Origin of the sequence: Sphingomonas sp. YR710 (genome assembly GCF_900101455.1) — a bacterium.
In the GTDB taxonomy this organism is placed as follows: Bacteria; Pseudomonadota; Alphaproteobacteria; order Sphingomonadales; family Sphingomonadaceae; genus Rhizorhabdus.
The window spans coordinates 1-56,755 of sequence record NZ_FMZJ01000003.1 but is presented as its reverse complement, the minus strand read 5'-3'; the positions used below and the strand labels follow the sequence as shown (position 1 = coordinate 56,755).

The following is a 56,755-nucleotide window of genomic DNA, read 5'->3' as shown; positions in this document are numbered from 1 at the left end:
GATGCCGGCGGGAATATGGCCGTGGACATGGAGGCCCTGCTTGTGCGCCTCGGCGGTGGTGGCCGGCAGCCACGCGGGGTTGAACGTGCCGTAGAATTTCACGCCGGTGAAGCCATTGGCCTTCGCCCGATCGACCAATGCGATCGCCTCGGCCTGGCTGGTCGCGACATTGGCGACCTGTGCGGTATAGGGGCCCTTGCCGTCGATCAGCGACGATGGATAGACATGCGGGAATAGCAATTTGCCGGCCGCGATGCGGGTGCGGCGATCGATCGTCAGCAAATCGTCATTGCCGGGGTCGCGGACCGAGGTGACGCCGAGCGAGAGTTCCTGCGGCCCGGTATAATCGTCGCCGACATGCATGTGGCAATCCCACAGGCCCGGCACCAAAGTTTTGCCCTTGCCGTCGATCAGTTGCGCGCCGGCCGGCACTTTCGCCGAGGCGGCCGGGCCGACCGAGACGATCACGCCCTTGTCGACAACCACGGTTTGATCGGGGATGAACTGCAGACCATCGGCGTCGAACAGTTTGACGTGGGAGAAGGCGACGGCGCTGCCGGGCACCTTGACCAGCGAATTATAGAGGATCGGCGCCTGCGCGGCCATCGCGTCGGCCTGAACCTTCTGGATCTGCTTCATGTCGCCGGCATAGGCGTCGGGCAGCCAGGTGAGGCCGGTCGTCAGGCCGAAGAATTTGTCGTTCGCGTCGGCCCAGAGCGGGATCGGCGAATTGCTGACGCCGGTGATAGCCCAAAGGGTGATCGTCTGCTTCGCGGCGCCCTGGCCCACCTCCATGGTGGTCAGCTTCGCCGCACGCGCCTCGCCGCCGGGCAGCAGCTTCATCGTCTTGCCGGGTGCGGCGAGGAGGCGTTCGAGGAACCAGGCATTGGTGTCCATCGGGCCGCCGTAGGATGCGTAGAAGGCGTTACCCGGATACGCCGCGCCGCCGGCGTCGATCGGGCTCTTCCAGCTTGCCTTGCCGTTCGCGACAGCGAAATTTTCCCCGGCGTCGCCTTGCGGCGTCACGCCGCGTATTGTCATCGTCGCCGGCATGCCGTCGGCACCCGCCTTGCCGCTATAGTCGATCTCCCATACCTGCCCGCGCAGATTGAGGCTTTCACGCGCCATGCGCGTGCCGTCAGCGGCGATCCAGCTCCAGCTGTCGCCATGTTTTCCGCCGGTCGATTCGATAATGAAATGCCGTGCCGTCGCCGGTGGTTTGGCAAGATCAGCGAGGGACACCTGTGCCAGTGCCGCGGACGAGAGCAGGGCTGCCATGCAGCCAATAGCGAATTTTCCATTCATGGATAATGACCCCCGAACAGTGTAGCGACGCTGCGCCGTGAACGGCTGGTTGTGCATCTGGTGTTTGGGTAAAGCAATACAGTTCCACGACGGCCTGACGGCCGGACAGCGTTTGCGTGTCACGCCTCGAAGGCGCGGAAAAATAGAGCCATCGCCGCATCGACATCCCGGTCGAGCAGATCGGGCGTCGCCTTGTCGATCATACCCATCAGCAGCTGCTGATGGCATCCGGCCAGGCACAGGCTGATCAGCAGCCGGGCGGCGCTGAGCGGATCGTCGCGCCGCATCAGACCCCGTTCCATCGCGCCATCAAGATATTCGGCGAGCAGGGCCTGGGTGAGGCGCGGTGCGCGTTCGTGGAAGATCCTGCCCATTTCGGGAAAGCGACCGCTCTCGCCGACCACCAGGCGATGCAGCGCGATCGCTGCCGGTGACGTCACCTTTTCCATCAGGCTGGAGCAGAAGTGCCTCAGCGTGGCACTGAGATCGCCGCAAGGATCGAGGATCTGCGACAATTGCGCGCGAAACGCTTGCGTGGCCTGATCGAGGAAGGCGGCAAAGAGCGCTTCTTTCGAAGGAAAATAGCTCCAGAGGGTTCCTTTCGATCCGCCGAGCGTTGCCGCAATCGCCGACATGGTCGTGCCTGCATAGCCATGTTCAAGGAAAGACGTCGCGGCGACCGCCAGTATCGCATCGCGGCGATCCTGGCGGCGGGCCTCGCGGCGGGGCAAAGGAGGACAGGCAATCGGCTGCATAAAATCGTACCATATAGTATGATAATTTGTTGACAAGGGGCGATGCGAGTGTTCATGGATATTCTTATACTGGTCGGTACGGTTTGAATATGTCTGTGAGTCGAACATCTTCCGGAAGCCGGCCCGCGCTGGCGATTCCGCTGGCTCTGGCGCCTTTGCTCGCATCCTGCGCGGCCATGCCGGATCTCGGATCCGGGCCCGCGCTGCGGACTCCGGCGACGGTGGCGGCGGGGCAGAGCCTGGATGGCGCACCGGCCGGTGCCTGGCCGGGCGATGGCTGGTGGTTGGTCTATGGCGATAGGCAGCTTGCCGCGCTGATCGCGGAAGGGCTCCGTAACTCACCCGATGTGGCCGCAGCCGCCGCGCGTTTCCATCGCGCCGCCGGCTATGCCCAACAGGCCGGAGCGGCGCTGCTGCCCCGCCTCGATGCGCAGGGCAAGGCGGGTTACGACAAACAGAGCTACAATCAGGGCTTCCCGAAGGAGTTCGTGCCGCACGGCTGGATCGACAATGGCCGCGCGGCGCTGGATCTGAGCTTCGATATCGATCTGTGGGGCAAGAACCGCGCCGCGCTGGCTGCCGCGACTTCGGATGCGAAGGCCGCGGAGCTCGATTCCCGGCAAGCCGCGATGATGCTCGCCACCGGCATTGCCGATGCCTATGCCGATCTCGCGCGGCTTTATGCCGAGCGCGATATCCAGCAGGGCGCACTCGATATTCGCGGTGCGACGCAGAAGCTGGTCAGTGATCGCGTCAACAGCGGACTCGATACGCGGGGTGAACTCCGCCAGTCGGAAGCGGGCGTATCTGCGGCGCGGGTCGATCTGGCCGGCGCCGACGAAGCGATCGCGCTGCGGCGGAACCAGATTGCGGCGCTGCTCGGGGCCGGGCCCGATCGCGGGCTGGCGATCACGCGTCCGTCGCTGTCTGCGTTCGCGGCCCGCGGATTGCCGGCTGGCGTCACCACCGACCTGATCGGGCGCCGGCCCGACATCGCCGCCGCCCGTGCGCGTGCCGAGGCGGCGGCCAGCCGCATCAAGGTGGCGCGGGCCGATTTTTTTCCCGCGATCAGCCTGAGTGCGCTCATCGGCGTGCAGTCGCTCGGGCTTTCCAACCTGATCCAGTCGGATTCGCTCTATGGAAGTGCAGGCCCGGCGATCAGCCTTCCGATCTTTCATGGCGGCGCATTGCGCGGCCAATATCGCGGTGCGCGCGCCAGCTATGACGAGGCGGTCGCCGACTATGAAAGGATCGTCGTCGATGCCTATCGCGCGGTCGCCGATGCCGTGACCAGCCAGCGCATGCTCGAGCGGCGGCGTGGCGATGCCGGCGCGGCGCTCTCCGCATCCGAAGAGGCCTATGCGATCGCCCGCAAGCGCTATGAGGGTGGGCTTTCGACCTATCTGGACGTGCTGACCGCGCAGGAACGGCTGCTCGAGGCGCGGCGGACGGCGGCCGAACTGGATGCGCGCGCCTTTTCCCTCGATATCGCACTGGTGCGTGCTCTGGGCGGTGGCTTTACCGCAAAAGACTTCACTTCGCGCAAGGATGATCCGCATGGCTGAAGCCGATCCGAAGACTGGCGCCGGGGCGGCCGAAGACCTGGACGCCGCCGCGCGGAAGGCGGAGCAGCAGGAGACACGCAACCGGTGGCTCGGGCGGCTGGCGATAGCGGTTGCCGCAATCGCGATCCTGTGGGGCCTTTGGTATCTGCTGGTTGGCCGCAACCATGTCAGCACAGACAATGCCTATGTGAACGCCGAAGTGGCGCAGGTTACGCCGCTGCTGTCGTCGCAGGCGATCGCGGTCGAGGTGCGCGACACGCAGCCGGTGAAGCGCGGCGACATATTGGTGCGGCTCGATCCGGCCAATGCGCGCATCGCCATCGCCCAGGCCGAGGCCGATCTGGCCGAGGCGCGCCGGCGATTCCGCCAGACCTTTGCAACCAGCACGAAATTGTCGGCGCAGATCGACGCGCGCGGCGCGGATATTTTGAGCGCGCGGGCACGGCTTGCCACCGCCGATGCCGATTTCGACAAGGCGCGGGTCGACCTTCAGCGCCGCGAGGCACTTGCGCCGAGCGGCGCGGTCTCCGGCGACGAACTGACGAGCGCGCGCAAGTCGTTCGCGGCGGCGAAAGCTGCGCTCGAACTCGCGCGGGCCGGGGTGGCACAGGCGCAGTCGACGCGCGGCGCCGCGGTGGGAGAGCTAGCGGCCAATGATGCGCTGGTTCAAGGTGCAACGATCGAAACCGATCCCGGTGTGCTGGCGGCGAAGGCCAGGCTCGATGCGGCCCGGCTCGATCTCGATCGCACAGTCATCCGGGCGCCGATCGACGGGATCGTGAGCAAGCGGCAGGTGCAGATCGGCCAGCGCGTGACTTTGGGCACGCCGATCATGACGATCGTGCCGCTGTCGCAGCTGTATGTCGACGCGAACTTCAAGGAGCGGCAGCTCCGTCGGGTCAGAGTGGGCATGCCCGCGGTCGTTCATGCCGATCTCTACGGCAGCGGTGTTACCTATCATGGCACAGTGGCCGGCCTTGCCGGCGGCACCGGATCATCGTTCGCGCTGATCCCCGCCCAGAACGCGACCGGCAACTGGATCAAGGTGGTGCAGCGCGTGCCCGTCCGCATCGCGCTCGATCCCAAGGAGCTGGCGGAGCATCCGCTGCGGGTCGGCCTGTCGATGGATGTCGAAATCGATCTGTCGGCCAGTTGAGAGAGGCCGGCGATGTCCGATCAACCGAAACCCGAAATGAAGTTCACATCCCGCCAGCTGGCTCTTGCCGGGCTGGTGATGGCGCTGGGCAATTTCATGGTCGTGCTCGATCTGACCATCGCCAATGTCTCAGTGCCGCATATTGCCGGCAATCTGGGCATCACCGTCGATCAGGGTACGTGGATCATCACCTCTTATGCGGTTGCCGAGGCAATTTGCGTGCCGCTGACAGGCTGGCTGACCCAACGCTTCGGCACGGTGCGCGTCTTCACGCTTTCGATGGCCGGATTCGGCCTGTTCTCATTGCTTTGCGGGCTTTCGCCGACGCTTGGCGCGATCGTCATATTCCGGATCGGACAGGGGTTGTGCGGCGGGCCGATCATGCCGGTGACGCAGACATTGATGATGCGCATCTTTCCGCCCGAACGGCGCGGACAGGCGATGGGGCTGTGGGCGATAACGACATTGCTCGGGCCGGCGATGGGCCCGATCATCGGCGGCTATATCAGCGATAACTGGAGCTGGCACTGGATCTTCTTCATCAATATCCCCTTTGCCATCGGCTGCGTCGTCGCGGCTTATGCGCTGCTGCGGCCGGCCGAAACCCCGACCGCGAAGCTGCCGATCGATCTGGTGGGCCTCGGGTTGCTGGTATTCTGGATCGGCTGCCTGCAGGTGATGCTCGACATCGGTCGCGATCATGACTGGTTCGGCGACCCGAAGATCGTGATGCTTGCTGGCGCCGCGCTGATCGGTTTCCTGTTGTTCGTCATATGGGAGCTGACCGAGGAGCACCCGATCGTTGATCTTCGCGTTTTTCGCCACCGGGGATTCTCTTCGGCGGTAGCGACGCTGGCCTTGTGCTTCGGCGCCTATTTCGCTGGGATCGTGATCATTCCACAATGGCTCCAGACCTCAATGGGATATACGGCGCAGGACGCGGGGCTGGCGACTGCGTTCACGGCGATGACGGCCATCATTACGTCGCTCTTTGCCGCGCGACTGGCCAACCGCGTCGACGCACGCTTCCTGGTGTCGGGCGCGGTCTTCTGGCTGGGCTGCATGGCCGTCCTTCGCAGCCATTGGAGCAGTGGTGCCGATTTCTGGACGCTCGCGCTGCCGCAATTATTGCAGGGCTTTGCCATGCCATTCTTCATGATCCCGCTGACCACGCTGAGCCTATCCTCGGTCGAACCTTCGGAAATGGCTTCGGCTGCCGGATTGCAGAGTTTCTTGCGGACGATGGCGGTGGCGATGGCGACATCGATTGCACTGACGATATGGGGCGATTCCCAGCGCGTGATGCAGAATGACATCGTTGCGAAGCTGCAACCCGCCGACGTGCAGAGCCAGCTCGCCAATGCTGGCTTCACGCTGGAGCAAAGCCGGCAGATGATCGCCAATATCGTCAATCAGGAAGCGGTCGCGATGGCGGTGAATCATACGTTCCTGGTGACAGCGGGCGTATTGTTCTTCGCGGCGATGGTGGTGTGGCTGGGCCCGGCACCCCGGAAAAAGGTCGATGTCTCCGCCGCGCATTGAGCGGCGACGTCACGGTTCCTTGGTCACGCCCTTCACCAGATCGAAGCGGATGCTGACCCATGCCCCGATCATCGGCCGGCCGCCGATCCGCGGCGGCAGCACGCGGAACTGCCACGCGGCCTGACGCAGCCCGCGGGCGAGACCCGAACCCGGCGGCGATTCGTCGATCTCGCGGCAATCGTCGACCTGATAATGATCGATCGTACGGCAGGCGATCAGGCCCCAGCCTTCGCGCAGATTGGCCGGCATATAGGGTGCCATTTCGGCGCGGGTGGGCTCCTTGTACCAATCGGCATTGTACAGCCTTTCGGCCCCCAGGCTGGTGCCATTGCCTTTCGAGGAGGCGCCATTTCGGCCGCTTTCGGCGGCATCGTCGCCGGCGCTCTGATCGGCGTGGTGCGACGGCATCCTCGCAATATCGGCGGCCGCGAACACGTCGCTGCTGACGACCATCATGTTGAGCGGGCGGACCGGCAGCACGGGCGGCGGCACCGGCGGCTTGGGCGTTTCGCGCGCGGCAACCTGCTTGGGCTGGACCTTCCGGTTGTGCTGCGCGAGCTTTGGTGTCGAACCGGTGGCCGCCGGCGGCGGCAGCTGAAAAAGCTTCAGCTCGGCTTGTGGCTTGCGTGGTTCCAGCAGCGGCGGCGACAGGAAGAAGGCGATGATGACGGCGAGCAGATGGATGAGGATGACCAGCATGATGCTGATCGTCCGTCGCCCAAGCAGATCGCGGCGGAAGTTCGACGGGGATGGAAAAGGCGCCGAACGCATGGAAAGCCGCCTAAACCGTGTCGCGCTGCGCTGCAACCTATCGTCCGGAGTGCGCCTCGATCCGCGTTTCGATTTTTCCGAAGACACCGAAATCGCCTTCGATAATGGCGTCGCCGGCAACCGGAGTTGCCCCGTTCAGCGCGCCGGTGGTGATCACCGTGCCCGGCGCGATCGGTCCCTTTGCCAGCAGATGCCCGATGGACCAGTGGACCAGTGCCACCAGCGCATCGATGTCGGGTGGGCCGCCCCAGCTATAGAAGGAGACATGATCGATCGACAGTGCAACCTGCCAGGCCGCCCAGTCGGTTCGCTGCCAGTCGCGCAGGGGCGTGCCGACAACAACGGCGTGATTATAGGCGCCGGCGGCGATGACGTCATAAGCAGTGGGGTGTTCTTCGGCAGGGAGATCGATCGCGACCACCTCGATTAGCGGAACCAGTTCGATATAGTCGGCAAGTCCGACCAAAGCCGGGACCGCACCGGCCATGCCATCGGGCAGGCGAAAGGCAAGTTCGACCTCGACCTTGACCGGCAGGCTCGATGGCACCGGCGTCTTCGATCCGGTGCTGCGGATGCCGGCCGCCAGCAAGGGCGCGATCGTGGGTTCGGCGCCGGGTTTGGCCGGGCTGACCTTCCAACCGCCGATCGGTCCCAATACCGCGAAGACGGCATCCTGCACGGCATAAGCGTCGGCCAGCGTCTGTGGCCGGCATGGGGCGGGGGGCAGTGCGGAACGCGCCTGACGGCGATATTCGAGGATGGCCGCGGCGGCGGGAGCTGGATCGAAAATGGCGAATGCCCTTGCTTCGGTTGATCCCGCCAGCATCGCCAACGTTCCGCTCTGCGTCAAGGAAAGGCCGATCAGGCGGGAATAGCTTCAGCGACCGCGTCGGCGATCAGCGCGAACGATCGTAGGCGGGCGTGATGATCGTAGATGTCGGACACGATCATCAGTTCGTCGGCGCCCGTCTCGGCAACAAGTGCGTCGACGCCGCGGCGAATGGTTTCGGGCGAGCCGACGATCGAGCGGGCGAGCATCTGCATCGCGTGGGCCCGTTCTTGCGGCGTCCCGTAACTGCCGATATCGTCGATTGGTGCCGCACTCAGCCCGCGTTTGCCGCCGATCAGGTTGATCATCGACATTTGCTGCGTTGTCGCGAGGCGTCGGGCTTCGGCGTCGGTTTCGGCAGCGATGATGTTGACGCCGATCATCGCATGGGGGCGATCGAGCTGCGCGGAAGACTTGAACCGCTCGCGGTAGATTCTCAACGCTGCCATCAAGTCGGCGGGCGCGAAATGGGAAGCGAAGGCGTAAGGCAGGCCGAGTTCGGCGGCGAGCTGCGCGCCATAAGTGCTCGAACCCAATATCCACAAGGGCACCTCTGTGCCAGCTGCGGGTACGGCTTGAACACGCTGGTGCGGCTGTACCGGGCGGAAATAGGCCTGAAGCTCGAGGACATCCTGCGGAAAGGTATCGGCGCCGGGCGCGCGGCGCAGCGCCCGGACGGTAACCTGGTCGGTACCGGGCGCGCGGCCAAGGCCAAGGTCGATCCGTCCCGGATGCAATTGCGCGAGCGTGCCGAATTGCTCGGCAATCACGATCGGCGCGTGATTGGGCAGCATGATCCCGCCGGCGCCGACGCGAATGCTGCGCGTGCCCGCTGCAATATGCGCGAGCACGATCGAGGTTGCCGCGCTCGCGATACCCGGCATGTTATGATGTTCGGCCACCCAGAAACGGCGATAGCCATATTGTTCGGCATGCGCGGCCAGATCACGGGCGTTGTCGATCGCGCTGCGCGCATCGGTGTCGTCGGTCACCCGGACCAGATCGAGAATGGAAAGCGCAACCATGGAATCTCCTTCGGATCGCATGGATGTAGGAAGGGGAGAGCGGGTTTGCCATTGCGATGCCCGCAAGGGCCATTGCGGCGGCGGCGATATCAGCCCGTTGTCAGGAGGCCGACGCCGGAAATTCGCCGGGAATCAAAACCGCCGCACCGATCAGCTGGCCAGTCCGCAATTGCGCAAGCGCGGTATTGGCCTCGGTGAGTGGAAAGGGGGTGGTGACGGTTTCGATGCCCGCGCGCTGAACGACGTCAAAGAAGGAAGTGCCGTCGTCCCGCGTAAGATTGGCCACGGACAAAATCTGCCGTTCGCCCCACAGATCGGCGTAGGGAAAGGCCGGAATGTCGCTCATATGAATGCCGGCGCATACCACCCGGCCGCCCTTGCGGATGGCCTTCAGTGCCGCCGGAACGAGTGCGCCGACCGGCGCGAAGATCAATGCGGCGTCGAGCTGTTCCGGGGGCTGATCCTCGGAAGCGCCTGCCCAGCAACAGCCAAGCGAACGCGCGAAATCCTGGGCCTGTGCGTCGCCCGTTTTGGTGAATGCGTAGACGGCCCGCCCCTGCCAGACGGCGATCTGCGCGAGAATATGGGCAGCGGCCCCAAAGCCGTACAGCCCGATCCGCTGTCCTCCACCGGCGAGCCGTAGCGCCCGCCATCCGATCAGGCCGGCGCAGAGCAGCGGCGCGGCCTCGATATCGGTGAAGCGTTCGGGAATCGCGAAGCAGTAGCGCGCGTCCGCGACGACATGCGTCGCATAGCCGCCGTCGCGGGTCGCGCCGGTGAACAAGGGTCGATCGCAGAGATTTTCACGATCCGACAGGCAGTAGGGGCAGACTCCGCAGGTGTGACCGAGCCAGGGAATGCCGACACGTTCGCCGATTTTGAATCCCGGCGTATCTGGGCCGATTTCACGCACATATCCGACGATTTCGTGGCCCGGGATGATCGGGCGAAGTGCTGCGACCTCGCCGTCGATGACATGCAGGTCAGTTCGACAGACACCGCAGGCGGAGACTTCGACGAGCAGTTCGTAGGGCGCCGGGCGCGGCATGGGGCGCTCGACACGGCGAAGTGCTTTTCCCGGTCCATCGAGCTGCATCGCGATCATCGTCGGCATCCGCACCTCCTTTGATCAGGTGTCATTTGCCCTAGCAGGCCAGCGGGGTCCGCTATGCGAATAGCGCGATTGGCGTTGTCGGCAGCATCCGTATCATCACGCATATCGAGCCAGGCATCCCGAATCTAGCGTCGCACTACAAATATGGAGGTGACGATGAAGAACATTCTATTGTTGGTCCACGACGACGAGGGGCAAGAGGCCCGCGTCCAGACAGCACTGGATCTGACCCGCATATTGGGCGGTCATCTGACGTGCGTCGATGTTTCGATCATGCCGGCTGCGGTTGGCGATGTTTATAGCGGCGCGGGCGTGGCGATGTTGCTTGCCGACGAGCGCGAACGGGAAAGCCATAACAAGTCGACGCTCGAAAAGCGTCTGGCAGCCGAGGGCGTTTCCTGGGACTGGGTCGATGTTGTCGGCAATCTCGCAAGCTGCGTGATTGACACCGCCGAGATGGCCGATCTTATCGTTCTCAATCGCAAGCTCGACGAATTTTCGTTTCCTGACATGCGCGATGTCTCAAGCCGCATCCTCATGAAAACCCGCAAGCCGATTGTCGCCGTGCCCGAGGCGCAGAAGCGGTTCGAAGCGGGGCGGGCGCTTATCGCCTGGGATGGGAAGTCCTCGGTCTCGGCCACGATGCGCGCATGCACGCCGCTGCTGGCTCTGGCTGATGATGTTCTCATCTTGATGGTACGCGACGGATCGGAGCAGACAGAGCCCACAGAAGCAGCCGAATATCTGTCGCGTCACGGCATTCATGCGTCGATCCGGATTATCGAAAATGGCGTCGAGCCGGCGGACAAGCTCATCATGGAGGAATGCGGTGCATGGCGCGCCGATTATGTCCTGATGGGGGCCTATGGCCATGGGCGGCTGATGGAAGCCTTTGGCGGCGTGACCAAGCGCATGCTGAGCAAGAGCAAAGTGCCCTTGATCCTCGGTCACTGAGCGTGTGCAGGGGAGGGGCAGCTTCCGAGCCGCCCCTCCTGGGCTCCAGCCGTATTTTCGATGCCTTGCGCCGGGCAGGGCAAGTTCTGCCGTCGCGCGCCGGAGATATCCGCCGCTCCATATGATCGGCTGCCCCGCATAAACAACGCGCGCGCCTCCCGTAACGCCCCGCCGTCTGCGAATAATCAGCATTGCGCTGATGCTTGCAACGCGCCTCCCCCCTGTCGAACAGCAGCCTGAAATTCGCTCGGGAGCGGCGTCCGTGGCATCATGACGCATCCCCAGTACGATTCCCGGCGCGCCCTTTCCTGCAAGCAGCTTTTACAAGCTGCGGCAATCACCTATCCCGCGTTCCAAGATAGCAGTTGCATCCGGTGCCGCGTACGGCATGAAGATAGTGGCTGTGACATATTGTGAATGGCATTGGCGTTGTCGGGCGGAAGCTGATTCAATATGATGCTGATGACGTTAGGATCGCAGGGCAGAGCGGCTCGCGATATTTGCCAAGCGAACGGATCGGAGGCAGGTGCGTTGCGGATGCGGTGCAACCGTGAGCTGTCAGGGCATCCGGTGGACAACGGAAAGCGCGCAGGTGACTGATCCGCAGGACGTACTCAGCACTTCCGAAGTGAGTTCGGTTGCTGAGGAATTGAGCCTGCTGATCGACGGCGCGCTGGGCTATGCGATCTACATGCTCGATGCGCAGGGCAATGTGACGATATGGAACAAGGGGGCGGAGCGGCTGAAAGGCTGGTCAGAGGCGGAGGTGGTCGGGCGCAACGCGTCGATGTTTTATCCGGCCGACGCGATCGCTGACGGCAAGCCCGAGCGGGATCTGGCGCGGGCGCTGGCCGAAGGCAAGTTCGAGGAAGAGGCCTGGCGCGTCCGCAAGGACGGTTCGGAATTTCTTGCGAGCGTCGCTATCACCGCCCTGTACCGTAAGGACGGCAGCCTGCGCGGTTTCGCCAAGATCGTCTCGGACAATACCGATCGGCGGGCCGCCGAAGATGCCGTGCGGTCGCGCGAAAGCCTGCTCCAGTCGATCCTGTCGACCGTGCCCGATGCAATGGTGGTGATCGACGATCACGGGACGATCGTTTCGTTCAGCGCGGCGGCCGAGCGGTTGTTCGGCTATTCCGAGGCGGAGTTGCTTGGATGCAATGTCGAGCGACTGATGCCTTCGCCCGATCGCGAGCGGCATGACGGTTATATCCGGCGCTATCTCGAAACCGGCGAAAAGCGGATCATCGGTATTGGCCGTGTCGTCTTTGCCGAACGCAAGGATGGCACGACCTTTCCGATGGAACTTTCGATCGGCGAGACGAGCGGGGAGTCACAACGCCTGTTCACCGGCTTCATCCGCGATCTGACCGAACGCCAGAAAACCGAGCAGCGGCTTGAATCGCTCAAGTCCGAACTGATCCATGTTTCCAGACTGAGTGCCATGGGCACGATGGCATCGACGCTCGCGCACGAACTTAACCAGCCGATCACCGCCGTGACCAACTATGTCGAGGCGGTTCGGGACCTGCTCGAAAAGCCGAACCTCGACGACATGCCGATGATCCGGGAGGCGCTCGACGATACCGCCAAAGAAGCGCTGCGGGCAGGGCATATTGTCCGCCGCCTGCGCGATTTCGTGGCGCGCGGCGATGTCGACAAATCGATTGAGAAGCTTCCGGCGCTGATCAATGAGGCGGCGGTGCTTGGGCTGATGGATGCGCGCGAGAAAGGCGTCGAGACTCGGTTCGATCTCGATCCCTATTCTTCGCCCGTTCTGGTCGATAAGGTGCAGATCCAGCAGGTGCTGATAAACCTTACCCGCAATGCGATCGAGGCGATGAGCGGCTGTCCGGTGCGCAAATTGACGATATCGAGCCGGTCTGACCAGCCGGGGTTCGTCAGGGTTATCGTCACGGATACGGGCCCCGGCATTGCTCCCACCATCGCCGAGCGGTTGTTTACGGCTTTCGTCAGCTCCAAAAGCGAAGGCATGGGGCTTGGTCTTTCGATCTGCCGGACGATTATCGAAGCCAATGGTGGCCGGATCTGGGCGCAGCCGCGCGAGGGCGGCGGCACCGAGTTTCATTTCACGTTGATGCGGGCGGAGACCAGTGATGACGACTAGAAAGTTGGTGCATATCATCGACGATGAGGACGCCATTCGCCGTTCGGCCAGCTTCATGCTCAAGACCTCCGGCTATACGGTGGAAACCTGGTCCAACGGCGTCGCCTTTCTGAAGGAGGTGCGGCACGTCGAGGAAGGCTGCATCCTGCTCGACGTCCGCATGCCCGAAATGGACGGGCTTGAGGTGCAGCAGGCGCTGAACGAGCGCGGTATCACCATGCCGGTGATCGTGCTGACAGGGCATGGCGACGTAACGATCGCGGTGCGGGCGATGAAGGGCGGGGCGGTCGATTTTCTCGAAAAGCCGTTCGAAAAGGCGGTATTGCTGAGTGCGATCGAGGCGGCGTTCGGGCGGCTTGCATCGGCAGGAAGCCAGGCCGCGCGGGCAGCCGAAGCGGAAGTCGTACTGGGGGCATTGACGCCGCGTGAACGGGATGTCCTCGAAGGGCTGGCGAAGGGGCTCCCGAACAAGACCATTGCTTATGATCTGGGCATTTCACCGCGCACCGTGGAGGTCCACCGTGCGAACCTGATGTCCAAGCTCGAAGTGCGCAGCCTCTCCGATGCCCTGCGGATCGCCTTTGCCGCAGGCATGGGCGGCGGCTGAATCGGGATCATTACGTAGCGACCCCGGATCGCTGGCCTGTCAGAGGTTGGCGATCTGATAAGGTTGTTCTAAAATGGATATTGCTGCCCGACACATTACCCCAACGGCCCAGCGCGAGAGGATCCTGCTGGTCGAAGATGACCCTGGGGTGCGGCGCTCAATGCAATTGCTGTTGCAGGCGCAGGGCTTTGATGTCCGGGCCTATGCCAACGGTATAACGCTGCTGGCGGACGAAGCGAATAGCGAAGCGAAATGCTTCATCGCCGACTATCGCATGGATGACCTTAACGGCATCGCGGTGTTGACGCGGTTGCGCGAACGCGGATGGACCGGACCCGCCGTTTTGATAACAGCTTATGCTACTAATGATCTGTCCGGTGCGGCCATTGCGGCGGGCTTCGACGTGGTCCTGGAAAAGCCGTTACGCAAACATGCGCTGATCGAGGCAGTGACGCGTCTGACCCGCGCCAATGGCGCCGCATGATGGCGAGTGCCCGCATGGCCGGATCCGACTCGATCGATCGGTTGACCTCGCGTGAACGCGAAGTCGCGATGGGGCTCGCGCGCGGGCTCACCAACAAGCAGATCGGTCGTGAATTGGGAATAAGCCATCGCACGGTTGAAATTCATCGTGCCCGGCTCAAGCGAAAGCTGGGCTTGCCAACTTTGTTGGCGCTGAAGGAGTTGACACTGCCTCCTCGGGGTGAGCCGGCCTGAAACGGCTTCGGACGCTGGCGGCCCGAATATTCAGGCCGCTTGCGGCCGGAATTGCGGCGGGAAAATAAGGCCGCCTTTTATTGGCGTCGGCGCTGGCGATCAGCCGGCGGCGACACGGCGGAGGGCGGGAAGGTCTGTTGCGATCAAGCGACGTCCACCCGGCAGTTCGACTATGCCCATCTGCTTGAAGCGAGTCATCGCCCGGCTGACGGTTTCGATCGCAAGGCCAAGCAGATCGCCCATCTGCTGCCGGCTCAACGGCAAGGAGACCTCCTTGCCGTTCGCGCCGTCCAGGCGCTCGACCATCTCGACCAGCAAGCTCGCGACCCGCTCGGTTGCCGAGAGTCGGCCAAGCAGCAGCATCCAATGCCGCGCGCGATCGAGTTCGTCGAGCGTGCGGCGTAGCAGCGCCTGTTCGATGCCCGAATTGGTTTCCACGAACTTGTCGAATGCGCCGCGCCGGAAGACGCAGACGGTGGCGTCGGTCAGCGCCGTCACGGTGTGATGGCTGTTGCTGCCGAACGGGCGGCCGATGAAATCGGAGGGAAAGACGATGCCGACAATCTGTTCGCGGCCGTCCCCGGTCATGGTCGAAAGCTTGAGCATGCCTTCAAGGACGTTGCCGACCAGGACCGATTCCTCACTTTCCCAGAACAGCGCCTGCCCGCGACGCACATGCACCCGGCGGCCGAGATGCGAAAGCGTCTCGAGGCCAACCGGCGACAGTGACGCGCAGATCGCGTCTCCGCGCACGCTACATTCCTCGCATGGGTTGTGGGCCCGTCCGGTTCCTGTGGTAAGGCTCGACGATTCCAGCAGCATGTTAATCCCCTGCGTACGAGCCGCACCATTGGCCCGCTCCTCAAGGCGCCTTCTCCGCCATGCCGGTCGGCGGCAAAATACGAATATATACCTATGACCCCGGATGCTCGATCGCCGTTACAATGTGCCCGCCTATGCCGACGGTTTTCGGGCACGTGAGGATCGCGACATTGATCGCGCGCTGACCGACAAACTGCGCGTGGGGATTAATTCCCCCGGAGTAGGCGGGCCCGGCGCGTTTTTGCCACGCCATAGCGCCAGGGGAGGGCGGCGCGCTTGCGCGGGCGGGGATGTTGCGGTGCAATATGTCGATGGACATCGTCTATTATGAAGATCCGGTCGGCAATTTCGGCGATGATCTCAACGCGCTGATCTGGCCGAGAATCCTGCCCCGGGATGTGCTGGACAGCGATGATGTGATGCTGGTGGGGATTGGCAGCCTGCTCGACGCGGCGCGGTTTCGCGGTCGCGACATTGCGGGGCGCCGGGTGTTCGTGCTGGGATCGGGGGCCGCCTATGGGCGTCTGCCTGACGGATGCGAGGCCTGGCGCTATCTGGCGGTGCGCGGGCCGCTGACGGCGGCGCTGATCGGGCAGGCGCAGGCCTCGATCACCGACAGCGCCGCCTTGCTGGCGGGCCTGCCCGAACTGGTGCCCGTCGCCGGGCGGCGCGACTCGATCCTGTTCATGCCGCATCACCGCACGCTGGTGAACAGCCGCTGGGCCGAAGCGGCCGCGCTTGCGGGGATGGAGTTCGTCGACCCGCAATGGCCGCCCGAACGGATATTGGCGGCCTATGGGCGCGCCCGGCTGGTGGTGACCGAGGCGATGCACGGCGCGATCGTGGCTGATACGTTGCGAATCCCCTGGGTGCCGGTGCTGATCTCGCCCGAGGTCAGCATCTTCAAATGGCGCGACTGGCTGGGATCGCTCGACATGCCCTATCGCCCAATCCAGCTGCCGCCGACCGCGCGGCTCGAGGCGTTCCGCTATCGCCGGATCAGCCGGATCACGCGTGGGACCGGGCGGAGCATCGCCGATCCGACGCTGGCGCAGGCGAGCGATGGGCAACTGATCGCCGATTTCCACCAGCGCTATCGCGACGAGCCTGAGGTGATCGACGGGGTCGCCGCACCGGGGGGTGTGAAGACGCTGATCAAAGGCATGGTTTCGGCCTTCGACGGTCCGATGGTGGCGGCCGCGGCCGCGGCGCTCAGGCGGGCGGCGGCGGGCGAGGCCTATCTGAGCCGCGATGCGATCTTCGCCGATCGGCTCGCGGCGTTGCAGGCGGCGGTGGCGACGTTGATCGCCGATGTCCGGGCGCCGGCGCCCGGGGCGGCGGTCAGGGCCGACGCCGCAGGCGCCTGAGCCCGCCGGCGCGTCGCATCAGCTGGCGGCCGGACGGAAAGGCCGCCATTGTCGCGAGGAACAACGCATAAGCCAGGACGATCGCCAGCAGCAGACCGGCCAGACTGTTGCCGAACGGGATGCGTGCGACCAGCCCGAGCAGCATCGCGCTGACGATCGTCGCTGCGGCCAGCGGTCCCAGCAGGCGCAGCGCATCGGCCCGAGATATCGGCCCGCTGCGCGTAACCGCCCACCACATCAGCGGGATCTGAACGAAGCCGCTGGCAAGCGCCGCTCCGATTGCTACACCCTCAGGGCCCCAGAAGATGCCGATTGCATAAGCGATGACGATCGACAACGAGCCGATCCCGCCCCATTTGAGCTGCTCCCGGGCGCGGCCCTGGCTGACGAACAGCCAGGAAGCGGCCTGGCGCAGCTGCAAGGTCAGCGCACATACGCCGAGCCACGCGAAGATCGGCGCGGCGGCGATCCAGCGTTCGCCGAGCAGCAACCGGATGAGCGGATGGGCGAACAGGATCGCGCAGAGGATGCCTGGTGTCGTGACGATCAGGATCAGGCCGAGCATCGTCAGATAGGAATCGCGATATTCGCGATCATCGGCGGCCAGTCGCGAAAGCAAGGGTACGGCGACGCGGGCCGCAGGGGCCGTCATCTGCCACAAAGGCTGGAACATCAGCTTGTAGGCGCGATCGTAAATGCCGAGCGATCCGGCGCCGAACCGCGCGCCGATCAGGATGTTATCGAGATTGGTGATGAGATAGCCGAGCAGATTATAGCCGGTCACGGCACCGCCGAAGCGGATCAGGTGGAAGGCATCGCGATCGATGTGCGGGCGCGATGGGCGCCAGCGCGAAAATGTCCAGGCCAGCACCAGCACCGCACAGCCATTGCCGAGCTGCATCATCACCAGCGACCAGGTGCCGAACCCGGCCAGCGCCGCCGCCAGCCCGATCATCACCGAGAGGACGAGCGATCCGAACTCGATCGCGGCAATCGCCGAAAATTGCATCCGGCGATTGAGAATGGCGAGATGCTGGGCGGCGAGGCTCGACAACAGCAATGACGAGGCCATCGCGATCACGATCCAGAGCAGGGCCGGCGTCGCGTAGAAGCGGGTCACCAGCGGTGCGGCGATCACGGTCAGCAGCGCCAGCGCGGTGCCGATCGCGACATTCAGCCAGAACAGGCTGGACAGTTCGGACTGGTTGATCGTCGCGCGTTGCACCGTCGCCTGCGACAGGCCGAGATCGGTCAGCAACAAGGCGGCGGCGATCAGCGGCGCCACCATCGCGATCAGGCCGAAATCGGTGGGCAACAGCAGCCGGGCCAGCGTAACCTGGCTGCCGAATTGCAGGACGAACCTGGCGGCCTGCGCCGCCATCGTTATGGCGGCGCCGGAGGCCGAACGCGCCTTGAGGGCGCGGGCATCCCCGGCAGGCGAGAAATCCGCCGGGCGCTCTGATGTGTTCATGCCGTCAGCTTCCGCTTCGTCGGCGATAGCCGCCGCGCCAGGCCTTGCGCAGGATCATCGGCAGCTGGCGCGCGCTTTCGAGCCCGATCAGGCCCATGCTGTCCGGCCCGGAAAAGAAATAACCCATCGCCTTGCAGAAATGGCGCGCCTTCAGCTCGTCGGTGAAGCCGCGATAATAATAACAGCGGTCGACGCCCCGCAAATGGCGGGCGATGAGGCTCGCGAAGCGGCCATCGCCCTTGCGGCGGGCCTCGGCCAGCAGCGCGCGCTGGCGCTGGCGCAGCCGATCGAGATCGCCGACCGTCTGGATCTGGGTGAGCGAGTTGCCGCGCACCAGATAGCGGTACATCGGTTCGGGATGGAGCCACCAGATCGCGCCGGCCCGCAGGCAATCGACATAGAGCGCGAAATCCTCGGCGAAGCGCACATGTTCGTCATAGCGTATCGCGTGATCGATCAGGAATTTGCGGCGCATCAGCGGTTTGAGGAAGCCATAATTGGTGCGCGGGGCATCGGGCTTCGAAATGTTGCGCTCGATGAATTCCGCCAGATCGATCCGGTGCGGCTCCGGCAGAAAGCCGGGGGGCATCATCGGCACGGTGGCGCCGTCGGCTTCCTCGATCAGCAGGAGGTTGTCGGCGACGAGATCGGCGTGCCGGCCCTGCGCCAGATCGAGCAAAGTGGCGAGCCGCTGCGGTGCATAGCTGTCGTCGGCATCGAGCAAGGCGATCCAGGTGCCGCGTGCGGCCGCAATGCCGGCATTGCGCGCGGCCGAGGGCCCGCCATTGCGGGGCAGGGCCAGCAGGGATATGCGGGGATCGTTCGCGGCCATCAACGCGGCGCGTTCGCGGGTATCGTCGGTGGACCGGTCATCCACTACGATGATCTCGATATTCTCAAGGCTTTGCGCCGTTGCCGACGCAATCGCACCTTCGATATACTCCGCGGCATTATAGGCCGGAATGACGACACTGACATCGATCATGGGGCTTCCTGACAGCCTGCTTGTTCCATCCGGCCGAATCGAAAGCGATGAAGAATGTCCGGACAGGAAATCATGCCCAAGGTTACGGTAGTCGTGCCGGCATACAACGTCGCGGACTACGTCCTGCCGTGCCTGGCATCCGTTACGTCTCAGACCTGGCAGAATATCGCCTGCATTGTCGTCGATGACGGCTCGACCGACGCCACCGCCGCGCGCGTGGAGGCGTTGGCCGATCCACGGGTGCTGCTGATTCGGCAGGCCAATGCCGGGGTTTCCGCCGCGCGCAACCGCGGCTTTGCGGAAAGCGACGGCGATCTGGTGATGTTCCTCGACGGCGATGATCTGCTGCATCCTTCGGCGATCGAGCGGCTCGTGGATGCGCTGGAGGCGCGGCCGGATGCGGTGGCCGCCTTTGGTACCTTCGTGAAAATTCTGCCAGGCGGCGCCATTTATCCGGGGCAGAAGCCGCTCGGCCGGCACCGTTATCCCGACGGCGACGTGCTGCGCGCGATGCTCCACGGCAATTTCCTGGCCAATGGCGGACATGTGCTGATCCGGCGCGATGCGGCGGCGGCGATCGGCGGCTTCGATGCCGGGCTGCGCCTGAGCGAGGACTGGGAATATTGGTGCCGGCTTGCGGCTCATGGCCGGTTCGCGTTTATCGGCCGCGAGCCGGAAGTCTTTTATTTGCGGGTACGGCCCGGCAGTTCGTCGGGCGGATTGTCGGTCGATTGGGGCAATCATCTGCCATGCCTGCAGAAGATCGCCGACAATCCGGCGATCAGCGACCGTTTTCCCGCAAACGAATGGCAAAAGCTGGTCCGCGCGATGTGGGCCAGCCAGATGTGGGAAGCCGGGCGGGTCAATTTCACGATGCGGCACTTCGCCGAGGCGCGGGGATTGATGCTGGGTGCGCTTCGTCTCAAGCCGGATGGGAAACGTCTCGTCCTGTTCGCCGCGGCGCAGCTCTCGCAGCTCACGAATCGCTCGTTCGTTTCGCGCCTGCGCTTTCGCGATGCGGATGTGAGCGCGGATCAGCCGGCCTGAGGGCCGGAATAAAGAGAATCCGTCCCACGCCTTGGATTATCGGCGCGAACGTGGCATGGAAGGCGCGTAGAATTGCTCGGCAAGCACGGGGGCTGCCGACAAATTCCTCCAAAAAGGATCATCGGCTGTTGAACCGGCGAAGATGAACCTTACCTAAACAGGTGGGAGAGATGCGATGACTGGATATGATCCGCGCGACGGCGAGATGGCATCGGCTCCCGCCGCCGAGCCTGCCGTGCTGCGTGCAGGTCAGCCCGATGTCGTTCCGATCTGGTCGCAATCGACGATCGCTCCACCGGATTTCGCCGGCAAACGGATTTCGTTGAAGATGTGGGCTCTGGCGGCAGTCGTCGGTGCTTCGATCTGGGCGGTGATTTTCAAACTGCTGCTGTAATTTCGGGTTCCCGCGCCGTGCGTTCCTGTGACGCACTCTTTTCCTCGCTCCAGATGCACAACAGGAACGACAGCACCAGCATCGGCGTAAATAGCAGATAGCCGCCGCCGATCAGGAAGGTCGTGAGCGCAACCAGCGACATCAGCGCGATATCGCGCCGCCACAAGGTGCCGATCAGCATTGCAAGAAAGCTGAGCAAGCCGACAACACCATAATCGATCAGGAGCTTGGCCACCGAATTGCCGGTGCCTTCGACATGATAATCGTAGCGCTCGGTGGCGCCCGGGCCGTAGCCGATCAGCACGCGCGGCTCGTGCAGAAAGTCCGCGACCGGGACGAAGGGGCCGATGAAGCGGGCATAGGCGCTGCTGCCCGAATATTGGATTTCATCGGTGCGGCTGGTGAAGGCGGCGAACTGATCGGGGACCGCGACTGCGGCGGCGGCGATCGCGATCGCGCCGGCGACGATGAAGCCGGCCATGCGTTTGAAGTTCCGAACCGAAAGGCAGGCGTAGAAGGGCATGGCGAGCATCAGGGCCAGCGCACCAGTACCCGAGAAGGTAACGACATAGGCGATCAGATAGAGCGGTAGCCAGCGGGCGCGCCCACACACGAAATAGTCGAGCACGATCGCGAAGACGAGCAGTTGCGAGAAGATACTCGGTTCGAGCAGCAGCAGCCCGTTCGATCGGCGGATCGTCGAGCCATAATGCATGATCGGATCATAGTTGAACTGATGCTCGACCAGGATCGGCCGCATCGCGGGGACCGTCAGCATGAACGAGAACAGCCGCACGCCGGCGAACTGGATGACCCACTGGGCGATGCCGAGCACCGAAATTACGCGCATGTAGAGCAGGAACAGATCGACGGTCGCCGCGCGGTCGAACCGCCGCGAAGGGCCGAAGATCGCCAGGCCATAAGTGATGAGTACAGCGGCCAGCGAGGCCAGGCTGATGCCGAAGCGGGCATCGGGCAGGGCGATGGCGATCAGGCAGCCGATCAGCGCGATACTGGCGAACAGCAGGTAGAGGAATGTCGCGCCTGGCCTCAGCCGGGCATGGCGCGTCACCACCATCGCCACCAGCAGCATCCCGAACAATGGCAGGCTGACGAACAAGGCGCTGCCGCCCAGCATGATGCCGAAACGCTGGAGGATCAGGCAGGCGATGAGCGCCGCGTGAATATAAAACCGGCTCAACCAGCGATCGATCGCGGGTTGCGCCACAGAATGGTCAAGAGGTGAGGCCAGGCTGGTCATAGCCCCGGTTCCCGGTCATTTTTCGATCCATCGGGATTATGCCCCGGCCGGCCGAAGCGCACCCTGTTGGTTGGCGCGTCGAACGCCCATCTGTGCGCTACTGCCCCTTCAGGAGGCGTGCCATGATCCGATCTTTCACGATGATGGTGCTCGCGACGGCAACGCTGTCTCATGCGCTCCCGGCTGCGGCGGAACCGCAGGTCTTTGTTTACAAGGGGGCCGGCTGCGACGGGCGCGACCGCATTCCGCGCTTCGAACAGGTGATGGGCGTTCAGGTGGTCGGTGCGGTCGATTTCCTGTCGCAGGACGGCTGGCCGCAGATGATCGGCGGGGCAAAATGGGCGCTCGATTGCTGGTCCCAGGTGCCGATCGCTCTCAGCATCAGCCTGCCCATGCTGATGAAGACCGAGACGAGTTTTGCTGCCGGTCTCGCCGGCGCCAATGATGCTGCCTTCGCCCAGGTCGGCAGCCTGCTGGTCGCGAAGGGTAAGGCCGATGCCTCGATCCGGGTGGGCTGGGAATTCAACGGCAACTGGTATCCGTGGGCGATCTACCGCGATCCGGCCGGCTTCAAGGCCTATTTCCGCCGGATCGTCGGCATATTGCGGGCGACGCCGGGCCAGCATTTCACGATCGTCTGGAATCCCAGCATGAACAGCGGATCGATCACGCCCGAAAATGCGTGGCCGGGCGACGATGTCGTCGATGCGATCGGGCTCGACGTCTATAACCAGTCGTGGCGATCGCAGGATATCGATCCCGCCGTCCGCTGGCAGGGCTATCTGACCGCGAATTACGGGTTGAACTGGCTGGCCGATTTCGCCGTCACACACAACAAGCCGATCGTCATTCCCGAATGGGGCACGGGTACGCGCCCGGATGGCCATGGCTGGGGCGACGATCCCTTGTTTATCCACAATATGGCGGCCTGGATGCGGGCGCATAATACGCTGTTCCACGGCTATTGGGATTTCAACGCATCTGATTACAACGCGCAGCTTTCCACCGGCCTGTTTCCCAATGCCGCGGCTGCCTATACACAGGAATTCGGACCGCATTGATCGATCAGACCCGAAAGGCTTCGTAGGTTTCGAGGCTGTAGTCGGACTCGGCTTCGCCTGACTTCGCCAGCGCCTTCATGTCGACCTGGGTCAGGACGACGCCGAGCGGTTCGATGCCGAGCGCGCGCATTCGGCGTACATTTGCGTAGGCCGTCTGCCAGGGGGTGCGCCGCCATTGTACCGCCAATATGACGTCGTCGAGCTGGCGGAGGAGCTGGAGCGCTTCGGCGACGATCAGAGACGGCGCGACATCGAAGATCACCAGATCGAAACGCTCGTCGCAGGCGCGGGCCAGCGCATCCATCCTGTCGCGATCGAAAATGTCGTGGGTGATGCCCGCCTGGCTTTGCGTGGGCAGGATCATCAGCCCGGTGTCGGGATCGCGGATCATCGCCGTCTCGAGCGACACATGGCCTTGCAGGACGTTGATCAACCCAGGGCCGGGTTCGACGCCGAACATCGGTGCGACGGCCGGCCTGCGGACATCGGCATCGACGAGCAAGGTGCGGCTGCCGGCGAGCGCGGATGCGCGGGCGAGCGAGAGCGCCAGGGTGGTCTTGCCCTCGTGCGGGCGTGACGAGGTGATACCGATGCGAAGCGCCCGATCGCCCAGCCGCCGGCCGCTCAGCAAGGTGAGCCGGATGGCACGCAACGCCTCGGGATACAGCGACATCGGCCGTTCGACGGCGAAATCGATTGGGGCGATATGCCGTTCATCCCGTCGCGCAATCGATCTGACATCGGGCAGGTTGGCGAGATTGGGCAGGCCCAGCCGGGTCTCGACATCGTGCGAGCTTGCGAGGCCGCGATCGAGCTTTTCGATCAGCCATACGACCGCGCTGGCGGCGATCGCAGCCAGGACGATCCCGATCGCCAGCATCAATGGCCGGTTCGGCGCGCTGGGGTTCAGCGGCAGCAATGCGGGCGAGAACAGTCGCGCATCTTCATCGGCCACCAGCGCCTGCGAGCGGATCGAGTTCCGGCGGGTGAGCAGGGTCTGGTACGTGTCCTTCAACCCGTCGGCTTTGCGCTGAAGTTCGTCGAGCTTGACCGACGCCGCATTGTTGACGGCCAGCGTGCCGTTTGTCGCTGCTGCCGTTGCCCGTGCGTTTGCCGCGCGATCGGCGGCGATGCGGGCGTTGGCGTCGAGGTTGGAAACAACGCGGTGGATTTCGGCATTGATGTCGCGATCGATGTCGGCCAACTGGTCGCGGGCCTTGATGAGTTCCGGATGATCGGAACGGTAACGGCTCTGGAGGTCGGCGATCCGCGTGGTGATCAGCGATCGCTGGGTGCGCAGTTGCTGGACCACCGGCGATTGCAGCGCGGCGCCGACATCATCGCCATTCGATCCCCGTGCGAGCTGCGCGCGCGCCGTGCGCAGGCGGGCATTTTCTTCGGCCTGGGTAGCGCGCGCGGCCGCGTCCTGCTGCTTGTAGAGCGACAATTCGGTTTCTGTGAAGGTAATGCCGGCGCTGCTCAGCAGATTGTTCGCCGCCTTGTACCGCGCGACATCGGCTTCGGCCTGTTCGAGCTTCCCGCGCAGACTGTCGAGCTCGCTGCCGAGGCCGGTATCGACATTGGCCACGGCCGAGCGCCGCGATGCTTCCTTCACGTTCAGATATTGACGGCCGATTTCGTCGGCGATGGACTTTGCCAGCATGGGATCGGGCGATGTGTAGGCTATGGTGACGACATTCGCGGCGCCGGGCCGGGTGATCTTGAGGTTCGATTTCAGGAGCGTGGCGACGGCCGCCGACTTCGCCGCGTCAGGGAGTTTTGCCAACGGCCCGGCGAACAGGGGATTGTGGACGAGGTTGAGCGCCTGTGCCGCTTTTTCGGCAACGGCGGGGGAGCGCAGGATTTCGACTTCGGTATCGGCGGCGCTGTCGCCGGTCGGCAGGCCCGGCAAAACCTCCTTGTCCTTTTCGGAGATGTTCAGCTCACGCGAATTGACGACCATGCCGGCGGTCGCGGTGTAGAGTTTGGTCCGGGTGAAGGTGAACAAGGCGACAGCGCCCAGCACGATCAGGAAGACCAGGCTGAAGGCAAGGAGCCGGCGCCGCAGCACGCCGAGCAGTCGGCGCATGCCGTCCATCCGGTTGTCGGGTGCGCCGGCAAAATGTGCCGGCCGGTGTTCGGTATGATAAGCGGCGACCGGGGTCAGCGCGCGGGTGCGGTCGTCCATGGCCTTATCTCCTCAACGTGACGCCGACCATCAGGCGATTGTCGACATAGGAGCGGTACCGATCGACCCCGTGTGACGATTGATCGAGCCGATCATAACGTGCTTCGAGCGCCATCATGCGATTGAGCCGCCAGGTCGCGCGTGCGGTGGCGGTGATGCGATCGTCCCGCCGATCGAGATTGTTGAACGTATTGTGTTGATAGCCGGCCGATGCGCTGATGATGAGCGAACGCATCAGCTCGTGATCGATCCCCAGGCTGGCCTCGGTCGACAGATAACCGCCCGATCCCGGAATACCGGAATCGAGCACCTGCCGGTCCGCGCGCAACGTGATGGTGGTGAGCTGCGTCGGGAAATATTCGACCTTGGCGTTGATCGCGGGCCCGGAAAGATCGGTGTAGAAGCGGTTGAGAAAGTGCTGGCTGACATAGCCCACGCCGATGCTGCCCCGGACCAGCGCGGCGGGTTCGAACTCGATGCCGGCCAGCAGTTGATAGCCGCGAGAGTCCCGCTTCGGCGTTTGCACGGTACCCAGCCTGAAGTTCCGCCAGTCGCCGACTGCGCGCACGAAGAAGCCCATCGCGGGGCTCGCCGCATAAGCCGCGCGCACGCCGACCCGGTAGCTGTTGTTGTCGCTGCTATCCTGTTCGTAGATCGAACCGTCGGGCAGGGTGCCGTCATGATAGTTGCGACGTGCATAGGTGGCATCTGCCGAAAGGCGCAGCCTGCCGAAATCCTGCCTTATTGCCGCGGCCGCTGCAGTGGTGGTGGAGCGGACCGGGTGGATGGTCTGCGCAAAGGCATCTTGCGACTGACGCGATTGATGCGCGTCGAGATAGCGCAGGCTCGTTCGGATGCTCGTTGAACTGCCGAGGTTGAACGTGCCGGTTGCGCCCAGATCGACGTCCGCGATATCTTCCGAAACGTACCTGGCGTAGCGATCGATCGTGCCCAGCGCATGCAAAGCGACGCTGTTTGCGCCCCAACTCGTTTGCAGGGTTGCTTCCGGCTTGAGGCGAAGGATGGCATCGGCCTTCCGGCCGCGATCCTGCACGAAGATATTGTCATCGCCGATCGTCTGTATCGCAAGCGACGGCGACAGCCGCCAGCTTCCGAGCGCGATGCCCGGGGCTTCATAGCCCGGCTGCTGCCGGTCCGTGACGGCGGTATAACGTTGCATGCTCGTCTGCGGGGCCTCCGTCGGTAAAATCTCCTGCGCCTGGGCCGTGACGGCGATGGCCGCCATCAACCCGCCTGCCAGCCGCACCAGATGAAGGGGATGCAGACCGGTCCGCATCGTCCTTCTCAGAAATATCGCTCCCTGATCCTGATCGTGTCGCCGGGATAGACCGGGAGATCGGCGGTCAGCGGATGACGAGACTCGCCGGACTCGTCGGGGTGGCGGACCATCGCGACCTTGGCATTGGCGCGATAGGTGAAGCCGCCGGCGGTGGCGACCGCGCCCAGCACGGTCATGCCCGATCGATAGGGATATTGCCCCGCCTTGTTGACCTCGCCCAGCACGTAGATCGGCCGATATTCGACGACGTCGACCACCACCCTGGGGTCTTTCAGGAACTTCTCGGCTAAAGCCGCGGACAGGGCCGTGCTGAATTCGGATAAGGTCAGGCCCGAGGCCTTGATCATGCCGACGAGCGGAAAGGATACAGAGCCTTCGGCGTTGACGAGATATTCGCCGGCCATCGGATCCTCACCATAAACAGCGATCCGCAACTTGTCGTCAGGTCCAAGGTGATAGACGTAAGGCGCCGTCGTCGCAGTGGAACTGGGCGGGGCGATATCGTTGGCACAGCCGGCGGCGGCCAGTGACAAGACGAGGGGGAGGAGTCTGGTCAGGCGCTTCATGCGGGATCCTCGCTATGTGTCGGCATTCCCCGGTCCTCGATTTTGAGCCCGACTTTGTGATCCCCCGATCTTGTGAAGTGCACACATAAACGCTGCAAAAAGCCCGCCCCCCACGCAAAGTGCATGGTGGCGAGGGCGGGAATCATGAGCAGCGCGCAGGCGGAACGAGTTCGCATGGCCATGGCCGCCGCCGCGATCGAAATGACGGTGCCATAGCCGATGGGCAGGATGAGCGACGCGGCGTTCAAGGGAGCGAGCAGCATGCCGCCGAGGACGCCGATCAAGGCTATCGGCGGCAGCATCTGGCGGATCCGCAGCGGTTCGCCATGTTTCAGGAAGGTTCGTGCCCGGCCCGATCCATAGCGGAAATATTGGCGGGCCAGCCCCTTCAGCGTTCTGCGCGGCGTGTAGCGAATGCAGATATTGGCGGCGAACCATATCCGTCCGCCGCCACGCCGGATCCGATAATCCAGCTCGGCATCCTCATTGGCTTCGAAGGTTGGATCATAGCCGCCGGTTCGTTCGAAAATCGCGCGCGTCATGCCGGCATGGTGGCCATGATCGATGAAGCCCGAAATATGGCCCATGCGGTGCGCCGATCCACCGGTGCCGATGCGGCTGTTCGATGCGAGCGCGATGGCGCGGTGCAGGCAGCTGTCGCCCGAGGTCTCCATCCGGACGACCACGCTGTCCGCGCCCGTTATTGTCAGCGCGCGCGCCACCAGACCGACATAGCCCTTTGGATAGCCGGCATGGGCATCGACCCGGACGATCACGCCGAACCGGGGATTGGCGCGGGCGACGGCGCGATTGATGCCGGCTGCCTGGATGCGATCGGGGTTGTCGATCAGCTGGACCCGCGGGTCGCTGCGCGCCGCCGCCGACACGATCGCGCGCGTGCCGTCCGTGCTGCCACCGTCCGCGACAAGGACTTCGCCGACGATATCAGCGGGTTCGGCGAGCAGATGATCGAGCAGCGGGCCGATATGGCCAGTCTCGTCAAGCGTGGGGATGATGACGCTGGCGGTGTGGGAGTTGGAGGACATGAGGCTCACCGTTGGAGCGCCGCGATGAAACGGTCAGCCGATGTGGTGAGGTCGCTCCGACCCGTCCTGCTGCGGGTGGCCGGGGCCAACGTCGCAGCAATTTCCGGCGCGATCGCGTCGTTCATTGCGTCCTCCAGCGGTCTTGCAGCGAAATCGATCCGACATGGAGCGGGCAGATATTCGCGGAACACGTCGATGTCCGATCCGAGCACGGGGACGCCATAAGCCAGCGCCTCGAGCATCACGAGCGGCACACCCTCCCAGCGCGAGGGCATCAGCAGCAGATCCGCCGCCGCCAGATAGGCGTGCGGGCTATCGGTCCACGCGATGCAGCGCAGATCGAGATCGGCGGGGAACTGGGCCGCCAGCGCTTCGAACATCGCCCGCCCTGGGCCGTCGCCGACGATCAGGAATGTCCATTCGGTTAAGTGGCCGATCCGGCGGCGGATCGCATCGGCGAGCCGATCGAGACCCTTCTGGCGGACATCAAGACGGCCGAGGACCAGGGCGATGCGGCGGTCGGAGGGCAGGTTCAGTGTCGCGCGCGCCAAATCACGATCGGGTCGCGGCGGCGGGGATACGATATTGTCCACCACCACCGTATCGCCGCCGCCTGCCATGTGCACCTGCGATGCGACCGCGCTTGAGGGCACGATGAAGCGGTCCGGCCGCCGATAAAGCCGCCGGCGCACCATATCGCCGGGTATTGTCGCTCGTCCGAGTTCGGCCATCCCATGCGCCATCGGGATATAGCTGATCAGAAAGGTCTCGGGTGGCGCCGCAAGCATCGGCACCGCCAGATTTTCGATCCGGCCCTGTAACAGCAGCACCGACGCAGGGCGCTCGGCGGCGATCAGTTCACGCACGGCCTGCGCATAATTCCGGCGGAAAGGAGCGAGATAGGGCTCTGCGCGGCGCTTGACGAACGGCCATGCGTGCGCGTCCAGCATCGGCGATCCGAATTGTGCGAACCAGTCCCGCAGCCGGACATTGCCCTCCGAAAAGCGGATCGCGATCCGCCGGAACGCGCCGCTGTCGATCAGCCGGGGCAGGAAGCGCAGGAACATCGCCTCATGGCCGCCAAAACTTCGGCTGTCCTGCAGGACGAGGAGATTACCCGCGCTCATGCGGCGGCACCCATGGCCGGCAGCTCCTGGCGCCGTCCGATCAGCCGATCATAGATCGTGCGCGTCGTCGCGCCGATCGCCTTCCAGTCGGGTATATCCTGGCCGGGTCGGGTCTTGGGCGATTTGCCCACCGAGTCCATGATGGCGATGGCCAGTGCGGCGGGATCGCCGGCCGGCACCAGCGCGCCAACACCGGCCTGTTCGTCAATCAACTTGCGAAACGCGCCGACATCGCTGGCGATGATCCAGCGATCGAGCTCGGCTATGAGGTGGAGAACGCCGCTTGCCTCGATCGATCGATAGGGAAAGAGGAAGGCATCCGCGCTCCGCAGCAGGCTGGCCATCGCGGCATCGGAGTGACGAAAGGGGCGGAATGAGAGGCACGTGCCGAGACCCTGCGCCTGCGCGCGGAGCGGCTCGATTGGCACCATCGGTTCGCCTGCTACGATGATCTCGATACGGTCGCGATCTTCGGGCGCGATCCGGCCGAGCGCCTCGATCGCGATATCGACGCCCTTATAGTGTTGGATGCGCCCGAACAGGACGATGCGCCAGCGGAAGTCCGTGCGCGGCTCTGCCGGGGCAGGGGGGAGAGGCAAGGTGCCGTGCGGGACGATGCTGATCCGATCGGAAGGCAGTCCCCGGTCGCGCAGCGCCTGTCGCCCGGCCTCGCCATGCACGATGAGGTGGTCGAACCCGGCCAGAAGCCGGTCATGTCCAGACAGCTGCACGCGTGCGACTGCCTTGCCGTTGAATGGCGCGGTATCGTGTACCGTCATGACGACCGGGCATATCCGCCCCACCCGTTCGATCGCGCGGCGATCGAAGGCAGGCAGGACGCACCATTGGAAATGCACGATATCGGGGCTTTCGCTGGCGATCATGCGGATCAGGCGCTCGAGGCCGACGAGATGTTCGATCCCTTTCATCGCTTGCCAGGCGCGGCCGATCCGGCGTCGGGGCCCATCCGACAGCGGGTAAAAGATCGGCGAGACCCGCTCTTGCGCGAGGGCATCATCCTCACCGGGCCGCAAGGCGCGCGTGACCCAGCGCACATCGACGCCGTTGGCCCGCAGGCCCCGCGACAGTGCCGCGTCATATGGCGCGGTGAACAGCGAGGGATCGACCTGAAATACCCTCAAGGGGCGATCGGTGACGTGCCGCATCGGAGCCACATGCCTTTGATCCGGGATGCTGATGACGTTCAGAACGAGCCCTTGCTCATCAGCACCGCCGGGAATGTCCGGCCGATGATCGCCAAATCACCGCCGAGCGATTTGGAACGGCTATAGACGGTGTCGATCGCCACGCGTCGGCGATAGCTCGTATTGTTCCGGCCGCTTACCTGCCACAGGCCGGTGATGCCCGGTCGTACCGCGCAGTAGAAGTGGAAGTAGCGACCATAACGTATGATCTCCGCATCGACGATCGGGCGCGGTCCGACGAGGCTCATGTGCCCGAACAGCACATTGATCAGCTGCGGCAACTCATCGAGGCTCGAGCGGCGCAGAAATGCGCCAAGCGGGGTGATGCGCGGATCGTTTCGCAGCTTCTGGTCCCGCTGCCATTCGGCGAGTGCATCCGGGTCATTCTCCAGCAAATGGAGGAGCCTAGCATCCGCATCGACCACCATCGTCCGCAGCTTGAGACACGGAAACTTTCGCCCTCCGCGACCTATGCGACGATGGGCGAATATCGGCCTGCCGCCATCATGTGCAAAGATGACGCAGCAGAGAATGAAGATTACTGGAAACAATATTGCGATTGCAATCAATGCAACGATAATATCGATGGATCGTATGACCCTGCATTCCCATGTTTTCATAGATAACCTGCCATGTGTGTCAGGATGGAGCTAAATCGCGATTAAACATCATCGAGACGTCGACTATCGATTTGCTTCCGTAACGATCGTGGCGAATGGGTAGCGATTTTCCTTCTCAGTCGAAGGGCTTTGTATTGCAGTGCAATATCGCAGATCATCGCTACGTTGGCCAGTCGTTACCTTCGCGTTCGACCGTTCGGAGGTGTCGGTTTGTCGCAATTTTCCGGCAAATTCGGGCATGCGATGCCCGTGATCGCCATTTGATTTCCTCCTAAAACGAGATTCTGAACGATGAACTGGTCCCAGGGATCCTGCGCCGGCCGGTATTCAGCCCGCGCTTCCCCCGGCCTGCCGCTTCGAGTGCCTTCCGAGGCCGATCAACTACCGCCACATGTCTTCTGGCCCAATTTTCTGGCTTCGGCTTGAGCCGTCATCATCGCCAGCTCATGTGCGAGGAGTGTGGGACGTTCTGGTGAAAGCCGGGAAGTTCCGTAACGCGTGCGCAAGGGCGGCGGCGATTGGCGCAGAGGCGGTGGGACCGTCGACCGTGTCGACCGAGCGTATCCGTTGGATCCCGCCGCGCGCGAGGGCATCGAGATCGCCCGGACGTCCTAGGCAGTGCGTCGCGGCAGCCTCGATCCCCGAGGCGCCCGCCTCCCGCAGCAGCGTTGCGCATTGCAGCAGCGTCGCACCGCTGGATATCAGATCGTCGACGATGATGGCGGGACACCCCCGAACGCGCTCGATACCCGGAATGACGAGAGTTACGTTGCGATCGCCGAAGCGTCTTTTCTCCGCCACGAGCATATCCGCGCCCAGCGCTTCCGCGACGCTGGTGACCCATGGGCGCGATTCACTGTCTGGCCCGATCAGAATCGTATCGGGCCGCATGTCCGTTCGGAGCATGTCCGCGATCGTTCCGGCGGCGGAAACCGCTAGGGCATCGATTCCCGGTACGATCTCCTGCAGATCGTGCGTGCGATGCAGGTGCGGATCGACCGTGATCAGCCCATCGAAATGCGTTGCCATCAGCCGGCCGATGACCTTCTGGCTGACGGCCTCACCCGGATGGAACGCAATGTCCTGGCGCATATAGGCAAGATAAGGTGCGATCAGAATGATTTTGCGAGCGCCGCCATCGCGCAGCGCCGAAGCTGCAAGCAGCAGCTCGATCAGTTTCGCATCGGGGTGATCCAGCGATCGGTAAACAATCGCTGTGCCTGCCGAGGGCGCCGCCCGCACCAGGCTTTCACCATCGGGGAAGCGGTGCACGGCGATTTGTCGGCATTCGATGCCGATTTCAGCGGCAAGGCGGCGGGCGGCGGCGGTCGAATCGCTGAAATGATGGATCGTTGCCGTCACGACAATATCCGATATCCCGTGTCACTTGTGGCGAGATCGCGCGCAAAGGCCAGCCCGGTCTCGGATTCGGCGTGGATTCGGTAGAGCGGTTCGCCGCGCCGGACCTGATCGCCGACCTTGTGGAGCAGATCGATGCCGGCGCCCTTGTCCATTGGTGCGCCGGCGAGCCGGGCGACCCGTGCGACAAGGTGGCAGTCGATCGCGGCGACCGATCCGTCTTCCCCGGCCAGAATCTCGTGTCGAAAGTTGCCAAGTTTAAACGTCTCGCGCTGCGGGCCCTGCGCCGCGATCAGCCGCTCCATCGCCGCGAGCGCCTGACCCGAGGCCAGCAGTTCGAGCGCGCGGGCATAGCCACGGCCGCCTTCCAGCGCAGGATCGAAGTCGAGCACATGGCCGGCGAGCAGCAACGCGCGCTCGCGAAGATCTTCCGGTGCGTCTTCATCGTTGCGCAACACGGCCATCACGTCGCGCGCCTCCAGCACCGGGCCCACGCCGCGGCCGATCGGTTGCGAGCCGTCGGTCAATATCACCTGGATCGTCAGCCCCACCTTGTGGGCGACATATTCGAACAGCTTGCGCAGGCGTGCGGCCTCGCTGGTCGATCGCACCTTGGCGGTCGGGCCGACGGGAATGTCGATGACCAGATGGGTTGAGCCGGCGGCGAGCTTCTTCGACAGGATCGATGCGACCATTTGTTCGAACGTATCGATCCGCAGCGGCCGCTCGACCGAGATCAGGACATCGTCGGCGGGCGACAGGTTGATGCGGCCACCCCAGGCGAGGACCGCCTTCTCGCGCGCCACGATTGCCTTGACCTGATCCGCGGTCAGATCGACATTGGCGAGCACTTCCATCGTATCGGCGGTGCCGGAAGGGGACGTGATCGCGCGCGAGGATGTCTTGGGCATCACCAGCCCGTGCGCCGCGACGATCGGAACGACGATCATCGACGTGCGGTTGCCGGGAATGCCGCCGATGCAATGTTTGTCGACGACCAAAGGCATATGCCATTCGAGCCGGTTGCCGGCGTCGGCCATCGCGACCGTCAGCGCGAGCGTCTCCTGCGTCGTCATGAAGCCCGCGCACGCGACAAGGAAGGCGCCGATCTCCATCGGGGAATAGCGATAGGCGGCGATATCGGCGATGATCGCCGAAATTTCGCTGTCGCTGAGCACATCGCCGCCGATCTTGCGGCGGACGGCCTCGAGGCTCTGCGGCGGCTTGGCCTGTGCGATCGCAACCAGCGTTCCTTCGGGGAGGCCGAGCCGCCGGAACGCCTGTTCGCCGAGGCCGATTTCGCCGGGGGCGACGATCTGCGGATCATCGGTAATGGCGAGGGTCGCCAATATGCCACATCCGCCGGCACTGATCTCGATCTTGCGCAGCGCACGGAACTGTTCAGCGCCGTAGCCATTGTCGCCGCGCCGCAGGAAGGCGGTATTTTCGGGATAGGTATCGATCCCGACCTTGCGGACCTTGAGCATCAGCGGCGACCGATTCTGGGATTCGTCGCGGGTGCGGCGCGAGACGGTGGCGCTGGATTGTGAGCCATCGGGTTTGTCTCTCTCCTTCAGCAGTTTGGCGGATTGTCCTGAACGGCTCAGCGGGTGCTTCCCATTGGTAGAGTTACGCATGGCCCGAACCGGACCCGACTTCACGCTTATGTATATTCACCGATGCCCGGTGACCGCGGAATTCCTTAATTTCGATTAACTCTTGAATAGGGACTCGGCATGGATAGCTCGCCTACATCGCCGCATGCCGGCAATCCGTTGGTGGCGGCCTCACGCTGCTGGACGATGGCTGCCGACATGGCGCTCAAGGGGTGGCTGATGTGGCAGCTCCCGCTGGTGACGGCGGTCGACTGGTGGGTCGAGTCGATCGACGCACCGCTTCGGCATCTTCGCCACGCGGCAGAGCCGCATGTCCACGAGCATTCGATCGAATTGATCGTCCCGGATATATTGGAAGAGGATGGAGAGCATGCGCTGTTCGCCTGAGATGTCTTCCAGTGCGACCGTCGACCACGCCGATTCGGCGCGGCTGCTGGTGGGCGCGATCCTGCTGGTCGCCGTCCTCGCTATTCAGTTTGCGGGCGCGATAACCCTGAGCTGATGGAGCCGCCGATGACCCCGCTCAACATCGAATGCACGCCTGATGCCCTGCCGCTTTACGACTGGAGCGCCACGCTCACGACGCGCTCAGGCTTCAGCCTGCCGGTACGGCCGGTACGCCCGGGTGACGAGGCGGCGCTGGCGGCATTTTTCGATCATGTGACGCCCGAGGACCTGCGATTCCGATTCCTCAGCGGCATTCACCGCGTCAGTCCCGATCGACTGGCTGAAATGACACATATTGATCATGCGCTGATCGAGCATTTCCTGGGGTTCGATCCCGATAGTGGGCAGATCATCGCATCTGCAATGGTCGCTGCCGACAAGGCGCGGACCACAGGCGAAGTGGCGATCGCGATCGACGCCGAATATAAGAGCAGGGGCATCGGGTGGGTGTTGCTCGGCCATGTCGCGCGCTTTGCCCGCGCTCATGGGATGAAACGGCTCCAGTCGATCGAAAACCGCGAGAATCGCGCCGCGATCGAGCTCGAACATGAAATGGGCTTCACTGCCAGGCCCCATCCCGATGACGGCTCGCTGATTCTCGTCGAAGCCGAATTGTAGCGGATCGATGGCATAGCTGCCTTCCCGACCTCGGACATTTGCGTAATGCCGGCATGGTTCGGCCTGACTAGCTAACCGCATCCTGAAGGGGACCAAGCGTGGCACCAACCGTCGAACTCCTGCCTGCCCCCGATCCTCTCGACGGCATTGCCGAGACATGGGATCGCACCGCCGTTGCCGCGATTGCACAGATGACCCACGGCCTTTCGCCTGCGACGATCGGGCAGGCCGTTTCGGACTGGGCGATGCACATGGCCTGCTCGCCTGGCAAGCAGTTGCAACTGGCGGCCAAGGTTGCCCGCAAATTCGGACGGCTGAACGAATATGTGCTGCGCAGCGCAGGCGATGCCGATGCGGAGCCGGCGATCGAGCCGCTGCCATGGGATCGGCGGTTCGGCGATCCGGCATGGCAGCGGGCGCCCTTCAGCCTTTTTGCGCAAGGCTTTCTGCTCACCCAGCAATGGTGGCATGCCGCGACGACGGGTGTACGGGGCGTTACCCGCCATCATGAAGAGATCATGAGCTTCGCCGTACGCCAGCTGCTGGACGTTGTCGCGCCGACCAACTTCCTCGCCACTAATCCGGTGCTGCAGAAACGGGTGGCTGAAAGCGGCGGGAAATGCCTGATCGATGGCGCCAATTATCTGCTGGAGGATATGCAGCGCATCGTCCGGGGTGAACCGCCTGTGGGTGCCGATGCCTTTCCGGTCGGCGAGGCGGTGGCCGCGACGCCGGGCAAGGTCGTCTTTCGCAACGAATTGATCGAGCTGATCCAATATGCGCCGACGACGGACCAGGTGCATGCCACACCGATCCTGATCGTGCCGGCCTGGATCATGAAATATTACATCCTCGACCTGCGGCCCGAAAATTCGCTGATTCGCTGGCTGGTCGCGCGGGGGCATACCGTATTCTGCATTTCCTGGCACAATCCGGGCAGCGCCGACCGCAATCTCGATATGGATGCCTATCGGCGGCTCGGGCCAATGGCCGCGCTGGATGCGATCTGCGCCATCACCGGCTCGGCGGCGGTGCAGGGCGCGGGATATTGCCTGGGTGGCACCCTGCTGGCGATCGCTGCGGCGGCGATGGACCGCGACGGCGACGACCGTCTGGCGGGCATCACCCTGCTGGCGGCACAGACCGAGTTCAGCGAGCCCGGTGAGCTTGGTCTGTTCATTGACGAGGCGCAGCTCAGCCTGCTCGAAAACATGATGTGGAGCCGCGGCTATCTGGACAGCGCACAGATGGGCGGCGCTTTCCAGATCCTGCGGTCGAACGACATGATCTGGTCGCGGGTGCTCAACACCTATTTGATGGGCGAACGCGAACCGATGACCGATCTGATGGCGTGGAATGCCGATGGCACACGGATGCCTTATGCGATGCACAGCCAGTATCTGCGCGAGCTGTTTCTCGACGACGGCCTGGCCGAGGGCCATTTCCAGGTCGACGGGCGGACGATCAGCCTGTCGGCGCTGCGCAAACCGATGTTCGTGGTCGGCACCGAGCAGGACCACGTCGCCCCGTGGCGATCGGTCCACAAGATCCACATGCTGAGCAGCGCGGAGATCTGCTTCGTGCTGACGAGCGGCGGCCACAATGCCGGTATCGTCTCCGAGCCGGGGCATCCCCACCGATCCTATCGTATTCTTACGCGCGAGGCCGATGGGCTTGCGCTCGATGCCGAGGAATGGCGCGATCGGGCGCCTGTGAAGGATGGTTCGTGGTGGGAGGCGTGGGGGCCGTGGCTGGCGGTGCATTCGGGGCCGTCGGGCGACCTGCCGCCGATGGGAACGCCGAGCGGATGCTATGCGCCGATCGCGGACGCGCCCGGCCACTATGTGCTGGAGCATTGAGCGATGACCGATCCCGGCATGATCGAGAACCGTACGTTCGACGAAATCGCGCTCGGCGATACTGCCAGCATCACGCGGACCGTGGGCGAGAAAGATATCCGGCTGTTCGCGCTCGCATCGGGTGATGTCAATCCGGTTCATCTCGATCCGGCTTATGCGGCGACCGGCACGTTCCACCGCGTGATCGCGCACGGCATGTGGGGCGGGGGATTGATATCGGCGGTGCTCGGCACCGAATTGCCGGGGCCGGGCGCGATCTATCTGAGCCAGAGCCTGCGCTTCCTGCGGCCGGTGGGGCTCGGCGACACGATCACCGCGACCGTCAGCGTGGCGGAAAAGCGGGATAAGTACCAAGTGGTGCTGTTCGATTGCCGCTGCGTCAATCAGCACGGCGACGAGGTGATCACCGGGCAGGCCGAGGTGAAGGCGCCGATCGAGAAAGTCTGCCGCCCGCGCATCGCATTGCCCGACGTCCGCTTCGCGAACCATGACGATTATCGTTGGGTGATAGAGCATGTGAGGGGCGGGCCGCCGGTCCCGACCGCAGTGGTGCATCCGTGCAGCGTTGCGGCGATTGCCGCCGCGATCGACGCTGCCGATGCTGGGATGATCGTACCGATCCTCGTCGGACCCGAGGCGAAAATTCGCGCGACCGCGCAGACCGCGGGCAGGGATATTTCGGCCCTTCGGATAGTGAACGTCCCGCACAGCCATGCGGCGGCCGATGCGGCCGTCGCTTTGGTGCGATCGGGTGAGGCGCAGTTGCTGATGAAGGGGTCGCTCCACACCGACGAACTGATGGCTGCGGTCATCGCCACCGCCACCGGGCTGAGGACCGAACGCCGGATCAGCCATGCCTATGTGATGGATGTGCCCGACTATCCCATGCCGCTGATCATCACCGACGCGGCGATCAACATCGAGCCCGATCTGGAGGCGAAGGCCGACATCATTCGCAACGCGATCGATCTCGCCCATGTCATCGGCATCGCCGAACCGCGCGTCGCCATTCTGTCGGCGGTCGAAACGATCAATCCGGCCATCCGATCGACGTTGGACGCGGCAGCACTCTGCAAGATGGCCGACCGCGGTCAGATTTCGGGAGCCATTCTCGATGGTCCATTGGCTTTCGACAATGCCATCAACCTGACTGCCGCCATCGAAAAGGGAATCATCTCGCCGGTGGCGGGCAAGGCGACGATTCTGCTGGTGCCCAATCTGGAGGCCGGCAATATGCTGGCCAAGCAGTTGACCTTCCTCGGCGGGGCCGATGCTGCGGGTGTCGTGCTGGGTGCACGCGTGCCGATCATCCTGACCAGTCGCGCGGATTCGTTGCGGACCCGGCTCGCCTCGTGCGGCGTCGCGGTGATGCTGGCCCGGGCGGCGGCCAGTGCCGCGCCACGCGCTGGCGATGCTGGGGGCGGTGCATGAGCCAGGCTGTCCTCAGCCTCAACGCCGGTTCCTCCAGCCTAAAATTTGCATTGTATGCGCTGGACGGCGGCGCGCCGTCGCGCATTTGCGTGGGCAAGCTGGAAGGGATCGGCACCGCCCCGCATTTGATTGTGCATGATAGCCAGGGCGTGTTGATGGTCGATCGCCGCTGGACGGACGGGAGCCTCGGCCACGAACAGCTATTGCTGGATCTGCTGCTGTGGATCGAAACGCATCTGGGTGGGTATGAACTGGTGGCGGCAGGGCACCGTGTGGTTCATGGCGGCGCGGCATTTTATCGGCCCGTGCGGATCGACGAGGCGCTGTTGCAGGCGCTGGACAAGCTTTGCCCGCTCGCGCCGCTGCACCAGCCCCATAATCTGGCGGCGATCCGGGCGATGCGCGCGGTTGCGCCGGATCTGCCGCAAGTGGCCTGCTTCGATACGGCCTTTCATCACGGTCGGCCGGACGTCGCCACGCGCCTCGGGCTGCCACGCGCGCTCCACGATCGGGGGATCAGGCGCTACGGCTTCCACGGCCTGTCCTACGAATATATCGGGCGCCGGCTTCGCGAGATCGATCCTGCGCTGGCAGGCGGGCGCGTGATCGTCGCGCATCTGGGCAATGGCGCCAGCCTGTGCGCGATGGCGGATGGCCGGAGCGTCGATACCAGTATGGGCTTCACGGCGCTTGACGGCCTGATGATGGGCACGCGCTGCGGGACGATCGATCCCGGCGTTCTGCTTCACCTGCAGATGCAGGAGGGGATGAGCGCGCGGGAGGTGGAACAGATGCTCTACAACCGATCGGGACTGCTCGGCGTGTCGGGCGTATCGAGCGATATGCGTGCGTTGCATCTGAGCAACGATCCGCATGCGGCTGAAGCCATAGACCTTTTCGTGTGGCGTGCGGTGCGTGAGATGGGGGCCTTGATCGCTGTGCTCGGTGGTGTCGATGGCCTGGTCTTCACCGCGGGCATCGGCGAAAATGATCCGCTGGTCAGGGCCGCGATCTGCGACCGGTTTGGCTGGGTCGGGGCGGTGGTCGACGCGTCGGCCAATGCTGCCAATGCGGGGTCGATCGCTGCGGCCGGCAGCCGAATGGCTATCCGGGTGATCGCAACGGACGAGGAACGGATGATCGCACTCCACACGCTCGAAACCTTGGGAGATCCTTCAGGGGCGGCTCTTCCGTCGCGGTGATCGCATTAGCGCCCCGCGCATCAGCACCATGCCGGGCAGGAGCGGGAGCCATAAGGTCAGCAGGCGCAGCAGCATCGTGCCGGCAAACGCTGCCTCGACCGGCACGCCGAGCAAATGCAGCGTCGCCGTCGACGTCGCCTCGAAACTGCCGAGGCCGAGCGGCAACGGCCCCAGCGTTACAACGATCGAAGCCATGATGAAGGCGATCAGCGCGGTGCCCAGCCGCACCTCGACGCCCAGCGCATGGAGGCAGGCGAAAAGCGATCCCGCGTCGGCCAGGAACACCAATGCGTTGCACCCGGCGACCTGCAGGAGCAGGCGGCGGTCGGAGAGCAAATGCGAAGGGGCCTGTGCCACCGTCTCCAGCAAGGCGCGCACCGGGCCGATCCGCTCGATCGGCGCCCATAGTGGCTTGTCGCCGCGATGCCGCAGCCACAAGGCGAGCGACGGGATGGCCAGCGCGACCAGCAGGAACAGCGTGACGAGGCCGGCCATCAGCGGTGTCGCCTTGTCGTGAAACCAGAGCAGCAGCAGCGTGACGATCGCGAAGACGGCATAAGCCGCATAGAAGCCGATCATCGATATCAGCAGTGCGGCACCGGCGCCGCTGCGCTCGGCCCCGCGCTGGTGAAGCTGATCGACGAGCAGAACATTGCCGCCCATGCCCGCGCTCGGCAGCGCCTGATCGGCGAACAATTTGGTGATAGCGACGCGGATCAGGCGCGCGCGGGGCAGTGGCGTCTTCGCTTTATCGAGGACGAATGCCCAACCCTGCGCCACGCTGACATAGGTTGAGAGTTGCAGCGCGATGGCAAGGATCAGCCATTGCGGCCGGGCGCGCGCGATCAGCACCGCAAATGTCTGAAGATCCCCGAAATGTAATATCGCGCCGACCAGCCCCCCGATCAGGATGATCGCGAAAAGCCAAGCCCGGTATCCCGACCAAGAGCGCAATCTGTCGTCGGGTTTTGGCGCAGTCATGTACCGTTGCCGATCATCCGTCCCGCGATCGCGCGAAAGGGCATGGGAAGAAGCAAGGCGAAGCGTCGCACTTCACCTTCGGACGGAACGGGACCTTCAGGGTTGATAATTGCGCAGCAATTCCAGGATCTCGGCGGGCTTGCTTTGCGCATAATCCTTGTTGATCTCGGCGATGATGCGCAGCGCGGACCGCGGATCGAGATCCGCCCGGATTTCACCCAGGACATGCGGTGGCGCGATCAGGATCACCGGCGTCTCTTCGCCGGCCATCGAGGAGATCAGCTCGAGTGCCTCATGACTGAAGCGGTCTTCGCGGCGCTGGTGGAGATCGGGTGCGTCATAGGCGCTGCGGCCGTGGCCGGCGCTGGAGAAGGCGCGGCCCGGTGCATCGGTTTCCAGCACGTGGCTCGCGGGATTCTTCAGCTTGCGCTCGTGCAGACGATCGAGCGCGGGCAGGGCGTCGCTGCCGCGGTTGCGCAACAACTGCAGATGAGCGCCATCGACGGCGAGGATCAGCGTTCCGTGGGGAATCAACATCGGTCTTGTCCTTGGCTCAGTACGTCAGAGCGGTATCGAACATGCCGATGCGCGCCGTCTCTACGTGAGGATACGGACATGACCGAACCGATCATGTCCGGTGCATGAAGGCGTCGCGACTCATGATGGGGTTCGGCTCAGCGGTGTCGTCCTTCCCCCTCGAGCGTTGCAACCGCATAGGCAGTTGGACCAAGGGTGCTCGGTGACCGCTATCGATGCTATCCGAAAGAGTTGCCGCCATGGTTGAGCGCCTTTTCCGCCCGACGGGGATCGTTTCGATTGCGCGCCGCCTGTTTCGGGCCAGCGAGGCCGGGTTCATTCTTCTCGCTATCGGGATCGGGGTGGTGGCGGGCCTTTCGTCGGCGCTGCTCGGCGCGCTGGCTCACGCGGCGCAGGGCGCGCTCTACGGGTTGGCGCCCGATATGCGGCTGAGCGGGCAGGCCAGCATCGCGCCCTGGCGCTTGCTGGCACTGCCGCTGGGCGGGTTGCTGTTGGCGGGCATGATGCTGCTGGCCGGCCATGCCCGGCGGACGGCGATCGACGTGGTCGAGGCCAATGCGCTGCACGGTGGTCGCATACCTTTGCGTGATACTTTGCTGGTCTCGGTGCAGACATTGCTGTCGAACGGATGTGGCGCGTCGGTGGGGCTCGAAGCGGCCTATGCGCAGGCAGGCGGGGGGATAGCTTCGCTGGCCGGGCGCTGGCTCAACCTGCGCCGCAACGATCTACGAATATTGGTCGGCGCCGGGGCCGGCGCGGCGATCGGAGCGGCGTTCGGCGCGCCGCTGACCGGTGCCTTTTATGCTTTCGAGATCGTGATCGGCGCCTATACGCCGGCGAGCATCGCTCCGGTCGCGGCGGCAACGCTGGCGGCGGTGGTCACCGCGCGAACGCTCGGGGCCACGCCTTACCTGATCGCCGCGACGAGCAGCCGGACGATCGCGACGGCGGACTATCTGCTCTATGCAGGATTCGGTCTTGTCGCCGCGCTGGTCGGCATCGCTCTGATGCGGCTGGTATCGCTCGTCGAGGCGAGCGTGCGGCGGACGGGATGGCCGGATCATGTGCGGCCGGTGATCGGCGGATTCCTGCTGATTCCGATCGCGATGGCCTCGCCGCATGCCCTGTCGGCCGGGCATGGTGCGCTTCACCTGACGATCGGCGCGCAGATTGGCTTGGGGGCGCTGCTGATCATCTTCGGCCTGAAGATCGTCGCGTCGGTGATCTCGCTGGGTTTCGGATTCCGGGGCGGCCTGTTCTTCGCGTCGCTGTTTCTGGGGTCGCTGCTGGGGCAGATTTTCGCGGCATTGCTCGCCATGGTGCCGCATGCGCCGCCGCTGCCGCCGGTCGATGCGGCGCTGGTCGGCATGGCGGCGCTCGCGGTGGCGGTAGTGGGCGGTCCGATGACGATGTCGCTGCTGGTGCTCGAGGCGACCCATGATTTCGCGATCACCGCGACTGTGCTGACCGCCACCCTCTGTTCGAGTGCGCTGGTCCGCGAGCGTTTCGGCTACTCCTTCTCGACCTGGCGGCTCCATCTGCGGGGTGAGGTGGTCCGCAGCGCGCGCGATGTCGGCTGGGTGCGCGCGCTGACCGCGCGACGGATGATGCGGGTCGCGCCGGCAACGGCCGCGCCCGACCTGTCGCTGGCGGATTTTCGGCAACGATTCCCGATCGGTTCGACCAGTCGGGTCTTGTTGCGTGATGCGCAGGGCCATTATGCCGGTCTGGTGCCGACGGCGGCCGTCTATGCCGACACAGGCTCTGCCGAGCGCCCCGTTGCCGAGCTGGCGGTGCTGGCCGATGCCACTTTGTCACCCGACATGGACATTGTTGCGATCATGCGCCGGTTCGATGAAAGCGAGGCGGATGATCTGGCGGTGGTCGGTCCCGACGGCCAGATCCTGGGAATGCTGACCGAAAAATACGTCCGCAAGCGCTATGGCGACGAAATGGACCGGGCGCAGCGCGAACTCTATGGCGAGGATTGAAAGCCCGGCAGTTATGCGTGCCGTCGTGCCCATGCGACGATCGACTGCCGATCCATTGCGCCCGCCGATCGCGCAACCTCGCGACCGTCGGCAAACACGATCAGCGAAGGGATCGAGCGGATCGCGAAACGCGCGGCCAACGACTGTTCCGCCTCGGTATCGACCTTGAGCAAGCGAAAATCGGGTTCCAGATCGCGGGCGGCGGCGGCGAAACCCGGGGCCATCGCCCGGCACGGGCCGCACCAGCTTGCCCAGAAATCGACCAGCACGGGCAGCGATCCCGTGGCGACATGCCGATCGAAAGCGGCCGTATCGGCGGCGATCGGTTCGCCCTGAAACAAGGGCTGCTTGCAGCGACCACACCGCGGATGTTCGCGCAAGCGGGCTGCCGGAACGCGGTTGGCGCCCGCGCAGTGAGCGCACACGACCATAGCTGTCGCTGTCTGGTTCACCGCCATGTCGATCACTCCGTTCAACTGTTTGCGCATAAACGCAAATAGCGAATTCCTGCGTTGCGTCGAGGATGCGTAAAATTCCGGAGCGGATCGCGGTCGGTTTTGCGGGAGATCACGTATAGAGGCGTTGGATCTGCATCTCATATCCGCTGTTCATGAGTGAACCGCAAAAATCGCGATCGTCGACACCGAGCCTTTTGTCCCGTCTGCTGGGGGAACGGCCCGCATCGGGCGATGCCGTCAACCGATCGGCACTCCGGCCCGGACAGAAATCAACGCCGCCCCAAAAGCGACGGATCTCTTTCTGGTATTGGGCTATCATCTTCCTCGCGCTGCTCTGGGCGCAATCGGTGTTCAGCCATCGCGATACGCAGGCCATCACGTATGATGCGTTTCTGCAGGACCTGCGCAATGGCCATATTGCCGAGGTCGTTCTATCCGATAGCGAGATCCGGGGCCGCTATGTCGCAGCGGACAGGGATGGCCGCAAGGCGTTCGTAACCGCGCGCGTGGATCCCGCGGTAGCCGCCGACTTGTGGGCGTAGGTAAGGGGCACCCGCATTTCAGCGCGACAGCAATATTAGCCGGGACGGATTCGACAACAGGTTCGACGTTACGCCGCCGAGTACCCATTCGTGCAGGCGACTATGTCCATAAGCGCCCGCCACGACGGCGTCTGCCCGGATCGAGCGTGCAATATCGGCAATTTCATGTGCATCGGAACCGGTTGCGACCCGGACAAGTGATTCGGCCGAAATGCCATGGCTGTGCAGCCAACCGACGACATCGTTCAGGCGTTCCCGCGCGGCCGATACATCGCTTGCGTGTACCACCTCTGCAACGGTGATTTTTGCGGCCAATTCGAGCAGGGGCAGGGCATCAAGGATCGCGCGTCGTGCCTCACGGCTATCGTTCCAGGCGATGAGCACCTGATCGAGCTGCAGGCGGGTGATCGTGTCGGGCGCTAGCAATATGGGCCGACCGGCTTGCATCGCGAGATCGCCCATTCGCGCGTGATGCGCGGTGGAGAATAGTGATCCGCCATGTTCGGGTGACGTCAATATCACATCGGCCGATCGCGCTTCGGAAGCGATATAATCGGCGAGCGACGAAAATACGGATGCACAGCGCCAATCGAGGTTGGCCGCATGGCCTGCGAGCAGTCGCCGAAATTCAGCCTCAGCCTCGCGGGCTTCGCGATCGAATGCGGTCTGATCCTGCTGGACGGCTTCGGCTGACAGAAAGCCGGCTATAGCAGACGTCGCCAGCAGCGGTTGGCAGGCCGCGATGCCGATCACGTTCGCACGATATCGCCGCGCGATGTCAGCCGTCAGAGTGAGCAGTGCGGCATTTGATTGGCCCAGTTGCAGATGAACCATCAATGTTGCGTAGCTCATCTGTCGTTTCCCGTGCAGAAAATAATCGTACCTGTGAAACCGCAGGCAGATCCGGCTCAAACATCGGGAGAGCAAGATCGACAATAAGAGCATTTCCTATCGTGGATAAGCTCAATTTTTCGTCGACCGAACTCGCGAAGGCATTCATTCGCCACCCTCTCCCATGCCTGGTTGGAGATTATGGCGGCGACCATCGAGCCAATATGCGGAATGATACGGATATCAGGTCATCGACCGGGCTGACCGCGAATGCGAAGCTGTTCCCCCGGGGATGTGATGGAACATTACAACTTTACAACGAAATCTTGTAATACGTTACAATTGAACTTCATTGCCTGTGCACGATCGGCGATGCGGCGCCTATCATGGGTTCATGGATCAGCGAATCCTGGACGCGCTTTTTCGAGAGGAACGACCCATGACCGAGCCGCAGCGCACCCGCGCCGTTTTTTCGACCGAAGATTTTACGCTGATGAAGCAGGCGGTTGCTCACTATATGCAGGTAATCAAGGACAAGCCTGAATCGTCGAAGTACAGCAATCTCTATCATCGGCTCGGGCGGCTGGGCTGATCGGGAGAGCAGCTCCCTGCCGTATAAAAAGGGGGCACCGCGAATGTTGGCGGTGCCCCCTTTCATTCTACCAATCTTGTGCGTCAACTATAGGCCCGCGGGCGGCTCAATTTGCCGCCAGGCTAGCATATTTCGGCCCCTTGATCATCGATTTGGGAAAGGGGGCGATGGTTTTGCGCAAGGTGCGGGCCGGGCCCTCGACCAGGACGTTGGGCCGCGCATGTTGCAGGGCCAGATTGTCCCATACGACCAGGTCGCCCTCCTGCCAATAATGCGGAAATTCCCTGCCGGACGCATACAGATGTTCGAAGAGCGCCTCCAGTAGCGGGTCGCCTTCGGCCTCGGGCATATCCGCAATCTTCTGGGTCGTCTGCTGACAAACATAGAGGATCGTCTTGCCCGTTCGCGGATGGACGTAAGCGATCGGGGTCTTCACGAAATCCTCGCCGGTCTGATAGGTGGAAACCAGCACGTCGGTGTCGCCTGCGGCGCGCTTGCGGTAGGTATCTTCGTCATAATGCTGAATGGCGAAGCGATCCTTGACCTGGGCGCGCAGATCTTCGGGCAAGCTAGTCCACCCGTCGACCGCGCTGACGAACATTGTCGGCGTCGCGGGCTGGCCGACTTCCTTGCCATATAGCGAGATCAAGTCGACGCGGTCCTTGGCGGACCACATTTGATCCGAATGGTATAGCAGGCGCCCATAGGGCGCCGCGCCGGTGGGCTCGCGGTTGGAAATCATGAACTTGTCGTTGAGCGTGAGCGTGTCGGGATCGGGTACGTCGTTGCCGATCAACAGTTCAGACAAGTAGGTCTGGAATTTTATGTCGGCGTTGATACCTCGGAAAACCAGGAGGCTCCGTTCGTCAAAGAGTTTCCGCAAGGTGCGGATCGTATCGGCGTCAAGTGGGGTGCGCGGCTCCAGGCCGAATATTTCCGAGCCGAAGACCGGATTCAGAGTTTTTACCGTCATCTCAGACATTCTTATCTCCATAGCATTTGTTTTTCGGGCGGAGGGGCCACTATGTTGAAGCGCATATTGCGGAAGAGAATGACGCAAATCACCAGATCAACGGGACATGATCCACGCCGCCGCCGACCCGGCTGTTGTTGACCTCCATCTCGGCGGGGTCTGCGGCCAGCCGCACCTGGGGGAAGCGGCGAAACAGCGACAGGAAGACGGCTTTGAGCTCCATCCGGGCGAGGCTCATTCCCAGGCAGTTGTGCGCCCCGTGCCCGAACGACAGATGGCCGCTGTTCTTGCGCGTGGGATCGAATTCCTCGGGCCGCTCGAACATCCTGGGATCCCGATTGGCAGCGGATTCGGAGATGATCACCAGGTCGCCGCGGCGAATCGTGACGCCGCCGATGTCGTCGATATCCTCATTGGCATATCGCATCAGCCCGAAATTATGGGCGGATGTGATACGCAGGACTTCCTCGACCACCTGATCGATCCGGCCTTCGGGATCCGCCATCAGCCAGTCGCGGCGTTCGGGCTGGCTGAGAAGGTAGAGGACACCGAAGTCCATCCGCACCACAGTCGTCTCATGTCCAGGAAACACCAGCCCGGCGGCGAAGGACTCGAGTGATCGGGAGGCGAAGAAGGACGGATCATCATCCTGTGCCCGGATGAAATCGGAAAGGACGTCGGGACCGAGATTTTCGCGCTTCTTCGCGATCAGGCCGCGCATATATTCCTGCAGTTCGCGGGCTGCGGCCATCGCGTCCGCGCCATTCTGGGTGCCGCCCATCCGGTGAGACAAGGCGGTCACATAATCCGCATCCTCGACCGGAAATCCGAGCAGCGCCGCGATCACCAGCACTGGCAGGCGGAAACCGAGCAGTTCGTGAAAGTCGACCGGTTCGCCAGGGTTCCGGTCATGCGCTGCCTGCATTTCGTCGAGGCAACCGTTGGTCAGATCCTGAACCCAGTCCTTCAGCAAGGCCAGCCGCCGCGGCGTGAAGCCGGGTGCCATCAGCTTGCGAAGGCGCACCATCTGGTCCTCAAAGTCCATGCCGCCCAACGGATGGGCATGCAACGCGGCCTCCGACATGCGCGACGCATTCTTGGGATCGTGATGGGTATAATAGCCAAAGCGCCGATCGGCGAAGACCTGCTTTGCCTCATCGAACGCGACAACCACCCAGGCCGGATCGCCCGTGGGCGTGGTGACCGGGATGATCGGCGCCTGCTCGCGCAGCTTGGCATAAAGGGGCGAGATCTTGAGCACACCATCGCGTGGGAATGGCATCTGCACCGCACCCTGCTGAGCACTGATCATTAGGCACTTCCTCTCAAGGACATTGAAACCTGCCGACCCTTTTCCGGGTGATCGATATAATATGTGAGTCGACAACCAAATAATATTAGACCACCATATTATGACAGGCTATCACGCCATGCAAATGATAAGTCGCGGATGCCGAGCGGTCGGGCCTTCGGGGTCAGCGGTGGTGCATCACGCCGGAAACTCGCCGTAAGGAGCATCATGACACTGCTTTCAATTCTCGATCTCTGCCCGATCGCCGAGGGAGAGACCCCCGTCGACGCACTGCGCAAATCGCGGGAACTCGCGCAGGCCGCGGAACGGCTCGGTTTTCATCGGCTATGGGTATCCGAACACCATAATATGCAGGGCACGGCGAGCGCCGCGACCGCGGTGATCATCAGCCATCTCGCCGCGGTAACGCGTTCGATGCGGATCGGGTCGGGCGGGGTCATGTTGCCCAATCATGCGCCTTACGCCGTAGCCGAGCAGTTCGGCACGCTGGGCGCGCTTTATCCCGGGCGGATCGATCTCGGGCTCGGGCGTTCGCCGGGGACGGATCAATTGACCGTGCGCGCCTTGCGCCGCGATCCCAGGGCATCGGAGCGATTTGCCGCGGATTTGCAGGAGCTTCAGTTCTTTCTCGGGCATGCTGCGGCCGATCAGCCGGTTCGTGCGATTCCGGGGGAAGGGTCGGACGTGCCGATCTGGCTGCTGGGATCCAGTCTTTCCAACGTGCAACTCGCGGCGGCAGCGGGCCTGCCCTTCACCTTTGCGGCGCATGTCTCACCTAATGGGCTGATGGAGGCGATCCAACTCTATCGCGCGCGCTTCACCCCGTCGAAGCAGCTCGATGCGCCCCATTTCATGGTGTGCATCAACGTCTTCGCGGCCGAGACCGATGAAGAGGCCCGGCGCCAATTCTCCTCGGCGCAGTGCGGACTCGTCAATTTTTTCCGGGGAAAGATCGGGCGGGTCCAGCCGCCGGTCGACGATATCGAGGCGGTGTGGACGCCGCAGGAAAAGGCGATGATCGAGCATATGCATCAATTGACGATCGTCGGATCGCCAGCGACCGTTCGATCACGGTTTCGCGAGTTGATTGCCCGGACCAAGGTTGATGAGATCATGATCGCGGGCAATTTCTTCGATCCGGCAGCTCGCATCAGGTCGCTCGAGCTGATCAGTGCGATGGATCTGAAAAGCTAGCGTATCGCGCAGCAATTCGTTGCGCGATACGCAAAAGAAAAGCGCCCCTCTTCCAGCCTTCGCCCGCAAGCAGGCGGAGGCTGGAATTATCCGACTTTTAGGCGAGCATTGCGCCCCAGCCGCCGTCGAGCGGGATGAGTACGCCGTTCAGATAGGCCGCGCGATCCGAAGCAAGGAAGGCGGCGAGTTCGCCGGCATCGTCGGCTGCCCCGGGCCGGCCCAGCGGGTTGACCGTCGCTCTTTTGGGCTGTGCCTCATAGCCGGCGCGACCCATGCCCTCGGTCAGGATCATGCCGGGGCAGATCGCATTGGAACGGATATTATATTTGCCGCATTCGACGGCGAAGTTCCTGGTCATCATCGCGACACCGGCCTTCGCGATATTGTAGGCACCGCTGCCGACCGACGGGATCAGCCCGGCCAGCGACGACCAGTTGGTGATCGTGCCGCCGCCCGTGGTCTTCATCGCGCGCACCGCATGTTTGGCGCCGAAGAACATGCCCTTCAGGTTGATATCGAGCATGCGGCTCAGATCATCCGATTCCAGATATTCCAACAGCCCTCCGGACCCGATGCCGCCGACGTTGAGCATGGCATCCAGCCGACCGAATTTCGCAACCGCAAGGTCGACCAGGGCGCTGACTTGCGCCTCGTCCGATATGTCGCATCGCGTAGTGACGACGTCACCGCCGATTTCGGCGGCCGTCTGATCCTGTGCGCCGCTGATATCCGAAATGACGATTCTGGCCCCCTCGCGGGCGAATATTTTGGCGCACGCCTTGCCCATGCCCGAACCCGCACCGGTTATGGCCGCAACTTTTCCTTCAAGAAAACCCATTTGGATCCTCCACCAATCGATCCCCCAAGATAGGGGATGCTTCCAATGATTTCCTGCCCGATCGGATCGGGCAGACGGTGCCGCGTGACGCGGCCGTCATTTACAGAATCTGGCACGCCTCTTCGAACGAGAGGCGCGGATTGCGGGGCCACACGCCCGCCGGATCGCCATGGCCAACGGCGCAGATGAAGTTCGACTTGATGCGGCCTTCGGGGAAGAATTCCTTATCCACTCCATCATTGTTGAAGCCCGAAACCGGGCCGCAATCGAGGCCCAGGGCGCGGGCCGCCATGATGAAATAGGCACCCTGCAGACTGCTGTTCCGGTAAGCGGTATCCAGCGAGAGCTGTTCGTTGCTCGCAAAATAGGCCTTGTAGCCTTCGCCGCCGGCCGGGAACAGCTGGGGCAGCTTCTGGTGGAAATCCAGATCGTAGGCGATGATCACGCAGACGGGCGCGGCCATCATCTTGTCGACGTTGGTCGGCGCCAGATGGGCCTTGAGGCGCTCTTTCGCCTCCGGGCTCGATACCATCACAAAGCGAGCCGGGTTGCTGTTGGCCGATGTCGGCGCCATCTTCGCGATATCATAGACCTGGCGGAGCAGCGCTTCGCTCACCGGCTCCGGCTTCCACGCATTTTGCGTTCTCGCCTCGCGAAACAGCTGATCGAGGGACTCGTCGTTGATCGTCTTACCGGTCACTGGCATTTCCTTTCCGTCAAATTCCAAAACTGAAAACCATCAATCAATCGCCGTCCGGAACGGCCTGTTCGATCTTTTGCCCGGCTTGGCGGGCGGTCGGTCGTTATTCTCGGCGGCGGCGCATCAAAGATCCGGCGAGATTGGCCGCATCTCCTCGACGTCGCCGCCATTGACCGGCAGCAATGCGCCCGTGACGAACGCGGCTGCGGGCGAGGCGAGGTACACTGCGGCAAAGCCGATATCCTCCGCGAGACCGAGCCGCCGCATCCGCGTCGAGCGCATCGCGGCATCGCGTATTTCGGGGCGACCCTCGAAGATCTTCTGCAGGGCGGGTGTTTCCACCGGTCCGGGTATGATCCCGTTCACGCGTACCCGAGGCCCCAGATCGGCGGCCATCAATTTGGTCATGTGCGCCAGCGCCGCCTTCGCGACGTAATAAGACAGGTTGCCGCGCGGCGCCTTGTACGAGCCGGGTGAAAGCGTGTTGATGATGCACGCTCCGGGCCGATCGAGCAGATGCGAGAGGGCGAGGCGGGCCAGTTCGAACGGCATCGCGACGATCAGATGGAATTGGGATTCGAGGAGCTGATACTGTGTGTCAACGAAGGCCGGTGACGTTCCGCCGCCGGCATTGTTGACGAGGATATCGAGCCCCCCCAGTTCGGCGACGGTGCGCTCGACAAGTCCGGGCAGTTGGGTGGGATCGCCAATGTCCGCGCGAATGGCGACGGCCTGGCCGCCAGCGGCGCGGATGTCTGCGGCAACGGCCTCAATTTCGTCGGAGGAGCGGGCGGTAACCGCGACGGCGGCACCGGCTTCCGCAAATTTGCGGGCCATGCCGGCGCCGATGCCGCGGCCGCTGCCGGTGACGAGCGCTACCTTGCCTGCGAGCGAGAAGCCGCTCACCCGCGCGCCTCCCGCCCCATGTGCGGAAACCCGATTCCGACCGGCGCACCGACCTGTCTGCGCGACAATCGGACGCCATTCATCGCGATTACGGCCACCACCGTACTCTCCTCATATCTGTCATTTGTTTTAATTCGTTTGGGCCCAGTCGCCGGACAGGCGCCGAAGCGTATCGAAATGCTGCGAGATCACGGTTGAAAGATCGTCGCGGCAATCCTTGCTGACCCACGAGCCGATAGCATCGGTGAACACGCCGAGCGCAACCCGGGCGGTTATCTTGCTTTGTTCGTCAGCTTCGGCCAGCCCGCGTCGCTCCGCCAGTGCCTCGGCGATCGCGTTGAGCCAGCTGCGATTGATGTCGTTATACAGGCCGCGCAGGACTGCCGAATTTGCGGCGGCCATTCCGGCGCGCTTCGTATGCACTGGGTCGATGGCCGGCACCCATATTGCCAATATGGCGTGTTGGGCTGCCAGCAGATCATTCTCACCGGCGGGCCGGTCAATGATCGTCTGCCGCAACAGCGGGAGCTGGGCGCCCTGCTGGCACAGAACGACATCGGACTTGCTGGGGAAATATCGGAAGAATGTCGTCGTCGAGATGTCGACGCGTTCGGCGATCTGTTCGACGGTCGTCGCCTCATATCCCTGCTCGGCGAACAGCGCCAATGCGGCTTCCTCGATCGTGAGCCGCGTCTTCGCCTTCTTCCGCGAACGAAGCCCGTTGGCGGGCGCGTCATCTCTTCGGAATTTCACTTGTGAAGCCATGAACACAGTGCTGGCACAAAAAAGGAGTTAGCGCAAATATATTAGTTGGCATACAAATGTGTGTCGACTACTGTTATGTTCAGCGCTGCGATCGGGTAGGATTGGGCGCTGGAGAGGCGAGCAAGAGATGATGGTTGAAAATATCGTGGGCGTGTCGCGGGCCAGCGCCGAGTCTGTGTGCGCCGGGGCGCGTGTGCATTTTCCCAATTTTGATTTTACGCCGGAGCAGTTCGCGTGACCGATCGCATGAAGGGAAAGAGGGCCGTGGTGGTCGGTGCCGGGCAGCCCGAGAGTGATTTGCTTGGCAATGGCCGCGCGATCGCGACGCTGCTGGCGCGGGAAGGCGCCGAAGTGTGTGCGGTCGATCGCGATCCGGATCGTGCCGCGGCCACGGTAAAGCAGATCATTGCCGAAGGCGGGAAGGCGCACGCCATCATCGCCGATGTGGGGAGTCCCGAAGACTGCGCACGGCTGATCGAAGAGTCGCGCGGTATCATGGGCGGCATCGACACGCTGGTTAACGTTGTCGCGATCAACCATGTCGATGCCGATCCTCTCAAGCTCGAGGTCGCGAACTGGCAGCTGATGATGGACGTCAATCTGCGCGCCATCTGGCTGACGTCCCGGGCGGTCGTGCCGATCATGCAGAAGCAGGGCGGAGGCTCGATCACCAATATCTCCACCCTCGGTTCGCGCACCGGCGGCGGTTCATTGTTCGCCTATTCGATTTCCAAGGCGGGGGTGAATGCGGTGACCCATAGTTTCGCCGTCTCGTACGCGCCATTTGGCATTCGTTGTAATGCGATCCTCCCGTCGTGGGTTCTCACCCCCCATTCGATCGAGGGGCTCACGCGCCACGGAATCGTGCCGAATCGTGATGAGCTCGAAGCGCGAGGCTCGCGTTTCGTCCCGCTGGGCCGGATGGGATCGGCAATGGATGTGGCCAATGCGGTTCTGTTCGTATCGTCGGACGAAGCCGGTTTCATTACGGGTCTCGAGGTGCCGGTCGATGGCGGCGCGCTGGCGATAATCGGCCGCTACGAGCGGAAGGACTGAGCTTCCCGGCCGCCTCCGGCTTGAAACGAGAATATTCGAAATGGGTCGTCGGCCGCGGGCCGACGCGAGCGCTGCCGGCTGTGCATGGCGAGTTGAAGAGGAAAATGAAATGTCGGAACTTCCAGAATTTCGCAATCTCATCAATGGGGAGATGTGTCCGGCGCGGAGCGGGCGCATGCTCGATTCGACCAATCCGTCGACGGGTGAAGTGTGGGCGCGCATTCCCGCCAGCGATGCATCAGACGCACAGGCGGCCGTGGCCGCAGCGCATGCCGCATTTGCTGCCTGGTCGGCGCTAAGCGCAACGGGGCGTGGCTATTATCTGAAGATGGTCGCCGATGAGCTCGGCAAGCATGGCGATGAACTGGCGCGCCTTGAGACACTCGACAATGGCTGGCCGCTGCACACGATCCAGCCGTCTCGCGGCATGGCGATGCGATTCCTGTGGGAACGCGCGGCCAGCATGACGCAGCCGGCGGCGACGGGCCGCAGCGTGCTCCTTGAACGGGAGCTGATGGGCTATACGCTGCGCGAGCCTTATGGCGTCGTCGCCGTCATCGTGCCCTGGAATTCGCCGGTCGCGATCATGGCCAGCAAGGCGTCGATGGCGCTGGCGGCTGGCAATACCGTGGTCGTCAAGCCGCCGGAGCAGGCTAGCGCCGCGATCCTGCGGCTGGCGGAAATCATTGCGAAGATTCTCCCGCCCGGCGTGCTGAACTTTGTGTCCGGGCTGGGTGCCGAAGCGGGGGAGCCGATCGTTTGCGATCCGCGCGTCCGCAAGATCACCATGACCGGATCGACCGTCACCGGCCAGCGGATCCAGCGGGCAGCGGCGGAGAACATGACGTCATCGGTGTTCGAACTCGGCGGAAAATCGCCGAATATCGTACTGGCGGACGCCGATCTCGATGCGGCGACGATCGGTGTGACCACGACATCGGTGTTCACGATCAACGCGGGGCAGGGCTGCGTCGCCGGCTCGCGTATCCTGGTTCAGCGGCCCATATTGGATGAAATGCTCAGGCGCATCCGCTCGGTCGCCGAGAAGATCGTCATCGGCGATCCGTTCGACAGCGGCACGTCGATGGGCCCCATCGTCTCTCAGGTCCAGTTCGATCGAGTGACCGGCTATATCGAGATCGGCCGGCAGGAGGCGGAGCTTGTGTTCGGTGGTCGATCCGGCCCCGCACTCGTCCCCTCGCTCCCGGGCGGCTATTGGGTGGAGCCGACATTGTTCATAACCGGCGATAATAAGAAGCGCATCTGCCAGGAGGAGATTTTTGGCCCCGTCGCCGTCGTCATCCCGTTCGATACGGATGACGAGGCTGTCGCGATTGCGAATGACAGCGTTTACGGGCTGGCCGCTGGCGTGTGGACGCGCGACATGGCGCGGGCGCATCGGTTCGTGCGGGATATTCAAGCCGGCAATGTGTGGGTCAACACCTATCTGCAGGCACGCCACGAACTGCCCTTCTCCGGAATGAAAGCGAGCGGCTACGGCCATGACGATGCGCTGGAATTCACCCGGGAGAAGACCGCGGTCATTCGCCCTTCCGGCCTAGCCTGAGGGGAAGGGGGGCGGCTATTTGCGCAACCTGTCATCGCGTCCATCCCGTCAACCGGCCGGCGCTGTCGCTGGCACGGTATCGACGTCTTCCTGGGTTCGCGGGGGTGTGCGACCGGGAAGCAGGAGGAAGAGCAGGCTGCCGACCAGCGCCAGAACCCCGGAGACGATCAGAAACGGTCCATAACCGCCGGTACTCTTCAGGGTAATGCTCAGCAGCAGCGAGCCGCTGGCGGAACCCAGCGAAATCGACGCGACCATCAGGCCCAGCACGGTACCATAAACGCCGATTCCGAAGGTGCGGGCGACAAGATAACCGATGACGTCCGATTCTGCGCCATAGGATAGCCCTATCAGCAGAATGGCGAATTTCAGCACCAGCGGCTCGCCGAGATTGGAGGCAATAAGGAAAAGGCCGACCGCAGGCAGGGCCAAGACAATCGTCGTTACCAGAGACGCAGAGAAGCGGTCCAACGCGATGCCGCTAACGAAGCGGCCGACGAGGACGCCGATTGCGAAGACCGAGATCATGCCCGACAATTCAGAAGCTGGCACGCCTTTTTCGAGGAGCATGATGCCGAGCTGGCTGTTCGCAACGAACTGAGACAGACTGGCAAGCGATAACCCTGAAAGCATGATCCAGAAGGCCGGCGTACGCAGAAGCAATCCATAATCGCGCGTCACCTCTTTGCGTATGGGCACCGCTTTTAGGGGACCCTTGCTGCCGGGGGGGACGAGCATGAGCGCGATGCTGCCGCCGACGAAGCAGTAGATCGCGAGCACGATATATCCCGCCCGCCATCCGTGCGAACCGACGAAGTTGTTGAAGATTGGGCCGGCGGTGGCGAGAGTGAAAGCCGGGCCGGATGCCGCCAGGGCGAGCGCCAGGCCACGCGCCCGGACGACATGCTGGACGACCGTGCGGCTATAAACCGTCGACGTCGTGGTCATGCAGAGCAGGTTCTGCAGGACGAGGATGGCCAGGTAGAAGGGGAGACTGCCGGCCATATGGCTCAGGATGATGAACGTGATTGGCCCGGCCACGACCCCGACAAACGCCGTCCGCCTTACGCCGAACATGTCGACGAGCCGGCCCGAGATGGGCAGGGCGACAAGCGTAATGAGGCTCAGCGTTCCGACCAGCGCGAACTGCGCCTTGGACCAGCCAAACTCGTGAATGAGGTGCGGGCCCATGATAGAGTTGGTGAACGCCATGGCCGTAAAGCCGCAGCTCATTCCGATCATGGCGGCGAGCAGTGGCCGCCAGTTGGACCGCAGCTCCTGAAAATAGGTCATGGCCTCTCCTGTGCGGCGGAAATGATGCGCGGTTTTCCGCTGCAGGAAGGAGGCTAGCATTTCCGTGCAAGGCTGTTCGAGCAGTTTTTGGAGGGGGAGCGTTTTCCGCCATGGGCAATTCTCACGGGGTCTGGGGTGGGCACGGCAATCCTGTATCGCGAACACGCACTTGTTGCCGATGCAGGGGGGGGCGATTTGGGACATCCCACTAGCATCAGGGCTTTTCGCCTCCTTGCTCCGAATGGCTTCTCGGGACGTATTGCGTCCCGCGAGCGCGGGAGCACGCAATGTGCGTGGCATCGCATTGACCACGAACGGAAGCGTTCTCTCAGCTCGATGGTCGATTCCGGCATCCTGCAAAATTTGGGATGTCCCTTGCGAAATGTCATAATTCTGCGCCAGGCTGGCGCCGGCGCGAGATGGGCAGGCGCATATTGACCAAATCTATGGCTTAATATTCAGGCAATCAAATGGCAGTTTATGGAGAATATCGATGGCCGATACAGTAATCGTTGACAGTGCCGGGGCTCAGATGAAGCTCTATGAGGTGAAGCCCGAAGGGGCGATTAAGGGCGCTGTCATCGTGATCCAGGAAGCGTTCGGCATCACCGACCACATCATGGATGTGTGCGGGCGGCTTGCCGCGGAAGGATATGTCGCGGTCGCGCCGCATGTGTTCCATCGCAGCGGCGATCCGGTGATCGGCTATGACAAGATGCAGGAAGTCATCCCGCACATCATGGGGCTCAACCGCGCCAA

At 63.3% G+C, this 56,755-nt stretch carries 55 protein-coding genes (1 of these 55 cut by a window edge); 25 read left to right on the top strand and 30 right to left on the bottom strand.

Annotation, left to right across the window (positions count from 1 at the left end):
• Together BLS13_RS04850 and BLS13_RS04845 are read right to left on the bottom strand one after the other, a co-directional pair.
• Positions 1-1,305 carry the 5' portion of an amidohydrolase family protein gene (locus tag BLS13_RS04850; protein ID WP_143011869.1) on the bottom strand. 351 nt of this gene lie to the left of the window's left edge, so the window shows 1,305 of its 1,656 coding nt (coding positions 1-1,305); its start codon is at positions 1,303-1,305; the stop codon falls past the left edge of the window.
• Positions 1,306-1,424: 119 nt separating this feature from the next.
• Positions 1,425-2,060: a TetR/AcrR family transcriptional regulator gene (locus tag BLS13_RS04845; RefSeq protein WP_093450264.1), complete on the bottom strand. Its 636-nt coding sequence runs from the start codon at positions 2,058-2,060 to the stop codon at positions 1,425-1,427.
• Positions 2,061-2,149: 89 nt separating this feature from the next.
• Between BLS13_RS04845 and BLS13_RS04840 the strand changes: the two genes are divergently transcribed.
• The 3 genes from BLS13_RS04840 to BLS13_RS04830 are packed head-to-tail and all read left to right on the top strand — an operon-like array spanning position 2,150 to position 6,323.
• Positions 2,150-3,625 (top strand): efflux transporter outer membrane subunit, encoded by a 1,476-nt coding sequence (locus tag BLS13_RS04840; RefSeq protein ID WP_093450263.1) that lies wholly within the window; start codon positions 2,150-2,152, stop codon positions 3,623-3,625.
• Entirely contained in the window at positions 3,618-4,781 is a 1,164-nt protein-coding gene (locus tag BLS13_RS04835; RefSeq protein ID WP_093450261.1) for an EmrA/EmrK family multidrug efflux transporter periplasmic adaptor subunit, read from the top strand. The genes BLS13_RS04840 and BLS13_RS04835 overlap by 8 nt, the downstream gene beginning before the upstream one ends.
• Before the next feature lie 12 nt (positions 4,782-4,793).
• Positions 4,794-6,323, top strand: a complete 1,530-nt coding sequence (locus BLS13_RS04830) for a DHA2 family efflux MFS transporter permease subunit (protein ID WP_176943439.1) — start codon at positions 4,794-4,796, stop codon at positions 6,321-6,323.
• Positions 6,324-6,332: 9 nt separating this feature from the next.
• Here the strand turns inward: BLS13_RS04830 and BLS13_RS04825 are convergent, their stop codons facing one another.
• The 4 genes from BLS13_RS04825 to BLS13_RS04810 all read right to left on the bottom strand — a co-directional run bounded on the left by BLS13_RS04825 (position 6,333) and on the right by BLS13_RS04810 (position 10,062).
• On the bottom strand, positions 6,333-7,094 hold the full coding sequence (locus BLS13_RS04825; RefSeq protein ID WP_093450625.1) for a hypothetical protein: 762 nt from the start codon (positions 7,092-7,094) through the stop codon (positions 6,333-6,335).
• 37 nt (positions 7,095-7,131) lie between these two features.
• Complete coding sequence (locus BLS13_RS04820; RefSeq protein ID WP_093450258.1) at positions 7,132-7,920, bottom strand: fumarylacetoacetate hydrolase family protein; 789 nt, start codon at positions 7,918-7,920, stop codon at positions 7,132-7,134.
• A 35-nt stretch (positions 7,921-7,955) separates the two neighbouring features.
• Positions 7,956-8,948 carry an LLM class flavin-dependent oxidoreductase gene (locus BLS13_RS04815; protein ID WP_093450256.1) on the bottom strand — a complete coding sequence of 331 codons (993 nt, stop codon included), beginning with the start codon at positions 8,946-8,948 and terminating at the stop codon, positions 7,956-7,958.
• A 100-nt stretch (positions 8,949-9,048) separates the two neighbouring features.
• A complete protein-coding gene (locus BLS13_RS04810; RefSeq protein ID WP_093450255.1) occupies positions 9,049-10,062 on the bottom strand; it encodes a zinc-dependent alcohol dehydrogenase family protein in 1,014 nt (337 codons plus the stop codon).
• A 156-nt stretch (positions 10,063-10,218) separates the two neighbouring features.
• Here BLS13_RS04810 and BLS13_RS04805 point away from each other — a divergent pair, with 156 nt between their 5' ends.
• The 5 genes from BLS13_RS04805 to BLS13_RS04785 all read left to right on the top strand — a co-directional run bounded on the left by BLS13_RS04805 (position 10,219) and on the right by BLS13_RS04785 (position 14,468).
• Entirely contained in the window at positions 10,219-11,016 is a 798-nt protein-coding gene (locus BLS13_RS04805; protein ID WP_093450623.1) for a universal stress protein, read from the top strand.
• A gap of 592 nt (positions 11,017-11,608) precedes the next feature.
• A complete protein-coding gene (locus BLS13_RS04800) occupies positions 11,609-13,144 on the top strand; it encodes a PAS domain-containing sensor histidine kinase (protein ID WP_256325710.1) in 1,536 nt (511 codons plus the stop codon).
• On the top strand, positions 13,134-13,751 hold the full coding sequence (locus tag BLS13_RS04795) for a response regulator transcription factor (RefSeq protein WP_093450252.1): 618 nt from the start codon (positions 13,134-13,136) through the stop codon (positions 13,749-13,751). Before BLS13_RS04800 ends, BLS13_RS04795 begins: the two co-directional genes overlap by 11 nt.
• Positions 13,752-13,824: 73 nt before the next feature.
• Positions 13,825-14,235, top strand: coding sequence for a response regulator transcription factor (locus tag BLS13_RS04790; RefSeq protein WP_093450250.1), 411 nt, complete (start codon positions 13,825-13,827; stop codon positions 14,233-14,235).
• A 14-nt stretch (positions 14,236-14,249) separates the two neighbouring features.
• Positions 14,250-14,468 carry a LuxR C-terminal-related transcriptional regulator gene (locus tag BLS13_RS04785; RefSeq protein ID WP_256325709.1) on the top strand — a complete coding sequence of 73 codons (219 nt, stop codon included), beginning with the start codon at positions 14,250-14,252 and terminating at the stop codon, positions 14,466-14,468.
• Positions 14,469-14,567: 99 nt separating this feature from the next.
• On the opposite strand, the gene BLS13_RS04780 is transcribed toward BLS13_RS04785, so the two are convergent.
• On the bottom strand, positions 14,568-15,221 hold the full coding sequence (locus tag BLS13_RS04780) for a Crp/Fnr family transcriptional regulator (RefSeq protein ID WP_256325708.1): 654 nt from the start codon (positions 15,219-15,221) through the stop codon (positions 14,568-14,570).
• Positions 15,222-15,595: 374 nt separating this feature from the next.
• Here BLS13_RS04780 and BLS13_RS04775 point away from each other — a divergent pair, with 374 nt between their 5' ends.
• Positions 15,596-16,657, top strand: coding sequence for a polysaccharide pyruvyl transferase family protein (locus BLS13_RS04775; RefSeq protein WP_093450246.1), 1,062 nt, complete (start codon positions 15,596-15,598; stop codon positions 16,655-16,657).
• Here the strand turns inward: BLS13_RS04775 and BLS13_RS04770 are convergent.
• Positions 16,632-18,128, bottom strand: a complete 1,497-nt coding sequence (locus BLS13_RS04770; RefSeq protein WP_093450244.1) for a lipopolysaccharide biosynthesis protein — start codon at positions 18,126-18,128, stop codon at positions 16,632-16,634. The two genes, BLS13_RS04775 and BLS13_RS04770, sit on opposite strands and share 26 nt — an antisense overlap.
• A gap of 4 nt (positions 18,129-18,132) precedes the next feature.
• Positions 18,133-19,113, bottom strand: coding sequence for a glycosyltransferase family 2 protein (locus BLS13_RS04765; protein WP_093450243.1), 981 nt, complete (start codon positions 19,111-19,113; stop codon positions 18,133-18,135).
• 54 nt (positions 19,114-19,167) lie between these two features.
• Between BLS13_RS04765 and BLS13_RS04760 the strand changes: the two genes are divergently transcribed.
• Positions 19,168-20,160: a glycosyltransferase family 2 protein gene (locus BLS13_RS04760; RefSeq protein WP_093450241.1), complete on the top strand. Its 993-nt coding sequence runs from the start codon at positions 19,168-19,170 to the stop codon at positions 20,158-20,160.
• A 175-nt stretch (positions 20,161-20,335) separates the two neighbouring features.
• The gene (locus tag BLS13_RS04755; RefSeq protein ID WP_093450240.1) at positions 20,336-20,554 is read left to right on the top strand and encodes a hypothetical protein; all 219 of its coding nucleotides are present in this window, start codon (positions 20,336-20,338) and stop codon (positions 20,552-20,554) included.
• Here BLS13_RS04755 and BLS13_RS04750 read toward each other — a convergent pair.
• The gene (locus tag BLS13_RS04750; protein WP_143011867.1) at positions 20,538-21,815 is read right to left on the bottom strand and encodes a hypothetical protein; all 1,278 of its coding nucleotides are present in this window, start codon (positions 21,813-21,815) and stop codon (positions 20,538-20,540) included. The two genes, BLS13_RS04755 and BLS13_RS04750, sit on opposite strands and share 17 nt — an antisense overlap.
• Before the next feature lie 122 nt (positions 21,816-21,937).
• Between BLS13_RS04750 and BLS13_RS04745 the strand changes: the two genes are divergently transcribed.
• Positions 21,938-22,876, top strand: a complete 939-nt coding sequence (locus tag BLS13_RS04745) for a glycoside hydrolase family 26 protein (RefSeq protein WP_093450237.1) — start codon at positions 21,938-21,940, stop codon at positions 22,874-22,876.
• A 4-nt stretch (positions 22,877-22,880) separates the two neighbouring features.
• Here BLS13_RS04745 and BLS13_RS04740 read toward each other — a convergent pair whose 3' ends face one another.
• The 9 genes from BLS13_RS04740 to BLS13_RS04700 all read right to left on the bottom strand — a co-directional run bounded on the left by BLS13_RS04740 (position 22,881) and on the right by BLS13_RS04700 (position 33,924).
• Positions 22,881-25,064: a GumC family protein gene (locus BLS13_RS04740; RefSeq protein ID WP_093450235.1), complete on the bottom strand. Its 2,184-nt coding sequence runs from the start codon at positions 25,062-25,064 to the stop codon at positions 22,881-22,883.
• 4 nt (positions 25,065-25,068) lie between these two features.
• Complete coding sequence (locus tag BLS13_RS04735; protein WP_093450234.1) at positions 25,069-26,361, bottom strand: outer membrane beta-barrel protein; 1,293 nt, start codon at positions 26,359-26,361, stop codon at positions 25,069-25,071.
• An 8-nt stretch (positions 26,362-26,369) separates the two neighbouring features.
• The gene (locus BLS13_RS04730) at positions 26,370-26,930 is read right to left on the bottom strand and encodes a polysaccharide biosynthesis/export family protein (RefSeq protein ID WP_093450232.1); all 561 of its coding nucleotides are present in this window, start codon (positions 26,928-26,930) and stop codon (positions 26,370-26,372) included.
• Complete coding sequence (locus BLS13_RS04725; protein ID WP_093450231.1) at positions 26,927-27,976, bottom strand: glycosyltransferase family 2 protein; 1,050 nt, start codon at positions 27,974-27,976, stop codon at positions 26,927-26,929. The genes BLS13_RS04730 and BLS13_RS04725 overlap by 4 nt, the downstream gene beginning before the upstream one ends.
• 5 nt (positions 27,977-27,981) lie before the next feature.
• Positions 27,982-29,103: a glycosyltransferase gene (locus BLS13_RS04720; protein WP_093450229.1), complete on the bottom strand. Its 1,122-nt coding sequence runs from the start codon at positions 29,101-29,103 to the stop codon at positions 27,982-27,984.
• The gene (locus BLS13_RS04715; RefSeq protein WP_093450228.1) at positions 29,100-30,269 is read right to left on the bottom strand and encodes a glycosyltransferase; all 1,170 of its coding nucleotides are present in this window, start codon (positions 30,267-30,269) and stop codon (positions 29,100-29,102) included. Before BLS13_RS04715 ends, BLS13_RS04720 begins: the two co-directional genes overlap by 4 nt.
• A gap of 38 nt (positions 30,270-30,307) precedes the next feature.
• Entirely contained in the window at positions 30,308-30,928 is a 621-nt protein-coding gene (locus BLS13_RS04710) for a sugar transferase (RefSeq protein WP_093450226.1), read from the bottom strand.
• A gap of 444 nt (positions 30,929-31,372) precedes the next feature.
• Positions 31,373-32,290, bottom strand: coding sequence for a ribose-phosphate diphosphokinase (locus BLS13_RS04705; protein WP_093450225.1), 918 nt, complete (start codon positions 32,288-32,290; stop codon positions 31,373-31,375).
• Positions 32,287-33,924, bottom strand: a complete 1,638-nt coding sequence (locus tag BLS13_RS04700; protein WP_256325707.1) for a thymidine phosphorylase family protein — start codon at positions 33,922-33,924, stop codon at positions 32,287-32,289. The genes BLS13_RS04705 and BLS13_RS04700 overlap by 4 nt, the downstream gene beginning before the upstream one ends.
• 99 nt (positions 33,925-34,023) lie before the next feature.
• Between BLS13_RS04700 and BLS13_RS04695 the strand changes: the two genes are divergently transcribed.
• The 6 genes from BLS13_RS04695 to BLS13_RS04675 all read left to right on the top strand — a co-directional run bounded on the left by BLS13_RS04695 (position 34,024) and on the right by BLS13_RS04675 (position 39,460).
• A complete protein-coding gene (locus tag BLS13_RS04695) occupies positions 34,024-34,290 on the top strand; it encodes a hypothetical protein (protein WP_143011866.1) in 267 nt (88 codons plus the stop codon).
• Positions 34,274-34,405, top strand: coding sequence for a hypothetical protein (locus BLS13_RS20955; protein WP_256325706.1), 132 nt, complete (start codon positions 34,274-34,276; stop codon positions 34,403-34,405). Before BLS13_RS04695 ends, BLS13_RS20955 begins: the two co-directional genes overlap by 17 nt.
• An 11-nt stretch (positions 34,406-34,416) precedes the next feature.
• Positions 34,417-34,968, top strand: a complete 552-nt coding sequence (locus BLS13_RS04690) for a GNAT family N-acetyltransferase (protein WP_093450622.1) — start codon at positions 34,417-34,419, stop codon at positions 34,966-34,968.
• A gap of 98 nt (positions 34,969-35,066) precedes the next feature.
• Positions 35,067-36,827, top strand: a complete 1,761-nt coding sequence (locus BLS13_RS04685) for a PHA/PHB synthase family protein (protein ID WP_256325705.1) — start codon at positions 35,067-35,069, stop codon at positions 36,825-36,827.
• Between the two features lie 3 nt (positions 36,828-36,830).
• Positions 36,831-38,258 (top strand): bifunctional enoyl-CoA hydratase/phosphate acetyltransferase, encoded by a 1,428-nt coding sequence (locus tag BLS13_RS04680; protein WP_093450220.1) that lies wholly within the window; start codon positions 36,831-36,833, stop codon positions 38,256-38,258.
• Positions 38,255-39,460, top strand: a complete 1,206-nt coding sequence (locus tag BLS13_RS04675; RefSeq protein WP_093450219.1) for an acetate/propionate family kinase — start codon at positions 38,255-38,257, stop codon at positions 39,458-39,460. Before BLS13_RS04680 ends, BLS13_RS04675 begins: the two co-directional genes overlap by 4 nt.
• On the opposite strand, the gene BLS13_RS04670 is transcribed toward BLS13_RS04675, so the two are convergent.
• Together BLS13_RS04670 and BLS13_RS04665 are read right to left on the bottom strand one after the other, a co-directional pair.
• On the bottom strand, positions 39,434-40,441 hold the full coding sequence (locus BLS13_RS04670; protein ID WP_093450217.1) for a lysylphosphatidylglycerol synthase transmembrane domain-containing protein: 1,008 nt from the start codon (positions 40,439-40,441) through the stop codon (positions 39,434-39,436). The two genes, BLS13_RS04675 and BLS13_RS04670, sit on opposite strands and share 27 nt — an antisense overlap.
• A 96-nt stretch (positions 40,442-40,537) precedes the next feature.
• Positions 40,538-40,978: a baeRF12 domain-containing protein gene (locus BLS13_RS04665; RefSeq protein WP_093450215.1), complete on the bottom strand. Its 441-nt coding sequence runs from the start codon at positions 40,976-40,978 to the stop codon at positions 40,538-40,540.
• A 239-nt stretch (positions 40,979-41,217) separates the two neighbouring features.
• Here BLS13_RS04665 and BLS13_RS04660 point away from each other — a divergent pair, with 239 nt between their 5' ends.
• Positions 41,218-42,969: a chloride channel protein gene (locus BLS13_RS04660; RefSeq protein ID WP_093450213.1), complete on the top strand. Its 1,752-nt coding sequence runs from the start codon at positions 41,218-41,220 to the stop codon at positions 42,967-42,969.
• Between the two features lie 11 nt (positions 42,970-42,980).
• On the opposite strand, the gene trxC is transcribed toward BLS13_RS04660, so the two are convergent.
• Entirely contained in the window at positions 42,981-43,427 is a 447-nt protein-coding gene (gene trxC, locus BLS13_RS04655; protein WP_093450618.1) for a thioredoxin TrxC, read from the bottom strand.
• A 194-nt stretch (positions 43,428-43,621) separates the two neighbouring features.
• On the opposite strand from trxC, the gene BLS13_RS04650 reads away from it, so the two are divergent.
• Positions 43,622-43,969: an ATP-dependent metallopeptidase FtsH/Yme1/Tma family protein gene (locus BLS13_RS04650; protein WP_093450211.1), complete on the top strand. Its 348-nt coding sequence runs from the start codon at positions 43,622-43,624 to the stop codon at positions 43,967-43,969.
• Positions 43,970-43,987: 18 nt separating this feature from the next.
• Here the strand turns inward: BLS13_RS04650 and BLS13_RS04645 are convergent, their stop codons facing one another.
• Positions 43,988-44,821, bottom strand: a complete 834-nt coding sequence (locus tag BLS13_RS04645; RefSeq protein WP_093450210.1) for a universal stress protein — start codon at positions 44,819-44,821, stop codon at positions 43,988-43,990.
• A 418-nt stretch (positions 44,822-45,239) separates the two neighbouring features.
• Between BLS13_RS04645 and BLS13_RS20605 the strand changes: the two genes are divergently transcribed.
• Positions 45,240-45,392, top strand: coding sequence for a hypothetical protein (locus tag BLS13_RS20605; protein ID WP_176943438.1), 153 nt, complete (start codon positions 45,240-45,242; stop codon positions 45,390-45,392).
• A gap of 106 nt (positions 45,393-45,498) precedes the next feature.
• Here BLS13_RS20605 and BLS13_RS04630 read toward each other — a convergent pair whose 3' ends face one another.
• Positions 45,499-46,374 carry a TauD/TfdA dioxygenase family protein gene (locus BLS13_RS04630; RefSeq protein WP_176943437.1) on the bottom strand — a complete coding sequence of 292 codons (876 nt, stop codon included), beginning with the start codon at positions 46,372-46,374 and terminating at the stop codon, positions 45,499-45,501.
• A gap of 79 nt (positions 46,375-46,453) precedes the next feature.
• Complete coding sequence (locus tag BLS13_RS04625; RefSeq protein ID WP_093450203.1) at positions 46,454-47,677, bottom strand: cytochrome P450; 1,224 nt, start codon at positions 47,675-47,677, stop codon at positions 46,454-46,456.
• Positions 47,678-47,884: 207 nt separating this feature from the next.
• Between BLS13_RS04625 and BLS13_RS04620 the strand changes: the two genes are divergently transcribed.
• The gene (locus BLS13_RS04620) at positions 47,885-48,871 is read left to right on the top strand and encodes an LLM class flavin-dependent oxidoreductase (protein ID WP_093450201.1); all 987 of its coding nucleotides are present in this window, start codon (positions 47,885-47,887) and stop codon (positions 48,869-48,871) included.
• Between the two features lie 97 nt (positions 48,872-48,968).
• Here BLS13_RS04620 and BLS13_RS04615 read toward each other — a convergent pair whose 3' ends face one another.
• The 4 genes from BLS13_RS04615 to BLS13_RS04600 form a co-directional block, all read right to left on the bottom strand.
• Complete coding sequence (locus tag BLS13_RS04615) at positions 48,969-49,709, bottom strand: SDR family NAD(P)-dependent oxidoreductase (RefSeq protein WP_093450200.1); 741 nt, start codon at positions 49,707-49,709, stop codon at positions 48,969-48,971.
• Positions 49,710-49,809: 100 nt separating this feature from the next.
• Positions 49,810-50,415, bottom strand: a complete 606-nt coding sequence (locus tag BLS13_RS04610) for a malonic semialdehyde reductase (protein WP_093450616.1) — start codon at positions 50,413-50,415, stop codon at positions 49,810-49,812.
• 117 nt (positions 50,416-50,532) lie between these two features.
• On the bottom strand, positions 50,533-51,315 hold the full coding sequence (locus BLS13_RS04605; protein ID WP_093450198.1) for an SDR family NAD(P)-dependent oxidoreductase: 783 nt from the start codon (positions 51,313-51,315) through the stop codon (positions 50,533-50,535).
• A 129-nt stretch (positions 51,316-51,444) separates the two neighbouring features.
• Positions 51,445-52,068, bottom strand: coding sequence for a TetR family transcriptional regulator (locus BLS13_RS04600; RefSeq protein ID WP_176943436.1), 624 nt, complete (start codon positions 52,066-52,068; stop codon positions 51,445-51,447).
• 246 nt (positions 52,069-52,314) lie between these two features.
• Between BLS13_RS04600 and BLS13_RS04595 the strand changes: the two genes are divergently transcribed.
• The gene (locus tag BLS13_RS04595; RefSeq protein WP_093450195.1) at positions 52,315-53,136 is read left to right on the top strand and encodes an SDR family NAD(P)-dependent oxidoreductase; all 822 of its coding nucleotides are present in this window, start codon (positions 52,315-52,317) and stop codon (positions 53,134-53,136) included.
• 109 nt (positions 53,137-53,245) lie between these two features.
• Complete coding sequence (locus tag BLS13_RS04590; protein WP_093450194.1) at positions 53,246-54,703, top strand: aldehyde dehydrogenase family protein; 1,458 nt, start codon at positions 53,246-53,248, stop codon at positions 54,701-54,703.
• 48 nt (positions 54,704-54,751) lie between these two features.
• On the opposite strand, the gene BLS13_RS04585 is transcribed toward BLS13_RS04590, so the two are convergent.
• A complete protein-coding gene (locus BLS13_RS04585) occupies positions 54,752-56,356 on the bottom strand; it encodes an MFS transporter (protein WP_093450192.1) in 1,605 nt (534 codons plus the stop codon).
• A gap of 133 nt (positions 56,357-56,489) precedes the next feature.
• Between BLS13_RS04585 and BLS13_RS04580 the strand changes: the two genes are divergently transcribed.
• A partial coding sequence (locus BLS13_RS04580) for a dienelactone hydrolase family protein (protein ID WP_218123231.1) occupies positions 56,490-56,755 on the top strand: 266 nt, incomplete at its 3' end.

Coding starts and splice junctions, on each gene's coding strand:
- BLS13_RS04835 (WP_093450261.1), top strand. CDS start 3,618: ATGGCTGAAGCCGATCCGAAGACTGGCGCCGGGGCGGCCGAAGACCTG.
- BLS13_RS04725 (WP_093450231.1), bottom strand. CDS start 27,976: ATGTCCTCCAACTCCCACACCGCCAGCGTCATCATCCCCACGCTTGAC.
- BLS13_RS04825 (WP_093450625.1), bottom strand. CDS start 7,094: ATGCGTTCGGCGCCTTTTCCATCCCCGTCGAACTTCCGCCGCGATCTG.
- BLS13_RS04790 (WP_093450250.1), top strand. CDS start 13,825: ATGGATATTGCTGCCCGACACATTACCCCAACGGCCCAGCGCGAGAGG.
- BLS13_RS20605 (WP_176943438.1), top strand. CDS start 45,240: ATGACCGAGCCGCAGCGCACCCGCGCCGTTTTTTCGACCGAAGATTTT.
- BLS13_RS04660 (WP_093450213.1), top strand. CDS start 41,218: ATGGTTGAGCGCCTTTTCCGCCCGACGGGGATCGTTTCGATTGCGCGC.
- BLS13_RS04830 (WP_176943439.1), top strand. CDS start 4,794: ATGTCCGATCAACCGAAACCCGAAATGAAGTTCACATCCCGCCAGCTG.
- BLS13_RS04785 (WP_256325709.1), top strand. CDS start 14,250: ATGGCCGGATCCGACTCGATCGATCGGTTGACCTCGCGTGAACGCGAA.
- BLS13_RS04715 (WP_093450228.1), bottom strand. CDS start 30,269: ATGCGGCACGTCACCGATCGCCCCTTGAGGGTATTTCAGGTCGATCCC.
- BLS13_RS04620 (WP_093450201.1), top strand. CDS start 47,885: ATGACACTGCTTTCAATTCTCGATCTCTGCCCGATCGCCGAGGGAGAG.
- BLS13_RS04755 (WP_093450240.1), top strand. CDS start 20,336: ATGACTGGATATGATCCGCGCGACGGCGAGATGGCATCGGCTCCCGCC.
- BLS13_RS04775 (WP_093450246.1), top strand. CDS start 15,596: ATGTCGATGGACATCGTCTATTATGAAGATCCGGTCGGCAATTTCGGC.
- BLS13_RS20955 (WP_256325706.1), top strand. CDS start 34,274: ATGCGCTGTTCGCCTGAGATGTCTTCCAGTGCGACCGTCGACCACGCC.
- BLS13_RS04710 (WP_093450226.1), bottom strand. CDS start 30,928: ATGAAAACATGGGAATGCAGGGTCATACGATCCATCGATATTATCGTT.
- BLS13_RS04815 (WP_093450256.1), bottom strand. CDS start 8,948: ATGGTTGCGCTTTCCATTCTCGATCTGGTCCGGGTGACCGACGACACC.
- BLS13_RS04590 (WP_093450194.1), top strand. CDS start 53,246: ATGTCGGAACTTCCAGAATTTCGCAATCTCATCAATGGGGAGATGTGT.
- BLS13_RS04740 (WP_093450235.1), bottom strand. CDS start 25,064: ATGGACGACCGCACCCGCGCGCTGACCCCGGTCGCCGCTTATCATACC.
- BLS13_RS04795 (WP_093450252.1), top strand. CDS start 13,134: ATGACGACTAGAAAGTTGGTGCATATCATCGACGATGAGGACGCCATT.
- BLS13_RS04750 (WP_143011867.1), bottom strand. CDS start 21,815: ATGACCAGCCTGGCCTCACCTCTTGACCATTCTGTGGCGCAACCCGCG.
- BLS13_RS04760 (WP_093450241.1), top strand. CDS start 19,168: ATGTCCGGACAGGAAATCATGCCCAAGGTTACGGTAGTCGTGCCGGCA.
- BLS13_RS04645 (WP_093450210.1), bottom strand. CDS start 44,821: ATGAGCTACGCAACATTGATGGTTCATCTGCAACTGGGCCAATCAAAT.
- BLS13_RS04695 (WP_143011866.1), top strand. CDS start 34,024: ATGGATAGCTCGCCTACATCGCCGCATGCCGGCAATCCGTTGGTGGCG.
- BLS13_RS04625 (WP_093450203.1), bottom strand. CDS start 47,677: ATGATCAGTGCTCAGCAGGGTGCGGTGCAGATGCCATTCCCACGCGAT.
- BLS13_RS04820 (WP_093450258.1), bottom strand. CDS start 7,920: ATGCTGGCGGGATCAACCGAAGCAAGGGCATTCGCCATTTTCGATCCA.
- trxC (WP_093450618.1), bottom strand. CDS start 43,427: ATGGCGGTGAACCAGACAGCGACAGCTATGGTCGTGTGCGCTCACTGC.
- BLS13_RS04845 (WP_093450264.1), bottom strand. CDS start 2,060: ATGCAGCCGATTGCCTGTCCTCCTTTGCCCCGCCGCGAGGCCCGCCGC.
- BLS13_RS04770 (WP_093450244.1), bottom strand. CDS start 18,128: ATGAACACATCAGAGCGCCCGGCGGATTTCTCGCCTGCCGGGGATGCC.
- BLS13_RS04615 (WP_093450200.1), bottom strand. CDS start 49,709: ATGGGTTTTCTTGAAGGAAAAGTTGCGGCCATAACCGGTGCGGGTTCG.
- BLS13_RS04730 (WP_093450232.1), bottom strand. CDS start 26,930: ATGAAGCGCCTGACCAGACTCCTCCCCCTCGTCTTGTCACTGGCCGCC.
- BLS13_RS04670 (WP_093450217.1), bottom strand. CDS start 40,441: ATGACTGCGCCAAAACCCGACGACAGATTGCGCTCTTGGTCGGGATAC.
- BLS13_RS04735 (WP_093450234.1), bottom strand. CDS start 26,361: ATGCGGACCGGTCTGCATCCCCTTCATCTGGTGCGGCTGGCAGGCGGG.
- BLS13_RS04765 (WP_093450243.1), bottom strand. CDS start 19,113: ATGATCGATGTCAGTGTCGTCATTCCGGCCTATAATGCCGCGGAGTAT.
- BLS13_RS04665 (WP_093450215.1), bottom strand. CDS start 40,978: ATGTTGATTCCCCACGGAACGCTGATCCTCGCCGTCGATGGCGCTCAT.
- BLS13_RS04745 (WP_093450237.1), top strand. CDS start 21,938: ATGATCCGATCTTTCACGATGATGGTGCTCGCGACGGCAACGCTGTCT.
- BLS13_RS04720 (WP_093450229.1), bottom strand. CDS start 29,103: ATGAGCGCGGGTAATCTCCTCGTCCTGCAGGACAGCCGAAGTTTTGGC.
- BLS13_RS04840 (WP_093450263.1), top strand. CDS start 2,150: ATGTCTGTGAGTCGAACATCTTCCGGAAGCCGGCCCGCGCTGGCGATT.
- BLS13_RS04700 (WP_256325707.1), bottom strand. CDS start 33,924: ATGCGTAACTCTACCAATGGGAAGCACCCGCTGAGCCGTTCAGGACAA.
- BLS13_RS04610 (WP_093450616.1), bottom strand. CDS start 50,415: ATGCCAGTGACCGGTAAGACGATCAACGACGAGTCCCTCGATCAGCTG.
- BLS13_RS04630 (WP_176943437.1), bottom strand. CDS start 46,374: ATGTCTGAGATGACGGTAAAAACTCTGAATCCGGTCTTCGGCTCGGAA.
- BLS13_RS04810 (WP_093450255.1), bottom strand. CDS start 10,062: ATGCCGACGATGATCGCGATGCAGCTCGATGGACCGGGAAAAGCACTT.
- BLS13_RS04675 (WP_093450219.1), top strand. CDS start 38,255: ATGAGCCAGGCTGTCCTCAGCCTCAACGCCGGTTCCTCCAGCCTAAAA.
- BLS13_RS04680 (WP_093450220.1), top strand. CDS start 36,831: ATGACCGATCCCGGCATGATCGAGAACCGTACGTTCGACGAAATCGCG.
- BLS13_RS04805 (WP_093450623.1), top strand. CDS start 10,219: ATGAAGAACATTCTATTGTTGGTCCACGACGACGAGGGGCAAGAGGCC.
- BLS13_RS04690 (WP_093450622.1), top strand. CDS start 34,417: ATGACCCCGCTCAACATCGAATGCACGCCTGATGCCCTGCCGCTTTAC.